General features: G+C 66.6%; 47 protein-coding genes, 1 tRNA gene and 2 pseudogenes. 26 read left to right on the top strand and 24 right to left on the bottom strand.

Going from position 1 to position 56842, the window contains the following annotated elements:
- Positions 1-99 precede the first annotated feature (99 nt).
- Positions 100-360, bottom strand: a complete 261-nt coding sequence (locus MKK70_RS09130; RefSeq protein ID WP_147729719.1) for a PepSY domain-containing protein — start codon at positions 358-360, stop codon at positions 100-102.
- Positions 361-485: 125 nt separating this feature from the next.
- On the opposite strand from MKK70_RS09130, the pseudogene MKK70_RS09125 reads away from it, so the two are divergent.
- Positions 486-1139 (top strand): annotated as a pseudogene (locus MKK70_RS09125) (magnesium chelatase domain-containing protein); the annotation flags it as partial.
- Positions 1140-1181: 42 nt separating this feature from the next.
- On the top strand, positions 1182-2927 hold the full coding sequence (locus MKK70_RS09120) for a recombinase family protein (protein ID WP_243947082.1): 1746 nt from the start codon (positions 1182-1184) through the stop codon (positions 2925-2927).
- Between the two features lie 349 nt (positions 2928-3276).
- On the opposite strand, the gene MKK70_RS30835 is transcribed toward MKK70_RS09120, so the two are convergent.
- Positions 3277-4812, bottom strand: a complete 1536-nt coding sequence (locus MKK70_RS30835) for an HNH endonuclease signature motif containing protein (RefSeq protein WP_243947080.1) — start codon at positions 4810-4812, stop codon at positions 3277-3279.
- Between the two features lie 215 nt (positions 4813-5027).
- A complete protein-coding gene (locus MKK70_RS09110; protein WP_243947078.1) occupies positions 5028-5786 on the bottom strand; it encodes a hypothetical protein in 759 nt (252 codons plus the stop codon).
- Positions 5787-5952: 166 nt separating this feature from the next.
- On the opposite strand from MKK70_RS09110, the gene MKK70_RS09105 reads away from it, so the two are divergent.
- A complete protein-coding gene (locus MKK70_RS09105) occupies positions 5953-7122 on the top strand; it encodes a hypothetical protein (protein ID WP_243947075.1) in 1170 nt (389 codons plus the stop codon).
- A gap of 64 nt (positions 7123-7186) precedes the next feature.
- Here MKK70_RS09105 and MKK70_RS09100 read toward each other — a convergent pair whose 3' ends face one another.
- The 5 genes from MKK70_RS09100 to MKK70_RS09080 all read right to left on the bottom strand — a co-directional run bounded on the left by MKK70_RS09100 (position 7187) and on the right by MKK70_RS09080 (position 12153).
- Positions 7187-8506 carry a site-specific integrase gene (locus MKK70_RS09100; protein WP_243947074.1) on the bottom strand — a complete coding sequence of 440 codons (1320 nt, stop codon included), beginning with the start codon at positions 8504-8506 and terminating at the stop codon, positions 7187-7189.
- Entirely contained in the window at positions 8506-8754 is a 249-nt protein-coding gene (locus MKK70_RS09095) for a helix-turn-helix domain-containing protein (RefSeq protein ID WP_243947072.1), read from the bottom strand. Before MKK70_RS09095 ends, MKK70_RS09100 begins: the two co-directional genes overlap by 1 nt.
- A gap of 610 nt (positions 8755-9364) precedes the next feature.
- Positions 9365-9601 carry a hypothetical protein gene (locus MKK70_RS09090; protein ID WP_243947070.1) on the bottom strand — a complete coding sequence of 79 codons (237 nt, stop codon included), beginning with the start codon at positions 9599-9601 and terminating at the stop codon, positions 9365-9367.
- The gene (locus MKK70_RS09085) at positions 9594-11666 is read right to left on the bottom strand and encodes an AAA family ATPase (protein WP_243947068.1); all 2073 of its coding nucleotides are present in this window, start codon (positions 11664-11666) and stop codon (positions 9594-9596) included. The genes MKK70_RS09090 and MKK70_RS09085 overlap by 8 nt, the downstream gene beginning before the upstream one ends.
- Before the next feature lie 139 nt (positions 11667-11805).
- Complete coding sequence (locus MKK70_RS09080) at positions 11806-12153, bottom strand: hypothetical protein (protein WP_243947066.1); 348 nt, start codon at positions 12151-12153, stop codon at positions 11806-11808.
- A 585-nt stretch (positions 12154-12738) separates the two neighbouring features.
- On the opposite strand from MKK70_RS09080, the gene MKK70_RS09075 reads away from it, so the two are divergent.
- Both MKK70_RS09075 and MKK70_RS09070 read left to right on the top strand, forming a co-directional pair.
- Entirely contained in the window at positions 12739-14118 is a 1380-nt protein-coding gene (locus tag MKK70_RS09075) for a lipase/acyltransferase domain-containing protein (RefSeq protein ID WP_243947064.1), read from the top strand.
- Positions 14115-16022: a CHAT domain-containing protein gene (locus MKK70_RS09070; protein ID WP_243947062.1), complete on the top strand. Its 1908-nt coding sequence runs from the start codon at positions 14115-14117 to the stop codon at positions 16020-16022. The genes MKK70_RS09075 and MKK70_RS09070 overlap by 4 nt, the downstream gene beginning before the upstream one ends.
- Here MKK70_RS09070 and MKK70_RS09065 read toward each other — a convergent pair.
- Together MKK70_RS09065 and MKK70_RS09060 are read right to left on the bottom strand one after the other, a co-directional pair.
- On the bottom strand, positions 16019-18556 hold the full coding sequence (locus tag MKK70_RS09065; RefSeq protein WP_243947060.1) for a S8 family peptidase: 2538 nt from the start codon (positions 18554-18556) through the stop codon (positions 16019-16021). The two genes, MKK70_RS09070 and MKK70_RS09065, sit on opposite strands and share 4 nt — an antisense overlap.
- Positions 18557-18592: 36 nt before the next feature.
- Positions 18593-19555, bottom strand: a complete 963-nt coding sequence (locus tag MKK70_RS09060) for an AAA family ATPase (protein ID WP_243947052.1) — start codon at positions 19553-19555, stop codon at positions 18593-18595.
- A 548-nt stretch (positions 19556-20103) separates the two neighbouring features.
- On the opposite strand from MKK70_RS09060, the pseudogene MKK70_RS09055 reads away from it, so the two are divergent.
- From MKK70_RS09055 to MKK70_RS09045, 3 genes and pseudogenes are all read left to right on the top strand, one after another.
- A pseudogene (locus tag MKK70_RS09055) lies at positions 20104-21009 on the top strand (YifB family Mg chelatase-like AAA ATPase); the annotation flags it as partial.
- 41 nt (positions 21010-21050) lie between these two features.
- A complete protein-coding gene (locus MKK70_RS09050; RefSeq protein WP_243947050.1) occupies positions 21051-21332 on the top strand; it encodes a ParA family protein in 282 nt (93 codons plus the stop codon).
- Between the two features lie 347 nt (positions 21333-21679).
- Positions 21680-22087 (top strand): hypothetical protein, encoded by a 408-nt coding sequence (locus MKK70_RS09045; RefSeq protein ID WP_243947048.1) that lies wholly within the window; start codon positions 21680-21682, stop codon positions 22085-22087.
- 13 nt (positions 22088-22100) lie between these two features.
- On the opposite strand, the gene MKK70_RS09040 is transcribed toward MKK70_RS09045, so the two are convergent.
- The 5 genes from MKK70_RS09040 to MKK70_RS09020 all read right to left on the bottom strand — a co-directional run bounded on the left by MKK70_RS09040 (position 22101) and on the right by MKK70_RS09020 (position 26736).
- Positions 22101-22823, bottom strand: a complete 723-nt coding sequence (locus MKK70_RS09040) for a glutathione S-transferase family protein (protein WP_243947046.1) — start codon at positions 22821-22823, stop codon at positions 22101-22103.
- Between the two features lie 24 nt (positions 22824-22847).
- On the bottom strand, positions 22848-23270 hold the full coding sequence (locus tag MKK70_RS09035; RefSeq protein ID WP_147843604.1) for a hypothetical protein: 423 nt from the start codon (positions 23268-23270) through the stop codon (positions 22848-22850).
- Positions 23271-23452: 182 nt separating this feature from the next.
- Positions 23453-23839 carry a hypothetical protein gene (locus tag MKK70_RS09030; protein WP_147727633.1) on the bottom strand — a complete coding sequence of 129 codons (387 nt, stop codon included), beginning with the start codon at positions 23837-23839 and terminating at the stop codon, positions 23453-23455.
- A 109-nt stretch (positions 23840-23948) separates the two neighbouring features.
- Complete coding sequence (locus MKK70_RS09025; RefSeq protein WP_243947044.1) at positions 23949-25820, bottom strand: methylmalonyl-CoA mutase subunit beta; 1872 nt, start codon at positions 25818-25820, stop codon at positions 23949-23951.
- Positions 25821-25932: 112 nt separating this feature from the next.
- Entirely contained in the window at positions 25933-26736 is an 804-nt protein-coding gene (locus MKK70_RS09020) for an undecaprenyl-diphosphate phosphatase (protein WP_243947114.1), read from the bottom strand.
- Here MKK70_RS09020 and MKK70_RS09015 point away from each other — a divergent pair.
- The 4 genes from MKK70_RS09015 to MKK70_RS09000 all read left to right on the top strand — a co-directional run bounded on the left by MKK70_RS09015 (position 26720) and on the right by MKK70_RS09000 (position 29714).
- The gene (locus MKK70_RS09015; RefSeq protein WP_243947124.1) at positions 26720-26920 is read left to right on the top strand and encodes a hypothetical protein; all 201 of its coding nucleotides are present in this window, start codon (positions 26720-26722) and stop codon (positions 26918-26920) included. The two genes, MKK70_RS09020 and MKK70_RS09015, sit on opposite strands and share 17 nt — an antisense overlap.
- 75 nt (positions 26921-26995) lie before the next feature.
- Entirely contained in the window at positions 26996-27688 is a 693-nt protein-coding gene (locus MKK70_RS09010; protein ID WP_147727635.1) for a glutathione S-transferase family protein, read from the top strand.
- A 29-nt stretch (positions 27689-27717) separates the two neighbouring features.
- Positions 27718-28848, top strand: coding sequence for a tRNA epoxyqueuosine(34) reductase QueG (gene queG / locus MKK70_RS09005; RefSeq protein ID WP_279603570.1), 1131 nt, complete (start codon positions 27718-27720; stop codon positions 28846-28848).
- The gene (locus MKK70_RS09000) at positions 28845-29714 is read left to right on the top strand and encodes an SDR family oxidoreductase (protein WP_147843405.1); all 870 of its coding nucleotides are present in this window, start codon (positions 28845-28847) and stop codon (positions 29712-29714) included. Before queG ends, MKK70_RS09000 begins: the two co-directional genes overlap by 4 nt.
- 16 nt (positions 29715-29730) lie before the next feature.
- Here MKK70_RS09000 and MKK70_RS08995 read toward each other — a convergent pair whose 3' ends face one another.
- The gene (locus MKK70_RS08995) at positions 29731-30798 is read right to left on the bottom strand and encodes an esterase (RefSeq protein ID WP_243947040.1); all 1068 of its coding nucleotides are present in this window, start codon (positions 30796-30798) and stop codon (positions 29731-29733) included.
- Positions 30799-30901: 103 nt separating this feature from the next.
- Positions 30902-31465 (bottom strand): DUF533 domain-containing protein, encoded by a 564-nt coding sequence (locus MKK70_RS08990; protein ID WP_243947038.1) that lies wholly within the window; start codon positions 31463-31465, stop codon positions 30902-30904.
- Positions 31466-31636: 171 nt separating this feature from the next.
- On the opposite strand from MKK70_RS08990, the gene mdcB reads away from it, so the two are divergent.
- Together mdcB and mdcH are read left to right on the top strand one after the other, a co-directional pair.
- Complete coding sequence (mdcB, locus tag MKK70_RS08985) at positions 31637-32506, top strand: triphosphoribosyl-dephospho-CoA synthase MdcB (RefSeq protein WP_243947036.1); 870 nt, start codon at positions 31637-31639, stop codon at positions 32504-32506.
- A complete protein-coding gene (gene mdcH, locus MKK70_RS08980) occupies positions 32503-33423 on the top strand; it encodes a malonate decarboxylase subunit epsilon (RefSeq protein ID WP_243947033.1) in 921 nt (306 codons plus the stop codon). The genes mdcB and mdcH overlap by 4 nt, the downstream gene beginning before the upstream one ends.
- A 126-nt stretch (positions 33424-33549) precedes the next feature.
- Here the strand turns inward: mdcH and MKK70_RS08975 are convergent, their stop codons facing one another.
- Complete coding sequence (locus MKK70_RS08975) at positions 33550-33903, bottom strand: hypothetical protein (RefSeq protein WP_147728881.1); 354 nt, start codon at positions 33901-33903, stop codon at positions 33550-33552.
- A 253-nt stretch (positions 33904-34156) separates the two neighbouring features.
- On the opposite strand from MKK70_RS08975, the gene MKK70_RS08970 reads away from it, so the two are divergent.
- A complete protein-coding gene (locus MKK70_RS08970) occupies positions 34157-35044 on the top strand; it encodes a transglutaminase-like domain-containing protein (RefSeq protein ID WP_147843400.1) in 888 nt (295 codons plus the stop codon).
- Between the two features lie 94 nt (positions 35045-35138).
- Here the strand turns inward: MKK70_RS08970 and MKK70_RS08965 are convergent, their stop codons facing one another.
- Positions 35139-36176 carry an alpha/beta hydrolase gene (locus MKK70_RS08965; RefSeq protein WP_147728879.1) on the bottom strand — a complete coding sequence of 346 codons (1038 nt, stop codon included), beginning with the start codon at positions 36174-36176 and terminating at the stop codon, positions 35139-35141.
- Between the two features lie 80 nt (positions 36177-36256).
- Between MKK70_RS08965 and MKK70_RS08960 the strand changes: the two genes are divergently transcribed.
- Genes MKK70_RS08960 through MKK70_RS08950 form a run of 3 tightly spaced genes read left to right on the top strand, consistent with a single transcriptional unit; the run spans position 36257 to position 38225 of the window.
- Complete coding sequence (locus tag MKK70_RS08960; protein ID WP_243947031.1) at positions 36257-36583, top strand: hypothetical protein; 327 nt, start codon at positions 36257-36259, stop codon at positions 36581-36583.
- Positions 36580-37569, top strand: coding sequence for a methylmalonyl Co-A mutase-associated GTPase MeaB (gene meaB / locus MKK70_RS08955; protein WP_243947029.1), 990 nt, complete (start codon positions 36580-36582; stop codon positions 37567-37569). The genes MKK70_RS08960 and meaB overlap by 4 nt, the downstream gene beginning before the upstream one ends.
- Positions 37566-38225: a peptidase C15 gene (locus MKK70_RS08950; RefSeq protein WP_243947027.1), complete on the top strand. Its 660-nt coding sequence runs from the start codon at positions 37566-37568 to the stop codon at positions 38223-38225. Before meaB ends, MKK70_RS08950 begins: the two co-directional genes overlap by 4 nt.
- A 36-nt stretch (positions 38226-38261) precedes the next feature.
- Here MKK70_RS08950 and MKK70_RS08945 read toward each other — a convergent pair whose 3' ends face one another.
- Positions 38262-39173, bottom strand: a complete 912-nt coding sequence (locus tag MKK70_RS08945) for a response regulator transcription factor (RefSeq protein WP_243947025.1) — start codon at positions 39171-39173, stop codon at positions 38262-38264.
- A complete protein-coding gene (locus tag MKK70_RS08940; RefSeq protein WP_243947023.1) occupies positions 39166-42600 on the bottom strand; it encodes an ATP-binding protein in 3435 nt (1144 codons plus the stop codon). The genes MKK70_RS08945 and MKK70_RS08940 overlap by 8 nt, the downstream gene beginning before the upstream one ends.
- A gap of 285 nt (positions 42601-42885) precedes the next feature.
- On the opposite strand from MKK70_RS08940, the gene htpG reads away from it, so the two are divergent.
- The 3 genes from htpG to MKK70_RS08925 all read left to right on the top strand — a co-directional run bounded on the left by htpG (position 42886) and on the right by MKK70_RS08925 (position 45734).
- Complete coding sequence (gene htpG, locus MKK70_RS08935; RefSeq protein WP_243947014.1) at positions 42886-44715, top strand: molecular chaperone HtpG; 1830 nt, start codon at positions 42886-42888, stop codon at positions 44713-44715.
- Between the two features lie 107 nt (positions 44716-44822).
- Positions 44823-44912, top strand: a tRNA-Ser gene (locus MKK70_RS08930).
- Positions 44913-45008: 96 nt separating this feature from the next.
- The gene (locus tag MKK70_RS08925) at positions 45009-45734 is read left to right on the top strand and encodes a DUF6538 domain-containing protein (protein WP_243947012.1); all 726 of its coding nucleotides are present in this window, start codon (positions 45009-45011) and stop codon (positions 45732-45734) included.
- Positions 45735-45846: 112 nt separating this feature from the next.
- On the opposite strand, the gene MKK70_RS08920 is transcribed toward MKK70_RS08925, so the two are convergent.
- Positions 45847-47015 (bottom strand): IS3 family transposase gene (locus tag MKK70_RS08920; protein ID WP_243947010.1). Its coding sequence is split into 2 segments (ribosomal slippage): positions 45847-46751 and positions 46751-47015, totalling 1170 coding nucleotides; the frame shifts between segments, so codons are not numbered across the junction.
- Between the two features lie 395 nt (positions 47016-47410).
- On the opposite strand from MKK70_RS08920, the gene MKK70_RS08915 reads away from it, so the two are divergent.
- The 3 genes from MKK70_RS08915 (at position 47411) to MKK70_RS08905 (ending at position 50586) form a co-directional block, all read left to right on the top strand.
- Positions 47411-48664: a flavin monoamine oxidase family protein gene (locus MKK70_RS08915; RefSeq protein ID WP_243947113.1), complete on the top strand. Its 1254-nt coding sequence runs from the start codon at positions 47411-47413 to the stop codon at positions 48662-48664.
- Between the two features lie 143 nt (positions 48665-48807).
- On the top strand, positions 48808-49713 hold the full coding sequence (locus tag MKK70_RS08910) for an SDR family oxidoreductase (protein ID WP_147858527.1): 906 nt from the start codon (positions 48808-48810) through the stop codon (positions 49711-49713).
- Between the two features lie 174 nt (positions 49714-49887).
- Positions 49888-50586 (top strand): HAD family hydrolase, encoded by a 699-nt coding sequence (locus MKK70_RS08905; protein WP_147724764.1) that lies wholly within the window; start codon positions 49888-49890, stop codon positions 50584-50586.
- Between the two features lie 720 nt (positions 50587-51306).
- Here MKK70_RS08905 and MKK70_RS08900 read toward each other — a convergent pair.
- Complete coding sequence (locus MKK70_RS08900) at positions 51307-51903, bottom strand: hypothetical protein (RefSeq protein ID WP_243947007.1); 597 nt, start codon at positions 51901-51903, stop codon at positions 51307-51309.
- 133 nt (positions 51904-52036) lie between these two features.
- Here MKK70_RS08900 and MKK70_RS08895 point away from each other — a divergent pair, with 133 nt between their 5' ends.
- On the top strand, positions 52037-52507 hold the full coding sequence (locus MKK70_RS08895; protein ID WP_243947005.1) for a (2Fe-2S)-binding protein: 471 nt from the start codon (positions 52037-52039) through the stop codon (positions 52505-52507).
- Between the two features lie 14 nt (positions 52508-52521).
- On the top strand, positions 52522-54744 hold the full coding sequence (locus MKK70_RS08890) for a xanthine dehydrogenase family protein molybdopterin-binding subunit (RefSeq protein WP_243947003.1): 2223 nt from the start codon (positions 52522-52524) through the stop codon (positions 54742-54744).
- Positions 54745-55410: 666 nt separating this feature from the next.
- Here MKK70_RS08890 and MKK70_RS08885 read toward each other — a convergent pair.
- Positions 55411-56842 (bottom strand): hybrid sensor histidine kinase/response regulator (locus MKK70_RS08885; RefSeq protein WP_243947001.1); only part of this gene is annotated, 1432 nt, incomplete at its 5' end.

Here is a 56842-nt window from a genome sequence, read left to right as displayed (position 1 = left end):
TCTCGGAGGTTTGGCTACAGGTACCAAGCGTCGGATTTCGACTCCTGGCAGGGTGGGCGCCGGTCGGCAGGGCCGCACGGCGCCCGCATCGTCCCTGAGCTACTCGGCCTTGCGCTTGACGATGGCGAGGGTCTTCGGATCGAGCTTCAGGTCGAACTGCTTGCCGGAGCCGTCGACGGCATCGTCGACCTCGATCATGCCGTCGTCCAGCTCGATCTCCTTCCACTGGGTGAAGCCTTCCTGCTTCAGCATCGCCTCGACCTTGGCCTGCTGGTCCGGCGGCAGCTTCTCGTCGGCCCGCGCCGCACCGGACAGGCCGGCGGCGAGGACGAGGGCGAGGACGGTGGAGGTCGGGCGCATGGCGGTTTCCCTTCGTGGTTGTCGACCGGCGGAGAACAGCCGCGCGAGGAGCCGGTTCCTGAGGTTGTCAGGCTCATAGGCGCCGCCTAGGCTTACTTTCCCGTAAGCCGAAGGCTCCTCACGTCATGGTCACCCGCGTCGCCACCGTCGCCTTCGAGGGCATCGAGGCGCGTGCCGTCGACGTCCAGGTGCAGATCATCCCCGGCGCGGTGAACTTCACCGTGGTCGGCCTCGCCGACAAGGCGGTGGGCGAATCGCGCGAGCGCGTGCGCGGCGCGCTGATCGCCTCGGGGCTGGCGATGCCGGCCAAGCGCATCACCGTGAACCTCGCCCCCGCGGATCTGCCCAAGGAGGGCTCGCACTACGACCTGCCGATCGCGCTGGGCGTGATGGCGGCGATCGGCGCGCTGCCGGCCGACGCGCTCGCCGGCTACTGCGTGCTGGGCGAGCTGGCGCTCGACGGCACGATCACCGCGGTCAACGGCGTGCTGCCGGCGGCGATGGCGGCGGCCGCGCGCGGGCTCGGGCTGATCTGCCCGGCCGCAACCGGGCCCGAGGCGGCCTGGGCCGGCGGCGACCTCGACGTGCTGGCGCCGCGCTCGCTCATCCAGCTCGCCAACCACTTCAAGGGCACGCAGGTGATGGCCCGGCCGGTGCCGGCGGTCGCCGCTCCCGGGGCGCCCCTGCCGGACCTCCGCGACATCAAGGGCCAGGAGGGCGCCAAGCGCGCGCTGGAGATCGCGGCCGCCGGCGGCCACAACCTCTTGAGGTTGTGGCCCATTTCATTGCCTCTTTAGAGCCTGGCCCGTAGGGTCTGGATCATGGCAGCCAAGGCTTACAGCTATATCCGGTTCTCCCGCCCCGAGCAGATGCGGGGCGACAGCCTCCGCCGGCAAACGGAGGCTGCCCAGGAATGGGCTGCGGAGAAGGGTCTCGTCATTGACGAGAGCCTCACGGACCTCGGCATCAGTGCCTATAGGGGCCTCAACCGGACGCGGGGAGCACTCGGCAAGTTTCTGAAGCTCGTCGAGGAGGGCCAGATCGCGCGGGGATCGTACCTGGTCATCGAGAGCCTTGACCGCTTCAGCCGCGAGAGCGCCCTCGACGTCCTGGAGGAGTTCAACAAGCTGCTGAAGGCGGGCATCAACGTCGTCACACTGATCGACCGGCAGGTCTATTCCAGGGAGCGGATCGAGGCCGAGCCCTTCGCCCTGTTCGGGTCGCTCATGGTCATGATGCGAGCCCACGAGGAGTCGAAGACCAAGGCCATCCGGCTCGCGAAGTCCTGGATGAAGAAGCGCGGCAACGCCTCGACTCAGGTGATCACGGCTCGGGTGCCTGGCTGGCTCCGCGTTGTCGATGAAGACGGGACGCGCAGGATCGAGTTCAAGCCCGGTCAGGGCGGGCTACCTTCGGGGCGTGACATCGTCCGTCGCATCTTTTCCGATACTCTCAGAGGCTACGGCAAGCGTCGGATTGCAACGAGGCTCAACCAGGCCATGGTTCCGACCTTCGATGGCGGGAAAGCATGGCATGCCTCCTACATCCAGAAGGTGCTGCAGAATCGGGCCGTCCTCGGCGAGATGCAATCGTATCGTCGGGACGAGCAGGGGGAACGCCATCCCGTAGGCTCACCGATCCGAGACTACTACCCGGCCGCCGTGGACGAGGGCGAGTTCATCCAGGCAAATGCCACCAAGGCAAGCCGAACTGGTGCTGCGGGAAAGCACGAGACCACGGGTGTAGCGAACCTATTCCGCGGCTTGGCCTTTTGCTCCTGCGGCGGGAAGATGAAGCGGATCAACAAGGGCGTGCCTCCGAAGGGCGCTGCCTACCTGACATGTGCCGAGGCGGGCCGTGGGGCCTGCAATAACACTCGAAACTGGCGGATCGATTGGGCCGAAAACCAGATGCTCGGATCGACCGTGAGGCTCGACCTCGACAAGGTGCTGGCCAAGGCCAACGAGGAGCCGGCAGCAAGGAGGCTGACCGTTGCCGACCTTGAGGCCAAGGTAGAGGCGCTGAACACGAACCTGGCCAACATCCGCGGCGCGGTGGAGGCCGGGGTAAGCGGGTATCTTGAGCGGGCCATCGAGATCAGCGCGGAGATCAAGGCCACCGAGACGGAGCTGAGCGAAACGAAGCGCCAAGCCGTCATGGGCGCCCACGAGCCATCAGGCGAGCGCCGGCGGGCATTGATCCAGGACCTGCGGGCCCGCCTTGCTGATGCCAGCCCCGACGAGCGTGCCGACCTCCGGACGCGATTGGCCCAGCAAATCCGGGGCACGGTCAAGAAGGTGGTGTTCGAGCCCGACCGGATCACCGCGACCTACAAGGGCTACCGCATGTTCGGGAAGGTGGCCGTGGCTGCCGAGGTCCCGGTCCTGCTGTTTTCGGATAACCCCGACGACCTGCTCGACATGGCCCAGTTGGCGCTCGAACCGGAGGTGCTGGAACGGCAGGACAGGCTGTTGGCGGAGTTCATTCGGCGGGCAAGGGTCAGGCGAGAAGCCGAGCGACAGACCCTCCCCGACGAGGAGGACGTGATCGCAGCGCCCCTGATGTGAGCCTGAATTGGGTCGAGTTCAAAGGGACCGACCGTGCAAGACCAGGGACCTGCGTACGGTTAATTTGTCGTTCGCTGGGGTCACGCGATTGCCAAGGGCTAGCAGGCCGTGATGGTTAATTTCGGTTGAATCTCCAAAGCTTGGAACCCGCGCGTTGCCGCTCAAAACCGCCGGCGAAACAACGCCAACCTTGGTTTTCCTAAACGCAAGGTCGCAGGTTCAAGTCCTGCCGAAGACGCCAGCACTTAGCGCCCGTGGGCGCCGCGCTGAAGGGATTTCCGTAGGGACCTTCTGTGCGCCTCTGCACGCTTGTATGCGCTTGCTACCGGAGAGCCAGCACGAACGAGCCTCAATCGATCTCGTTCGCTATGAAACGTGGGATTTGACCTTCTCCGCCGCAGGTCCTGCAAAACTCGCTGTCGCCGTTTCTGCACGTGGGGCATGTGACGAAGGTGTAGTCGCTCCGGTCGATCTGGTCTGCGAACCTACGATCTAAGCTGCCTTCACCACCGCAGGCACGGCACGGCCTATCGCACCATTCGCCCGACCCTTTGCAGATCGGACAGGTCTGGCTTTCATACTGACTGGTGTCGACCTCGTTTGCGAAACGGCGTTCCATTTCCCCATCGCCTTGGCATACGGGGCAATCTGCACCGAAAAATGTGCCGTCGCCCTCGCAGAGCGGACACTTGACTGATTCGAAGTCTCGAAGGTCGACCTGATCACGCTGACGTCGATCCAGCGTTCCGTTGCCGCCGCATGCCGGGCAACTCGATCCGTTTCGAACACCAGATCCATTGCAGAGTTCGCAAGAGACCTCGTCCCATTCACTGGGGTCGACCTGTTCAGCGTAGCGGCTCTCCATTTCGCCATCGCCGTTACAAGCTGGGCAATCACCTCCTCTGAAGGCCCCTTTGCCTCTGCATAGTGGGCAAGCCACATCTGTGAAGCGGTCGAGATCGAGGTTGCTGATCTGGCGGGTCGTCAGTTCGCCATCGCCACCACAAGCGGGGCAGTCTTGATGCTTGTGTTCGCCGGTGCCCTTACAAAGAGGACAGTTTTCGTAGCCAGCACGTTGGGCGAACTCTGCCTTAACCTCGCTGGCAATCTTCAGTGTAGCTTTGAAGTTCCTCGGGGCCATTGCACTGGCAGCCAAAGCCTTAAATTTTGGCTGCATTGCCTCATAGGCGGCGTAGTCAGGGTCCTCTTTAGAGCTTGGCGCCATCTTTCCAACTTGATGGATCGCCTTAGTCGCGAGACCTTCGACGGCCGCAACTTGCTCCGGCGTCTTCGCCGCGGCTAATTGCTTATTCAAGCTGTCACATGCTTTGAGCATTGTGTAGAGGCGGCCAGTAACCTGCGCCTGTAGCTGCCAGAGGCCACGACGATAATAAGTAATAGTAGACTTAAATTCTTTTACAAAACTCTTTGCCTCTTTTTCTGGTCCGTATCCACCATGGTCGAACTTGGTGTGGTGATTTGCGCAGAGCCAAATCAAATTCCCCGGATGATTATTTTTAGATCTAGCGACAGGGTCTATATGCGCAGCCTCGCACGAATTGCCATTCTTTAGGCAAATCGCACATTCTCCGCTTGCCTCCTCTTTGATTTCACGAATTATGCCTGAGGGAATTGGAGGTCTGGCGCCAGCCTTCGACGGCCAAGGCAAATTTAGCCAGTCATTAAATTCGATTAGATCGTCCTCGTTTACGAATAATCGCCCGCCATCTTTACGAACTTTCAGCTTTCGCTCAGCGCCCTGCTTTGGCGCATAGCTGGCTAACCACTTCAGCAGCCTAGGTGATAGGCCAACGAGCGCTGCGGCTTCGAATTCGTTTAGCTCGTCCTTGAGCTTGGTAGGAGCAGTTGGCTTCGGGCGTTTCACGGATCGAACCCACACGGATAAGGATCGAACACTCCAATGCCATCGGAGCACTCGCTAAGATAGGCCCTATGCCGGCATGAGGGCAGCTTCTGGCGGCTAAAGAATCGTGCGGTCGGCGACGTTCGATGAACGTTGACGAGCGTTCCATCAGCTGGGCCGATCAGCGTGCTCAGAAAATCCTACGTCCCGCGGCCGCGCAACTTGCACGATCAGTGTCAAACCCGATCCCGCCTCGCAAACTGCTGGTCCGTCCGATAGTAGGACTCGCTCTTCCGACCGTCGTCATGCACGAAGTACGCGTATACCCCGTACTCATCGGTTTTCTTAAACACGATGCCGGTCTCGATGTCAGGTGTGAGGTTAAAGGGTAGAGAGAACACCTCGACCTCGGCGTCCGCAAAGGTTTCACGCGTAGCGGCGAAGGGGTCTCCCTTGCCAGCATCGAAGCCCTGTCGGTAGGCGTAGCAAAGTTGCCACGCCTCGGCGATGCGGTTTCGGAAGTGGCGGTCCTTCAGTCGACCCATCGTGTCCAGAAGCAATTTGTGCTCCCGCTCGTCATGCAGCGGACGCCGGCGGGCGACATCGGGTTGCAGGCGGTTCCTCATGAACACCAACATGCGTGAGAGTTCGAGGTAGCGCTCGACCAGGTCGTCGTCGGTCAACGAGCGCCGACCCTCGGGGTAGGGCACGAAGTGTCGGGTCCCGATCAGGTCGAAATCCTCGAACATCGGGAGCTTGGCCACGAGCGCCGCTTCGTCGGCCCGCAGCCGATCCGGGTTCAAGGCCGTTTCTTGCTCCCAGGTCCAAGCCTTCTGGTAAGAGCGAACCATCAGTTCCGGGTCGAACTCGACGATGAGGTTGCTGATCTCGCGCCGGAGTATCTCAACGTACCTGCTCTCGGCTTCGCGCAGGTTGTTGGTTACCTCCCAAGCGGGTTTAGTCAGCTGCTGAGCTCTACGTCCGAACAATCCCACGATTCGCTCCCTTGCAACGCTGAGAGCCTAGCAGGCCGTTCGACGATTGCTCAGGGACGGACCGTTTTGAAGGCGTCAACGAAGCCCCGGATCGTGGTATGGCCTAGCTGGCTCAGCATGGTCGCAAACCGGCCGGCACCTCAACCCGAACCTCGGCGGCAGTCCCATGTTCAACTGGTTCGACGCGGCCATGGCACAACGGGTTGATGATCTCACGCTACGTCACTGCCAGCCAACCAGGGCCCTGGGCGAGCTCAAACAACTGTCCAAGCTGTTTGGCCGAGGATACCTACGCGCGCTTCACAAGGAGATGACTACAGGGCTCATAACCCAAGGCGGTCCAGCTAGGGTCCTGCAAATTAAACTGGCGTGGATCGACAAGATCCCTCTCGCAAAACCATTCAACAGGACCAAGAAAACGGAGCTCGGAGATGCCGTTTTGCTGGCCATCGAAGAGCAAAGAATTATCGGCCAGCCGGCCCCGATAGCACGAAAAGCCAGAGCCGTTTTACTTCAGGCGAAAGTCACGCAGAGGTATGGGCAGACAAAGCAGCCCACGGTGCCTATTTCACCGATGACGGGAAGTACAAAGGACGAATACGAATTACTTTTTGGATGGCCAAAATTCGATTTATATAAGACATCTGGAAATAAAAGCCCTCTTGCAAGTGCAATCGAATTGAACGCAACTAATGCAACGCCTCGACCATTTGGGTGGTATCTAGCTGCACCTCGTAGCAAACAGGTTCCTTCGAACGTCGCTACCACTTGGCCGTCTTGGTGGATGTTGGGCCCCCCGATTCTAGGCGACGGCTGCGCTGTCAGCTTCGGAGTTTTTCTAAGGTCGTTCCTGAATGGACTGCCTATCCCCACGTCAAGCGGCGTGCTGGCAGCTGGTGAGCCGTTCGGTTATCCGCCTAACCCGCCAAGCAAGGCAAGCCTCACCGGCTGGGATCGCGTTTGCGCCGAAATCATAGAAATCGTCGAAGATAAAAATATGCTCGCCCCGCAGAGCATATTTGGAGCGAATGCAAATCGCATCGTTTCTATGGACGAAATTCATCTGAGTTTTATGGCGCCGGCACCCAAGAATCGATATTATTTATCCCTGATTCAACCAGGGAACCGAGCAACCATGGAAGTTCCTGGCAATATTTTGGAGGAAATAATCTCTATTCATTTTGGGCAGTATCCCATTGTGCCGCCGGATTTAATTGTTGAATGGGACGGCTTTAAACCTGGTCGGCCCCGCTCTCCAAGGCATCAGGATAAACGTACCCCGGTTTTAATATTTCGATCTACGATCTATGAGGATGACGGCCGACGTCGGACCTAGCAGTAGACTGCTGGTCCGGAAGCTATTTTACAAGTGGAAGGCGTGATAGTCGGCTTTTCGCATCCTACCGAGCGTCGGTTGCGACGCTAGGCTGGTACGGAACAGGCGAAAAACCACCGGTCGGCATGTAGGCCGGTCTGAGCGCACCGCAGGTGCAGACGCCGGCCTGTGGGTGTGGCTCTTGTTCTGCCGAGGGCATGACCACCCCACCGTAATAGCGCTGCTCCATTGCCACCATGGCCGACCGAACGTCGTCAGTGAGAAGAAAAGCGTAGTACCGCATCGTCATGCGGATATCGGAATGCCCGAGGAAATCGCTGACGATTGCGATGTTTCCGGTGGCGCGCAGCATCCGGGTCGCCGCCGTTCTACGAAGGTCATGGATGTGCAGGTCGTCGATATTCTGACGCCAACACAGATCCTCCCAGGACGATGAGAAACCCTCAAAGGTGAGCGGATAACGCTGACCCTTGACCATCGTGCGATCCGTCCGACCGATCCGCTGGGTATGGGTGGCTTGGTAGGTGAAAACGAAGGTCTCATGTCGACCTTCCTGGGCCTTCAGCAGCGCGGCGAGGCGCGGCGTGATCGGGATCAGCTGGACTGTCGGGGTTTTGCTGTTCTTCTTCCTCTTGAGCCGCTGGACGGTGATCACGCCTTCCCGAAAATCAACTTGGTTCCAGAGGATGAGCCCTGCCTTGAGGCGTAGGCCAGTTAGCAAGAGAAAATCGATGAACTCCAAGAGGTCCTTGCGCTTGTCCCGGCGAAGAGATGCCTCTTCGTGCTCACTTAGGGTACGAACACGAGGTTCCTCACCTTCGGCGTGTTCGATCCAATCCGGTTCGTCAGGCAACGGTACCTTGTAGCGCTTGCGAGCGTGGGTGAGGACGCGCTTGACCAGATCGGTCACGCTTCGATTCACCATCGCTCCCGAAACAAAACCATGCATAGGATCGTCCCAGCGGTAATCTTCTTTTCTTTGCGAGACGATGTCGCCGAGGAGCTCATCGTCGATATCCTGCAGCTTGGTGTCAGGCCCGATCCGCATCGTCAGAAGATGAAACCGCTCCCGTGTCGCGTCGGCGCTCTTCGTGGCGTTACCCTTGTCAACCATGTACTTGGACACCCCCTGGATCCAAGTCATACGCGCTGCATCGGCCTTCACGCGGTCCTTTGGCTTGCCGGCACGAAGCTCCTCCACGAACGCCCTGGCTCCCGCGTGGGTCTTGCAGCCCGTGGTGCCCTGATAGCGCTGCTTGGCGATCTGGACATCGTAGCGAAACACACCGTCCACCGAGTCCGCGGGCAGGTAGTAGCCCTTCCCAGACTCGGCGTCGTCGCTGTCTGACTTTGTCTCGTCGGGGGCAAGTCCATAGTTGTTCATTATCGCTTGCCCTTCTTGGCGAGATATGCGGCGAAATCAGACGCGTAACCACTTGCGTCGGTCGCCCGGACTGATCGCTTAACCATCCTTCTGCTGATGAAGGATGCGACAGCCTCGTCCGTAACACGCAGTGATTGACGAACCTTTCCGCGTCCGATGTTGAAGGCCCGGATCTCACCATCGGCGATGAAGTTCTCGACCTGCTTCTCAGAGCAGGCCAGGAGCTTCGCGACCTCGTGGATCGTCATGGCCCTACCGGGCACGCTGATCGAAGTCTCGGGCTGCGGGTCCGCCGGACGCTTCCAGCCTCGCGGCTTCGGCTTGCGTCCGGCGTTTGTGGGGGCTGCATTCTGGGTCACAGGCGCCTCCTGCGAAGCGTGGGGGGCCCGTCGCGGTTGGGCGCGCCGGGAAGGAATGGGGCTGAGGGGGGCGGCCTATGGAGGCGCGTTTTATGAGTATGGTCGGCATGGGGAGGCTCACTACTGGACACGGTTGGAGACGCGCACGGGATCGCGGGCGCGGCTGATCGGGATCGATGAGGCCGGCGACCCGGATCGATCCGGGTCGCCGGCCTCTAGAGTGACGGTATGGAGTTCGTGGTCATGAAAGCCTCCCGATCCCGGCTGGCGCCGGTTCTTGGCCGATGAACGGCGGTCTTGTCGGGGGCTTCAGGTCGGCCGGTACTCCCGGCCGAAGGTCCGCAACGACCTCAGGCTATGGAGCCGGACTGACGATAGGCCCGCGCAGAGGCGGCCATGAGATGCGGAACCTTGGACATGTCACCTCTGTACGCCGTGGAGGGTTCTGTGGCCAGGACGCGGCGTTCGCTCTGACGGCCCTATCGACTCCCGTTTGGATTCACGGTTCACCGTTCCTTTCCGGAATAGCGACCGGAAACTGGATGACGTTACCCCCGACGGGCCGGCGGTAGACCCTCTCCAGGGCCTGCTCCTCGGCGATGTCCAGCCCAACCTGGATCTCGGCCAGCACCGCACCGACGAGGCAATCGAAGGTGTTCGGATCGACGGTCCTTCTGGCGCGGATCAGACCGATCATGACCTGAGCCACCTGCTCGTCGAGATCGGCTTCATTCATGGGGCTCTCCTACCGTCACGACCTCGCCCTCGGAGGTGCTGGAGGCAGGGGTGCCGATGATGCGTCGGACCTCGTCGCCGCTCATGACGCGATGCTCGACCAGCCGATGCGCGATCCGGTCAACCAGATCGGCATTCCTGCCGATCAGGTCCCGACTGATCTCGAAAAGTCGGGACAGGTCGTCGTCGCAAGTTCGTCGAAAAACTGGGTCGACCCTGAGGAGTGCAACCGCGTCCGCCTGGTCGCCCCTGTACAGGAGCGACGTCCCAAGACCCCAACTCGCGTGCTTCCCGGCGACGAGAGCGGTGGCATGCGCTAGATCGGAGCGAGAACCACCTGCCGAGCCCGAGGTAACGGTGCCGAAGAGGTGATCAGCGGCACGACCTGCTAGGATGCACACGATCAGAGCATCGAGCTCGGATGTCGACATCTTGGACATGTCGTTCAGGCGGCTTGAGGTGCGCCCTGCGAAGGAACCCTGGGCCACGATGGACACCATCGAGACTTCCGCGGCGCCTTGTAGTTCAAGAGCGACCGCGTGGCCGACCTCATGCCTTGCGACCGCGAGTTGATCCGCCGGGGAGCGGGTTTCGGGCGGTACGATCCGACCGATGAGGTCTGCGAGTGTCATTGGGCGCTTGGCGGCCATGGCGACCATGCGGGCGCTGGAAGCCCATCCGGCGATGTCGGCACCCGTGGCGCCCACGCCGAGGGCCGCAAGCGGCGCCAAGTCCTCGCCTGCAAGATCGCCGGCCAGGTGCTGGCGAAGGATGCCTTCGATGGCATCCCCGTCCGGCAAGTCGATGTGCACGATGCGGTCGAGGCGCCCGGGCCTCGTCAGGGCCGGATCGAGCCGTTCCGGGTGGTTGGTCGCGCCGACGATGATCAACTGCGAGGCAGGGCTGGATACCGCGCCGTCGAGGGTCGTGAGCACGTGATTCACGACCGTGACCCAGTATTCTCGATGACGGCTGTCGCAGGTCTCCCTGTTCGGTAGGCTGTCCAGTTCATCGATCAGGAGGATGCCGCCGGATTGGGCCGCCTCCAGGAAAACCTCATCCACCTTTCGGCAGATGTCGTTGAGGTACCCGTTGGTCTGGGCGAACCAGGCCGAGACGCTCGTTGCCACCAGTCCGACGCCGAGACTCTTGGCAATCGATCGGGCGAACGTCGTCTTGCCGGTGCCCGGGGGGCCGGCCAACACGATGTTCCTGCCCTCGATGGATGCCCAGGATCGCTCGCCACGCCGATGTGCCTCCACGGCGTCGATCAGGGCTAGGCCGTACTCCTTCGCCACGCCGTAGCCGACCGTGTCCTCAAGGAGGGGGACGTCGCTGAGATCGGATGCGGTTGTCCGCTTCGAGGCGGCTGCCGCCTTGAGTCGTCGGATGCAGTCGCGTGGCGTGCTGCCCTTGCGGAGGCAGGCCGAAATCTCATCGAAGCCCAGACCATGGACGATGTCGTTGCGGATGCGGCCGGCGCGGCTGCCGGTGACCAGGCGGATCGTGGCGCGGATGGCGCGCGCGCTCGGGGCGCCGATATCGACGCGCAGGTCGGCCGCCGTGATCAAGGCGGCGGGGAGGTAGCGGTCAGGGGCTGTCGAAACCCCGAGTACGGACCGGCCGGCGCCAAGGGCGCCCGCGACTGCGTCGTTACCGAAGCTTGGCTTATCGGACTTGTTCGCGCCGCTGCGCTTCGTAATTTCGGTCCACGCCCGGAACGAAGTCAGCGCTTGGGCGATGGGGCCGACCCAATCGGCCCCGGGGACGCCGACAACGAGCGCAAGGCTCGGTGGTGCCTGGATGCGAGCGATGACCTTGGGGAGCAGCGTCGCGTGCAGTGTGCTGATCGCGAGGATGTTAGCGACGCTTGCCGAGGCCAGGACTTGATCGGCCGTCGCCGGCTCGGCCTCCTCGCCGTACTCGGGGTAGCCGTCGAGATCGTCCCTCTCGGCGTCGATGACCTGGCGAGCAGCCTTGCGCGGGAGGTTCTTGAGGATGCTGGCGGGTGTCTTCGACTTCTTCGTCATGGCGGCCTCCATCGCGAGGCCGCCGCTCGCGATCATGCGCGTCGGTCAGGCCCCGGGGGGTGTCTCGGATCGGGTGGAGGGGGTGCCGGCCGCGGATTTGCGACGACCGTGCTGGAGGCGCGCTATGCGTTTCGGGCGACTGGGGAAGGGCATGGCCTGCTCCAAGGATTCTGGTTCAGCGTGAGTCGGAGTCGCCGGGGTCCCAGCCGTCGAAGTCGACCCGGCGGGCGGACGCGGATACCTTGATGCCTGGGTGGGCCGGAGCGGTACGCGTCCTCAGCCCGGCGGCCTGGTGCTCGGCCTCTTCTAGGACGGCCTTGCCCAGCGCAACGAGGACGGTTCCCACGATCCGGGAGAACGCTTGGCTCGGGAAGGTTTCCGCCGCGAGGGAGAGCCTCCTGAAGATTTCCCCGACCTGGCGGGAGAAGTCCTCGGTCTCGGGAGGCGGCGCCACCAAGCTGGATGGGATCGGGGGATGGGATGTCGAGGGGGCGTCGACGTGATCGGGAATGGTGTCGGTCATGGCGGCCTCTTGGGGCCGCCGGACGCATCGGCGTCGGTCAGGCCCCTGGGGTGGTCCGGGAAACAGGCACGGTCCTGCCAGTGGGTAGGCAGCGGCGTTTCGCTATGGGGTTGAGGGGTGGCACGGCTGATCGGGTCCTGGGCATCGATGCCCGTGAACGGATGGCGAACAGATGCAGCTGGATCTCCGGCCAGTCAACAGGCCTCGGCCTCGTCGCTTAACCTTACTTGCGTAGGCGGTGGATCGCTGTGGAAGATAGCTATCGATTCTGAGGATCCGTGCGCGCGGCGTCACTCGTCCGCTGGCTTTCGCGTGGCCCTATGGAGAAAATTGCACGACAGAAGGTTGGTGCCATTCGCCTCGGGAGTCCATGATTTAACCGTAGCGGGGGGCTGCTTAGCGATGCCACGACCTATTCCAAAACGACGGCGTTCCACGTATGTTCTAAATTCGAATGTGGGCGACTCAACCAGCTACTCACGTCGAGCTTCGTGACATTTATGCAACAAAGGTAGCTCCGTGCGATCATATGATCGCTACGTCGGCAGCTACCGTGGCATTGCTAGATTTCGTTGGGAGACGCACGTGGCCGCCGGTTTCAGCGATGTCGTGGTGGTACTGCCTGGCTTGATCGGGTCGGTCCTCGAAAAGGACGGTAAGCAACTCTGGGGCGTATCCCCCGGCGGGCTCTGGGGTATCGTAGCCGGCAACAACCTTGATCAACTCAAGCTGGCTTCACCGGACAACGGAGACGATGATCTCGGCGATGGCATCGTAGCCACCCGCCTCGTCCCTAATGTCGAGCTGATACCCGGACTCTGGAAGCAGGGCGGGTACGGTCGGATGGGGACCGGTCTCATCGACCGGTTGGGCCTCATCCCCGGGGAAAACTATTTTGAGTTCCCCTATGATTGGCGCCGTGACAATCGCGTTGCGGCGAGAAAACTCGCGGAAAAGGCACCGGGTCGTCTCGCATCCTGGCGCGAAAAAACTGGCAATCCTGACGCCAAGATCGTGCTCGTAGCCCATTCCATGGGAGGCTTGGTCGGTCGGTACTTTGTCGAGTGTCTTGAGGGCTGGAAGATCGTTCGGTCGATCATCAGCTTCGGCGCTCCCTTTAGAGGCTCGGGAAATGCCCTGGGTTATCTTTGCAACGGCTTCACGTGGGACGTGGGTGGCGTGCCGCTGTTTAACGGGACCGACGCGCTGAGGTCGTTCGAATCCGTCCACCAGTTGCTGCCGGTGTATCCATTCGTTGATGTTGACGGCACGAAGTTGGAACGCGTTGCCGACGTGACGCTCCCAAACCTCGACCGCAATCGCGCGATTGCTGCGGCAGCGTTTCATCGCGAAATCGCCGACGCACATACGGCCAACGCCAATGACCCCGACTATCGTGCCCACGGTACCAAGGTCTGGCCCATCATCGGTTTCGGGCAACCGACCTGGCAATCGGCGACCCTTAGGACCGGCCTGCTCATGCCTTCGTATCGTATGCCAGGTGAAAACCTGACGGGAGACGGCACGGTCTCGACGGTCTCTGCCATACCGCGCGACGATGACGCCTTGGGCGCCATGTATCTTCCGACGACCCATTCGGCCCTGCAGAGCAGGGCGGCGGGGCTTGACCATTTTCATGGAATTATGACGCAGGCGGACGTCAACCAGGAGAAGTTCCGGTCGGCAGGTGGGCACATCGGATTGTCCGTCCGTGACGCCTATCCGTCGACGGACCCCGTCCATGTGGTGGCGGTCCCATCCGATTATAGGCAGACGCTGGGCGGCAGGATCGAGAGAATGGATGTCCCGGAGGCCGTCAAGGAGATCACGCTCTATCCGAAAGGCGATGAGTTTATCGTCGATGTCGTCCTCACGCCGGGATTATACCGTGTAACGGTGGAAGGCGATGATCTTCCAGCGGTTGAGGATGTCTTCCTTGTAGTCGATCCAAGCGAAATATCATGACGAGCTTCGGGGGGAATGAAAGCAACTGGATCTGGACCTGGCGGAAGGATGGTGTCCACGTCGGAGACGCATGGATACAGTTGGGCCTTAAGGATACTGGTGGACCCCCTGCCGAGGCGGAGGGCTGGGCCCCTATCCGTTCACAAATCCATACTCTGGCCCGTGAGATCTACTGGCTCGACGTGGTTCATTTAGGGCCTGTCATCGCGCTCGCCGGAAGCGTTGCAAGCGAGCGGGCCAAGGCAGTCCTGAACGCCACTTTCGCCCGCATGACGTCAACACTTCGTAACAACCTTGAGGTGGCCGCGGCCTTTGAGAGCGCCTCCGACGACGATGACGAACCTTCGGCATCCGAGCCGGAGGGGGAGAACCACGTTAGTTCGATCACACGATTTCCGTCGATCACACCCCGCTCCGAGGCCAGGGCAGGGCAAGCATTTCGATTTGATGTGGACCTAGGCGAGTCGCCCGATCCAAGTACAAATGCCAAGCCTGTCCAGATCATTGGATTACCCGAAGGTTGGTCAAGCGTTCAGATTGGCGTCGAAATCTACTGTAGCGAGATCGTGTTCGACGACACGGATGGAGAAGTTGGGGTTATCGTTGTCTCAAAGAATGGCTCCGCCACCACTGCGAGCTTCAACGGGCGCATCAAGGACGATGTGCTCCCGGACAAGCCGTTCAGATTGAAGGTCACCTTCGACCAGGACGGGCGTCCTGCAGGGTGGGCCGTGCGCTACGTAAGCGTCGAACCCTTGCAGGTGGGCGGTGCTCGTCCAGGCCCAACTTCCCCTGCAGTAGTCGCCTCTGGCACCGTCGAGCTTAAGGCGGAAGTATCTGCAGCGACGCTTAGGATCAGCATCTACGCCGATTCGGAGGCTGGCTCGTACCTCTGGCGCGTTAGCACTCCCAGGGGAATTCGATGTGACGCCCCTGGGGGGAGTCACAAGATCGTTTTAGGTGCAGATGTACGCGGGTATGCCCGAAAAATCCTTCGCCAATGTCCGAGTCTGAAGGCGGGTGAACGTCTCAAAAGCTCCCTACGGGGTATTGGCGAGGAAATATGGCTGAAGACCCCCTCGGCTTTCAAGGACTTTTACGCCGAGATGCGGGCTCGATACGGCTCCGGCTTCCCGATTCAGATTATCACCGAGGAACATTACGTTCCTTGGGAGTTGATGCATCCCACGCAGAGCGTGGCGATTCCAGATCCGCACCATCTCTGTATCACTCACCCAATCGCTAGATGGTTCGGCGAGGAGGAGACGCGCTTAAACTCCGAGTTCGCGAGAGGCGGTATCGCGAGCTTCGTCCCCAAATACCCAAGTGGCAAAACTAGCCTTCCCGCAGCACTGGAAGAAGGTCGACGGCTCGTGGAGGAATTCGGCGCCGTGGCCCATGAGGCGACCTACGCAGGTTTTACGGGGTTCTGGAGCGAACCTCTTCCTGACGAGAAGATCGCTGTATTGCACTTCGCCGGCCATGCGGCTTCTCCGCTCGACAATCGCGAGGGCAACCACGAGGGGCTTCGAATGGTCGACGACTGGGTATCAGCGACCGAGGTCCACAGTGGCGTCAGACTTGGGAACCGAGATGGGACCCTCGTCATCCTGAATGCATGTTGCGCTGGAACGGCGGATGAGATGCTCGGCGCCGTGAGTGGGTGGCCGGCACGCCTCGCAGAGCGGAGTTTCGGTGGCGTACTGGCACCGATCTGGGCAGTGCAGGATGAACATGCCTCAAACTTGGTCATCGACTACTTGGAAGGCATGTTGAAGGGGAAAACGCTTGGCGTCGCGATGAGAGATGCCCGTGCGTTCCATAGCAATGCGTCCGGAACCCCTTATGCCTACCAATGCCATGGGGACGTCATGGCCCGAATGGATCGCGGTTCTGCGTCTTAGGTCCGGACGACGGCCACGGGGGTTTCAACCCAATTAGCAGGGTTCACAGCGGCGGCGGCCTCAACGACCAAGTCGATGCCATCGGTCTCCGGGGTCCGTATGGTGACGACCAGGGTGAAATGAACGGGGTGCTCGTAGCGTTTGAAGCTAGCGCTATCCCCCCACCACCCCTTGACGGGTAATATTGAGATCCCTCCGCGGTCTAAAAGTTCGAAGGCGGGACCTTTCCAAATATCATGGTGCAAAGTGCCCTTGTGGCGGTATCTCGGTCCCAGTAACCATCCATCATCAACTGAACCCTCATCCGCGTCGCTCACGGTCGAGAGGGCATTGAAACGCGCCTTAGACTGTTCGTGGTTCTCTCCGTAACGCTTGACCTCGAACTTAAGACGATGCGAAGCGTAGCGATCCATTCTGTCCCTCGCTGGGGCATGTGCGTCAGGCTCAATAAAGTATGAGAGCGTGCAGTACATCTCAACTTGCTTGCCTCCTAGGGCACGAAGTGCCTCTTTCGGCCATGGTAGCTCAAAATATTTCATCTCTTTCAAGTTGAGCGTGCTATTTTTCTTAGATCGACAGTAGGGAACTATTGTGTCTTCGACCATTAAAGTAAGAGCGTTACCAGCGCTTTGGAAGAGCCTTTTCTCGTTCGGTATCCCCCAGCCGAAGCGTGCGATTAGCTTCGGCGCATCTCTGTTTGATGGGTGGAGGGCAAGCATTTCTGGTGTCCACTCAGCGGCGTTCACCATCAGGGCGCGGACGGTCTCCATGCGGAGCTTTGGATACTGAGCAAGGAGACGGCTAGCCAAACCAGCGCATGCAGCTGTCGCAGCGCTAGTTTCTCCAACCGGCTCAAACGCGGTTGATGGCATTCCGGCCGAGGTGGTCAACACCATGTGAGCTGTCGAAGGTGCGCAATAAAATCCATCATCCTCAAGGACGAAATTCCCGCCTTCCATGACAATATCAGGCTTATGAGCGTACAACTTGGCCCAAGATTGAGCGGTCCTTGAGGTCGGCGAAAGATCGCCGGCAGGTGCGACAGCCTTTAAGTTTTTGGATTTGATATCTTTGAGACTTACAGCACCTACCGTAATGGTATTCACAGCCTGAGCTGGTGATTGAATGCCAAAATCAGCATTGCGGTTTGCATAGTAGCTGAGCTGATATGGTCTTTTCTTGGAATGGGGGACGTTTCCAGCAGCAGCAAAAAATAAACGTGTTTTAATCCCGTCGTTAAAGATAGTTTGGTCCAAGGCACCTGACGTTGCTGTCGGAAGTCCGTCGTGTGCTTCCTCAGCAGCAGTTTGAGCCAAGCAATAGACGCGAACAGCTTTTACCGTCTCAACCGCCTCCACGGCGCGCGGGATGGCATCCTTTGCTGGAAATTTGGGAAGGCCCTTGGGGGGATTTACCACAACGGATTCGAGTCGGCTGACGACGTCAATCGGGCTTTCATCCTTGGGTAGGTCGGCGATGTCACCATAAAGGACAACACCTGCCATTTTGGTCCCGTGCCCACTGTGGTCCTTGGTATCCCAGTAAGTCTCCACCGCGAACATACGAGGCGTGGGTAGTGCTCCGCCGAGAAGTGGATGGCTGCGACGGACGCCCGTATCCAGCAGGGTTACCACTGGGGCATTTGCCTTTGGCCAGCGGACGCGGCTGACTAACCTACTGACCTGAGACGAAGCGCTTGCAGTTTGGATTTCCAAGTCATCGACAGCGAAGGAAGATGCACTTCGTAGGCCAACTACGGCGGCACTGGCCTGTACAATCTTGAAGATCTGATCTGGCCTCGCTTTGATACCGCGAACTACCGTATCAACAAAAACTGTCGGCTCCCCAATCGTCTGCAGTTCGAACCTTTTAATGGCACGGTCAAATGAATTCTGGAACCCAGAACGAGTCCAAACTTCCCACTCAAAATCTTCTCGGAGAGTTGGGCAGCTTACCTGGCGATCTGTCCACAGATCCTGCAGTGTCGTTGGGCGGATCTGTCCTGCGCTTTCAAACAACTTTAAATGCAGGGGGCGAGAAGTGTCTTCATCGTCCTCGAAGACATTGCTCAGAATGTCTTCGTCAGAAAACTCATTTTCGCCTTTCCAATTTTTATAATCATCAAGTTCGCTCCTAAGCCGCTCGACTGTCTTAGGGACGGCATAGTAGATTGCCTGATCAATACTGCCGCCTTCTTCCCCTTCGTCAGGCCATCGCCGTTTAACGTTTAGGAGTGCGAAGCCGCGGCCAGAGCGAGCAGTCCCGACGCTCAGCGGTACCTCTGGCCTGCTCTCAATCGTAATTGGCATTCCGCGTTTGCTGGAGGGCACGCCCGCTGCTCTTTGGGCCTCCATGAAGTCATCGATATCCGCAACGGCCTGTTCGAGGCCGCCTACCAGGGCTGCCGCATGAGCCTTGCGATCTTTGACAGGGAGGACATCCTTTTCCGAGCCCATCCCTATGGCCCGGAACTCTTTTGAGGCTACCCCAATGCCTTGGATATGGAGATGACGATGGGTTTTGGGGGCTGCCATGTCATCCCGGTGTGATGAGGGGGGAGGCTCAAGCCCCTATCGACCAGGGGCCATATCGACATGAATCGTAGTGCGGTCCGCTAGAGCTTGACATAGGAATTGAGTTGTCAAAACGGAAGAGTTGTCGAGAACCGCGTCTCTGGCCGCATCTGCGGCGGCTGCGGCCAAATCGGCTTGGCTCAGGCCCATGGTGCGTTCGTCGATCAGCCCCCAATCCAAGGCATCGAGCTCGAACCCTGGCAGGTGGTTGGCTAGCACTTGCCGCGCCTCCGACGATGAGGGTTTCTCGTAGACGAACGCCGTATCGAACCTGCGGAAGATGGCGGGGTCTAGGAGCGACCTAAGGTTGGTCGCAGCCACGACGATGCTGCCCGAAGTGTCGTCCTCTAGAAACTGTAGGAAAGAATTTAGCATCCGACGCGCCTCGCCGATGTCGTTATCGGAACCGCGTCGGGAGGCCAGCGCATCAACCTCGTCGAACAGGTAGACACCCCTGGTCGCGCTCATGGCGTCGAAAACGAGCCTCAGCTTGGCTGCGGTCTCACCCATGAACTTGGTAATTACGCCATCCAGCAGGACGGTTAGGAGCGGCAATCCGAGCTCGCCGGCAATCGCAGCGGCCGTCATGCTCTTGCCGGTCCCCGGGGGGCCCGAGAATAGGAACTTGCGGCGTGGCTGCAGATCCTTCGCCTTCAGCGCCTCAGCCTCGTCATGCTCTCGCACGAGGCGTCGGAGGCGACGTTGAAGGTCGGGGCCAACGACAAGGTCGGATAAGCGCACGTCCGGATAGGTAACCCGCATCAGGCCGGCCAACTCACCACGCGCTGCTGTGATGGGGGTCGGGCGGTTCACCTGACTCGACTTGAGCTTGGCGCGTCGCACCGCCGCCGAAATATCCTCTGCGACCTTGGTCTTGCCTGATCGGGCGGCCTCGTCGGCGATGTGTTCAGCGATGGATAGAAACTGCCCGCTGTCACCATCAGCGTGGCTGCGGATCATCGCGAGTACATTTCGTGAGCTGGTCATCGCGCGCCCTCAGCATCGCCGACCCGAACAGCGCGAAACAGCGCCTTTTCGAGTTCAGGAGCCATTCTACCCAATTCCTGCAATATTTGCAACGCGCGTCGTAACGCAGCCGCGTCTTGCGGCGAGGCCGCCTGCCGCGTGTCTGGCATGCTACCCGCCACTTCCTCAAGGAATTGATTGACGCGCGTAGCTGCGTCCTTTGAGAGCGCCCCCTGAGAGAGACTGCGCGATAATGTAGATGGGTTCATCCTCAGCCTAGCGGCTAGCGAGGAACGGCTGATGCCTAGGTCGCGACGTGCCCTTTCGAGCTGGTCGCAAACATCGCTTGCATTCTGGCGGGGCGGACGACCTCTCATGTTGCTTAAATTGCATAAAAAGCTATAAAGTCAAGGTACGCGCTGTCACCGTCCGAATGAGCCCTCCTACCCACGAGCGTTTTCTCAGGTCGTCGAACTAGCGTGACGGCTGACCCAAACCGCATCGCTAAGAAGCCTAAGACGCCTGACCGTTTGGGCCTAATGGGGCACAACCTGTTGTTCAACGGGCCGCCCGGCGCGGGCAAGTCGATGCTCGCCGCGCGCCTGCCCTCGATCCTGCCGCCGCTGACGCCGCGCGAGCTGCTCGCGGTCTCGATGATCCAGTCGGTGGCCGGGGAGCTGAAGGAGGGGCGGCTGTCGGACCGGCGCCCGTTCCGGCAGCCGCACCATTCGGCCTCGATGGCGGCGCTCGTCGGCGGCGGGATCAACGCGCGGCCGGGCGAGGCCTCCCTGGCCCATGGCGGCGTGCTGTTCCTCGACGAGCTTCCCGAGTTCACGCCGCAGGTCCTCGATTCGCTGCGCCAGCCGATGGAGACCGGCGAGATCATGATCGCGCGCGCCAACCACCGCATCACCTACCCGGCCCGCTTCCAGCTGGTCGCCGCGATGAACCCGTGCCGGTGCGGGCAGGCGCTTGAGCCGGGCTATGCCTGCCGACGTGGCCCGAACGAACGTTGCATGGCGCAGTACGGCGCCCGCATCTCCGGGCCGTTGCTCGACCGGATCGACCTGCGCATCGAGGTCGCGGCGGTGACCGCCGCCGACCTGATCCTGCCGCCGCCGGCCGAGGGCTCGCGCGAGGCCGCCTCGCGGGTCGCGGCAGCGCGCGACCGCCAGACCGCGCGCTACGACGCCGCGGGCTTGGCCGCGGGCACCACCAATGCGACCTGCCCGGCCAGCCTGATCGAGCGGGTTGCCGCCCCGGATGCCGACGGCGCCGCGCTGATCCGCACCGCCGCCGAGAGCATGCGGCTGACCGCCCGCGGCTTCCACCGGACGCTGCGCGTCGCCCGCACGCTCGCCGACCTCGACGGCGAGCCGACGGTTCGCCGCCTCCACCTCGCCGAAGCGCTGTCGTATCGCGGGCGGGGGGAGAAACCTCTAGTATGACACTCTAGGTGTGATAACATGCAACTTAGAGGAGATTTTCAATGGCAAAATTTATTAGCGTTTTCAATAACAAAGGTGGTGTCGGAAAGACAACTCTAACTTGGAATATTGCTGACTCTCTTGCAGAGCAAGGCAAGAATGTACTCCTTATTGATTTTGATCCGCAATGCAATCTCTCGATCGCTATGCTTGGAAGTGCGGGATTCAAGGAGTTAGTATCCGCGAATAAGTCACCAAAAACAATCAGGGGATTCTTACAAGGGTATTTACAAAACACCGGACCCGGAGAGATACAATCTTATACTGGAGATCACACAAATTAAAAACTAAAAATCATAGCGGGAGATTCTTGGCTTAATGTCTATTCAGACTCTTTGAGTGTCGGCAATGATTTATTGACCGGAAACGGAATCGCAAAATTTGTTGCATTGAGGACATTGGAAGCAAAACTTCGTGAGAAGGGCGAGGTATACGACTATATAATGATCGACCTGCCCCCCTCTTTTGGCGGCCTAGTTCGATCCGCTCTTTATTAATCTGATCATCTCATTATTCCATGCACCTCTGATATTTTCAGTGAGTACTGCATTGGATTGATTGCGCAAATGTTGCCACAGTTTATATCGGACTGGAATACAGGTATTGCCGTTTCAAGCAGAATAATTACGGATTGAAAGATTATGATGGCTACGGTCGTCCGGTCTTCAGCGGTTGGATTTTCAACGGATTCGATACTAGAGATAAGAAAATGCTTAGGGCCGATAAGGCTCATTACGAAAATATAAATGAAGCTATAGAAAGTTTATCCGAAAGCCTGCAAAAGACCATAAAAGACTATAATCCTGTGATGGAATACACTGACGATGATTTTAATATTGGCCAAGTAGAAGATATGAACGTACTAATACAGAACATTATTTGGCAAAGTGTGCCTGCATCGAAACTTGCTGCACATAAACAAGTGAAAGATCTTACTGGCGATAGGGCCGCTTGGAGTGCATCGCAAATCGAATTGATCGGAAAGGTTGAAAATCAAATCAACGATATTGCTCAAAACATAATAAATAATTTTGAGTGAGAATGGGATCACATCATCCGTCGAGCGCGGCGTAGCGGCGGAAGATGCCCTGCTCGTTGAACGGGATCCGGCGCGGGCTCGCGAGGTAGGCCGCGATCCGCGGGCGCACCGCGACCGTCGCGTGCAGCGCGGCCACGCGCGGATGGTCGGGGAGCCGCGCCGCCATCGCCTTCGGGAAGGCGTAGCGCAGCCCGTCGATCAGCTGGAACAGCGACAGGTCGGCGTAGCTCAGGCGATCGCCGACGAGGTGGGTGCCGTCGTTGCGGGTGAGCACGTGCTCGAACCACGCCAAGAACTCGGGGATGCGGTCGGCGCGGAAATGCGCGGCGCGGCGCGCGGCTTCGGTCGTCTGGGCCTCGTAGGCGAGGCCGGCCGCGATCGGGTGGTGGGTGTCGTGCGCCTCGGCCACCATGTCGGCGATGGTGAGCTGGATCTGGTGCGTCCAGATCCGCTCGCCCTCGGCCGCTCCGGCCAACCCGAGCCGCGGGCCGAGATAGAGCAGGATCGCCGCCGTCTGCCCGACGACCACGTCGCCGTCGCGCAGGAAGGGCGGTGCGAAGGCCGGGCGCGGCTCGTCGAGATCCTCCAGGATCCGCGTCAGCGCCGGCAGGCCGAGACCGTCGGTCTCCGCCTCGCGGGCGACGTCGACGTAGGCCGCGCCGGCCTCTTCCAGGGCGAGGCGCACGAACTCGCCGCGGCCCTGCAGCATCGGCCAGTAATAGAGCTCGTAGGGCATCGCCGCGCCGTCACGCGCGCGGCGTCACTCGCCCGGGGCCTCGTCGGCGGCGGCCTTGTCGGCCGGCGGCTCGGCGCTGGCGACGGTCTTGCGCTCCAGCATCGGCTGGAGGCGGAGCGCGAGCTGCTGGTCGAGATGGCGGGCGTAGGCGCCCTTGAAGAACTTGGCGCCGGTGCCGCCGCCGTAGAGGCGATCATGCGCCGCGATCATCGCGTCGACCTCGGGACGGCAGAGAAAGCCGATCACGCCGGCGGCCTGGAACCAGCGACCGGCGCGGGCGTGGTTCATCGCGCCCGGGTTGGCCATCACCGTCTCGGCGAAGCAATCGGTCGCGGCCTGCTGCAGCGGCGCCAGCACCTTGTCCGCCTCGGGCTTCGAACGCTCGCGCGCCGTGGCCGGCGCGAGGGCGAGGAGGAATGCGAGCGCACCGAGCAGCGGGGTCTTCATGGCGCGGGAAGCCTCGAACGAGTGATCGATCGAGGCGAGTATTCCCCAGGGATTTTGTCGGGAACAGGGCCGTCCGCGCCGCAGCGCACGCGCCGGGCGCGATCCTGCGCCATCGTCGCTTCCGCGTCACAGCGGCGCCCCCGCCACCGCCGCTTCGACCGCCGGTTTCGCCTGGGAGCGTCCTAGCCGCGGCGCTCGGCGTTCCAGCGACCGCTGCATTCGGGGCCGCCCTGGGTCGACCAGGTGCCGGTGCCGGTCCCTTGGCGGCCGAGGCGCCCGACGACGTTGGCGGTCGCCGCCCCGTTTGAGATCGTCGCGCGCACCGACCCGTTGGTCGCGACCCGGCCGCTGATCGCGAAATCGCCGCCGGGATAGCTGGCCTCGCCGCGCTGGATCCGCACGCCGTAGCGATAGGCCCGGTCGCAGATGCCGGATTCGGTGATGACCTCGATGCTCCAGTTGCCGTCGTAGCGGTCGGGGATCTGGACCTTCTTCCGGGCCGCGTCGGCGGGGCTGAGGCCGGCGGCTGCGAGGATGAGGAAGGCGGAGGCCAGCGTCAGTGCTTTCATCGGATCCCGATCGGGCGAGCGTGTCGAGTGCCCGGCACGCACCGCGCGGGCGTGCAGGCATGTCCGCTTCGAAACACGCGACGGCCGGATCGGTTGCCGATTTCCCCGCTCAGGCGCGGGCGGCCCGTCTCAGGGCGTCGTTCAGCAGCGCCAGGAGGTCGCCGCCGGCATGGAGGAAGCCGTGGACGCCCGCCGCCGCGAGCGGTTCGGCGAGATCCGCCCCCGGCTTGCCCGCGAGGTAGATCGTCCCGGCGCCGGCCGCCGCCAGGGCCTTCGCCGCGGAGACGGCGCGGGCTTCGTAGACGGCGTCGGAGGAGCACAGGCAGGCGAGCGCCGCACCCGAGGCCTTGAACGCCTCGGCGAGGCTCGCATCGTCGGGGAACCCGTCGGTGCTCAGCGCCTCGATGCCGCCGGCGGCGAAGGCGTTGGCGGCGAAGGTCGAGCGGGCGTTGAACACCGCGACCGGGCCGAGATTGGCCAAAAACACCTGCGGGCGCTTCCCGGTCTTGTCGAGGAAGCCGTCGGAGGCGTCGCGCAGGGCCTCGTAGGGCTCGGCGAGCCGCTGCGACGGCAGGGCGTCGCAGGCGACCGCCGTTCCGCTGCCGAAGCTCGCCGCCGGGGGGGCGGCGACGGGCGCCACGTCGAGCACCGCGACCGACTTCTCGGCAAGGTAGGGGAATTCGGTGGCGCCGGTCAGCGCCTCGCGCCGCGTCGCGACGTTCTTCGCCCGCGTCTCCCGGGTGATCTCGATCCGGCGCTGGAGCTTGCCGACGCTGAGCGAGGCGACGATGCCGCCCTCGCGCTCGATCGCCCGGAACGCCTCCCAGCCGGCCTCGGCCAGCTGCGCCGTCAGGCTCTCGAAGCCGCCGGCGCCGGCGGCCGGATCGGCGACGCGGGCGAGGTTCGATTCCTCGATCAGCACGATCTGGCTGTTGCGCGCCACCCGCCGGGCGAAGGCGTCGGGGAGACCCAGCGCCTGGGTGTAGGGCAGGGCGGTGACGGCGTCGGCGCCGCCGAGCCCGGCCCCGGTCGCCGCCATCGCGGTCCGCAGGATGTTCACGAAGGGGTCGCGCCGGGTCATCATTCGCCACGCGGTCTCGGCCTGGAGCCGCAGCGGCTTCGGAGCGAGCCCGCAGGCCTGCTCGATGCGGGCCCAGAGCCGGCGCATCGCCCGAAACTTCGCGATGGTGAGGAACTCGTCCGCGTCGGTCACGAGCAGGATCCCGACCGCGTCGCGGGCCCGTTCCAGCGACACCCCTTCCGCCTCCAGCGCCCGGAGATAGGTCACGGCCGTGGCGAGCACCGCGCCCAGCTCGGCCGCCTCGCCGGCGCCGGCCTCGTGATAGGGCCGCCCGTCGGCCAGGAGCGCGCGCCCGGTGAAGCCGCCGGCGTCGAAGTCCTTCACCGCCTGCCCGAGCTTCGGCGCGATCTCGGACCACACCGCCCCGAGGCTGCCCGAGGCGGCAAGCGTGCCCACCGGATCGATGCCGAGGTCGAGGTCGCAGGCCGACAGGTCCTCGCCGCGCGCCTTCGCCAGCTCGACCACGAGGCGGGCCGCCTCCAGCCCGAGCGGGCCGGCGTCGACGCGCAATCCGATCAGCGGCAGCATCACGCCGGCAAGCGCGGCTTCCAGCTCTTCGACCGTGCGTGCGGTCAGGCCGTAGCCGTGGGCCGCCGGCGCGCCGGAGAACACCAGGGTCAGCGCATCGGCGCCGCCTTCGAGGTCGGCCAGCGCCTGCCGGTTCGCCTGCTCGATCTCGGGATGGTCGACCCGCTGGGCGATGCGCCACGGGCCGGCCGCGCGGACCGGCTGCGGCACGGGCTCGGCCGCCTCGTAGAGCGGCTCGATGCGCAGGCCGTCCGCCGTCTTGGAGACGAGGCGCTTCTCGTAGTCGGCGCCCTTCAGAACGCCCTCGACGAGGCCGAGCCAGCGCGCGCGGGTCGCGGGCTCGAAGAGGTCGGCAAGCGGTCTGTCTTCCATCGCGGAGGGCCTTCAAACGGTGCCGGGACGCGGGTCTTTCGCCCGCTCTCCCCATCCGTCTGCCCTCGCACGGCCCCGCTGGCGAGGCAATCGACGGCGGCGACCGTATTTTTTATCCAAAGATGATCAGGCCGGCGAAGCCCGCCGAGCCGACGATGATGCGCCACCACGCGAACAGCCAGAAGCCGTGGCGGGAGACGTAGTCGAGCACCGTCCGCACCACGACGAGGGCCGAGACGAAGGCCACCACGAAGCCGATGACGATCAGCCCGACGTCGTCGCCGTTGAGGTTCTTGTAGTTGTCGAGCAGGTCCTTGGCGAAGGCGCCGGCCATGGTCGGCATCGCGAGGTAGAACGAGAACTCGGTGGCGGAGCGCTTGTCGGCGCCCATCAGCATCGCGCCGACGATGGTGGCCCCGGAGCGCGACACGCCCGGGATCATCGCCAGGCACTGGAAGATGCCGATCTTCAGGTCCATCGGCAGGGTGAAGTCGTAGACGTCGGTCTTCTTCACCTCGAGATCGGTGTCGTCCAGGACGAGCAGCACGAGCCCGCCCGCGACCAGGGTCGCGCAGACGATCCACGGGTTGAACAGGTAGGCCTTGATCACCTTCGAGAACAGGCCGCCGATGATCGCCGCCGGCAGGAAGGCGAGGAGGATGCCGAGCACGAACCGGCGCGCCTGCGGGTCGTTCGGCAGGGCGAACGCGATGCCGAGCAGCCGGCGGAAATACACCGCCAGGATCGCCAGGATCGCGCCGAGCTGGATCAGCACCTCGAAGGTGTTGTTGGGCGAGTGGAACCCGATGAAGTGCCCGACCAGGAGCTGGTGCCCGGTGGAGGAGACCGGGATGAACTCGGTCGCGCCCTCGACGACCGCGAGCACGACCGCCTTCGCGATGCTCAACGCATCCATCATCGCAGATCTCGCATCATCGCTGGTCTCGACCGTTCGCGCCGCGCCGGCCGGCGACCGGCCTGAGGGAGTGGAATCGCCGCCCGCGGCGGGACGCCCGCAGGCTTCGCCGACGATGGTGAACGAGCGGTTACCGCGTTCCGTGCGGCGTGTTAATGAGGCGGCAACGATCGAGCAATCATGATCATCCCACGCTCGGTCCCGCGGGTGTCCCGTGCGGCGCGTCCCGCCGGCCCTTTTCAGTCCGACAACGGCCTCGATGGCGACGCTCTATCACTTTCCCTTCTGCGCCAACTCGCGCTTCATCCGCCTCGTCCTGGCCGAGATGGGCCTGGAGCCGAGCCTCGTCGAGGAGCGGCCCTGGGACAGGCGCGACGAGTTCCTGCTAATCAACCCGGCCGGCACCACGCCGGTGCTGATGGAGCAGGGCGGCCTGGTCGTGCCCGGCGGCGGCATCATCGCGGAATACCTCGACGAGACCCGCGGCCTCGGCCTCACCGGGCGCCGGCTGATGCCGGACCATCCGGCCGAGCGGGTCGAGGTGCGCCGGCTGATGGACTGGTTCCTGGTCAAGTTCGAGGCGGAGGTGACCGGCTACCTCGTGACCGAGAAGATCGCCAAGCGCTTCATGACCAGCGCCACCGGCGGCGGCCCGCCGGACATGAACGCGATCCGCGCCGCCCGCACCAACGTCCGCTACCACCTGAAGTACATCGGCTACCTGATGGCGCGGCGCCGCTGGATCGCCGGCGACCACCTGACCTATGCCGACCTCGCCGCCGCGGCGCACCTGAGCTGCGTCGACTACCTCGGCGACGTGCCGTGGGACGAGGACGAGACCGCGCGCGACTGGTACGCCCGGGTGAAATCGCGGCCCTCCTTCCGCGCGCTGCTCGCCGACCGGGTCGCGGGCATGCCGCCGGCCGGGCATTACGCGGACCTGGATTTCTGACCGACCGCCGCATCTTCGCAGGCCGGGACCTGCGCCGCCTCGTCGAGGCCCGCGCCCGCCACCTGGGCTTCTGCGACCTGCAGGTCACCCGCCCGGAGGCGGTGCCGGAATTGCCCGGACGCCTCGCCGCGTGGCTGGGCGAGGGCGCGCACGGCACGATGGGCTGGATGGAAGACCGCGCCGACCAGCGTGCATCGCCCAAAACCCTGTGGCCGGGGGTGCGCAGCATCATCATGCTCGCCACGAACTACGGACCCGAAACCGACCCGCTCGATCTGCTCGCGAAGAAGGATCGCGGCGTGATCGCGGCCTACGCCCAGCGCCGCGACTATCACGAGGTGGTGAAGGGCCGGCTGAAGGAGCTCGGCGGCTACCTCTCGGCCAAGGGCGACGTGCGGGTGAAGGTGTTCTGCGACACCGCCCCGGTGATGGAGAAGCCCCTGGCCGCGGCGGCCGGCCTCGGCTGGCAGGGCAAGCACACGGTGCTGCTGTCGCGCGATCACGGCAACTGGCTGCTGCTCGGCGCGATCTACACCTCGGCCGACTTGGAGCCGGACGCGCCCGAGCGCGACCATTGCGGCTCGTGCCGCGCCTGCCTCGACATCTGCCCGACCAACGCCTTCCCGGGCCCCTACCGGCTCGATGCGCGCCGCTGCATCTCCTACCTGACGATCGAGCATGCCGGCCCGATCGCCGCGGAGTTCCGCACCGCCATCGGCAACCGGGTGTTCGGCTGCGACGACTGCCTCGCCGTTTGCCCCTGGAACAAGTTCGCCCGCGTCGCGCAGGACGCGCGCATGGCCGCTGATCCCGGCCTCGACGCGCCGCCGCTGGCCGAGCTCGCCGCCCTCGACGACGCCGCCTTCCGCAGGCGCTTCGCCGGGACGCCGGTGAAGCGCACCGGCCGCGACCGCTTCCTGCGCAACGTCCTCATCGCCGTCGGCAACTCGGGAGACCCGGCGCTGGCGTCCTCCGCCGTGCGGAACCTCGCGGACCCGGCCGCGATCGTGCGGGGCATGGCGGTCTGGGCCTGCGGCAGGCTTCTCGGCGCCGCGGCCTGCCGTCCCCTTTACGAACGCCACGGGCTCGGCGAGACCGATCCGGACGTTCGGGCCGAGTGGCGTGCCGCGCTCGACCCGCCCGCGGAGATGCCATCATGACCCTGTTCGTCTTCGGCCTCGGCTTCTCGGCCCGGCGTTTCTCGGAATGCGCGCGCGGCCGGTTTCCCCAGATCGTCGCGACGGTGACCGAGCCGGACAAGGCCCGCGCGATCGAAGCGGAGACCGGACTGTCGATGAGGGCCTTCGGCCCCGAGGCCGACGACCCGCGCATCCCCGCCGACCTCGCGGCGGCCGACGCGCTGCTCGTCTCGGTCCCGCCCGACCGCGACGGCGACCCGGTGCTGCGGCGGTTCCGCGACGACATCGCCCGGAGCCGGATCGGCTGGATCGGCTACCTCTCGACGATCGGCGTCTACGGCGACCAGGGCGGCGCCTGGATCGACGAGACCGCGCCGGCGACGCCGAAGAGCGCGCGCTCGCAAGGGCGGCTGGCCGTCGAGAACGCGTGGCGGGCGCTCGGCGCCGAGACCGGCAAGGCGGTGCAGGTGTTCCGGCTGTCGGGCATCTACGGCCCGGGCCGCAACCCGATCGTGAAGCTGCGCGACGGCCGATCCCAGCGCATCGTCAAGGCGGGGCAGGTCTTCAACCGCATCCACATCGACGACATCGCCGCGACGCTGCTCGCCTCGCTCGACCGGCCGCGCAACGGCGCGGTCTACAATGTCACCGACGACGAGCCGGCGCCACCCCAGACCGTCACGGAATACGCCGCGGCGCTCACCGGCCTGCCCCTCCCGCCGGAGGTCGACTTCGAGACCGCCGACCTCTCGCCGATGGCACGCAGCTTCTACGGCGAGAACAAGCGCGTGCGGAACCGCCTGATCCGCGCGGAACTCGGCGTCGACCTCGCCTTCCCGACCTATCGCGAGGGGCTGCAGGCCTTGAAGGACGAGGCGGCCGGCTGACGGAGCCGGCCCACCGTCACGGGCGCGGCGGCACGTGCGCGTCGAGCCAGGCGGCCAGCCATGCGGCCACGTCGAGGCTGTTCCTGTCCTGCATCAGCATGTGCGAGTTGCCCGCCATGCCGACGTCGGGCAGCAGGACCAGCTCCGCCTTGCCGCCGGCCTTGTTGGCGGCCTCGACGAAGGTGCGGCAGAGCTTCAGCCGCGGGGCCCAGCGCGGCACGCGCTCGACGTAGTCGCCCCATAGCACGAGGATCGGCAGGTCCCTGTAGGGTGCCAGGTCGTCCTTGGCCGGATCGGGGCAGGCGGCCGGCTCGATCGCCACGAGGCCGCGGATGCCGGCGCGATCGAGCGCGGCGGTCTGGAACGGGTAGATGCCCGATTGCGAGTGGCTGATCAGGATCGCGCCGTCGAGCCCGGTTTTCTCGATCGTCTTGGCCAGCTCGGACAGGGCCGGCACGGTCGGGTTCGGGGTCGGCAGGGTCGCGGCCCAGTCGGCGACCATCTGCTTCCAGAACTCGGCCTGCGCCTCCAGCGGGAACTGCATCCCGGGAAACACCTCCGGATATTTCGGGCCGAAGCGGAAGATCGCCCAGGCCGGCTCCTGGCCGGCCGACACCACCGGCGGCAGCGTCTCGGGCGCCGCTTGGCCGGTCTTCACCGCGTTGATCCTGGACGGGTCCACCGCCGAGCGGCCGCGACCGGCCTGGTCGATCACGTAGGTCGGGAACCCGGCGCGGACGAAGAACTCGTCCCAGCCCATGCGCCCGTCCGGCGTCGTCTCCCAGGTCTTGCCCGTGAGGCAGCAGCCGTGGATCAGGACGATCGCCGGGCGCTTGGCCGCCACCGGGATCTGGTAGCGCACGTAGACCTGGTCGACGCTGATCGTGCCCGAGGGCGCGTAGGCCGGCAGCGTCGAGAGGGTGTCGGAGGCGACGCTGCGGCCGCCGACGAAGAAGCTGCCCTGCCGGGCGATCGTCAGCGGCCCTGCGGGCTCGGCCGCCGCTGCGGGCGGGGCGAGCAGGCTCCCGATCAGGGCGATGGCGGCGAGACGCCGCCGCGGCGGCGTCGTGTTGTCCTCGGACATGCGGTTCCCGGTTCCCCGCGGCGCCGTCTTCCGTGGCGCCGCAGCCGGAACCTAGCACCGCCGCGCCCGCCGGCATCAACCGGAAGGTGCGGCGGCGCGACGATCAGGCCGAGAGTTCACGCTCGACGCGGGCCGCGGCCTCGGCCGGCACGTCGAGCGCCTCGGCCAGCATCTTGAGGAACTGGCGCTCCTGCATCGTGTCGAGGTCGATCGCCAGGGCCGCGGCGGCGTAGATCCGGGCGGCGGCGTCGGAATCGTCGACCGCGTCGGCGATCTCGTCGATCTCGGCCGGGTTGGCGAGCTCGCGCTCGAGCCAGGCGCGCCCGTCGCGATCGATGCCGGCCGCCGCGACGGCCTCGTCGAGCCGGCGCCGCTCGGCCGCGTCGACCAAGCCGTCGGCCACGGTCGCCGCCACCATCGCGCGCAGCATCAGGCGCGCCTCGTCTTCCGGCACGTCCTGGGACGCCGTCGTCTGCGCCTCGTCCGGCTTGCCGCCGCGCAGCGCCCGGAAGGCGAGGCCGCCGATCAGCGCGAGGCCGCCCAGGGCCGCGCCGGCCAGGGCTCCGCCGCGCGCCTTGACGAGGGCGTCGACGATCGACTTCGCGTCGACGGACTTCTTGGGATCGACGGGCAATTTGGTGTCGGCGGTTTTGTTCAGATCGGGCATCGCGGGCTACTCCGAACGCGGGCGGGGATCGGACCGGCAACGACCGGACGGGGCCAAGGTTCATCGGCATCTTCCGTCGCGCCGGTGGCGGTTGCCGGATTCGGGCGAGGCGGCGATAGAGGGCGGCACCAGCCGATGGCGCTCCTTCCCCGTCCCCTAAGCCGAGAGGCCATGACGACAGCCGCACGATCCAAGAGCCCGAGCCTGCCTCTGCGGGACGCCGAGCGCGCCAGGCGCCTCGCGGCCGTGGCCGCAACCGCGTTGCGGCTCGAGCTCAACACCTACCCCAAGCCCGGCCTCGTCAGCCGCGTCGACAGCGGCAGCCATGCCGACATGGACGCCGCCACCTTCGCGGCGAGCGCGGCGGCGATCGAGCCCTACCTCGCCGACCTCGCGGCCGCCGGCGCCCAGGAGGCGACAATGCCGGCGCTGCGCCGCATCGGCATCGCGGCCGAGGCGGCGATGCGCGCGGCGACCGGGGGCGTGAACACCCATCGCGGCGCGATCTTCGGCCTCGGGCTGCTCTGCGCGGCCGCCGGGTCGTTCACCGGCGAGACGATCCCCGCCGGAGGGCTCGGCGTCCGGATCCGCCAACGCTACGGCGACGCCATCCTCGACGGCCCGGTCCTGCTGCGCGCCCCCGGAGCCGAGGCCCGGCGCCGCCACGGGGTCGGCGGCGCGCCGCACGAGGCGGCCTCCGGCTTCCCCCACCTCTACGGGGTCGGCCTACCGGCCCTCGACCGCGGCCGGTGCCTGCGGCCGGACGATCCGGAGGCGGCGCGTGTCGAGGCTTGCCTCGCGCTCATCGCCACTTTGGAGGACACGAACCTGCTGCATCGCGGCGGCGAGGCCGGCTACGCCTTCGCCCGCGACGCCGCCGCCGGCTTCATCACGGCCGGCGGCGTCGGCCGGTCGGATTGGCGCGCCGCGGCGGAGGACCTCCACCGCGCCTTCGTCGCGCGCAACCTCAGCCCCGGCGGCGCGGCCGACCTGCTGGCGATGACCCTGTTCGTGGACGCGATCGAGGCGCCGCGCCCATGACGCTGGCGATCCTCTGCTCGGGGCAGGGCGCCCAGCATCCCGGAATGTTCGATCTCACCGCCGACCTGCCGGCGGCGCAGGCCGTGTTCACCGCGGCGCGGCCGCTGCTCGAGGCCGACCCGCGCGACCTCGCACGCGCCGGCGGCGACGCCCTGAACGAGAACCGCACCGGGCAGATCCTGTGCTGCGTCGCGGCGCTCGCCGCCTGGACCCTCCTCTCGGAGGCGACGCCCGGCCGCCGGATCGTCGCCGGCTACAGCATCGGCGACTTGGCCGCCTGGGGCTGCGCCGGACGCTTCTCGGCCGAGACCGTGCTGGCGCTCGCCGCGGCCCGAGCCGAGGCGATGGATGCGGCCTCCGGCTCGGGGTACGGCCTCGCCGGCATCCGCGGCCTGCCGCAGGCGCGGGTCGCGGCGATGGCGACCGCGCAGGGCTGCCACCTCGCGATCCGGAACGCGCCCGACAGCGTCGTGATCGGCGGAGCGGTCGGCGGATTGGAGGCCGTCCGCCGCGACGCCCTCGCGGCCGGCGCGCAGCGCGCGGTGCTGCTTCCGGTGCGGACGCCGTCGCACACCCCGCTCCTCGCGGACGCCGCCGCCCGCTTCCGCAAAACCCTGCGCGAGGCTCTTCCTGACAAGCCGGCGCGCACGGCGCCCCGTCTGGTCAGCGGGCTCGACGGCAGCACCGTGTTCGATGCCGCGGCCGGGCTCGACAAGCTCGCGCGCCAGATCGCCACCACGATCGATTGGGCGGCCTGCCTCGACGCCTGCCGGGAATACGGCGCCACCACCGTGCTCGAGCTCGGCCCCGGCCACGCGCTCGCGACGATGGCCGCCGCGGCGCTCCCCGACGCGCGGGTGCGGGCGCTGGAGGATTTCCGTTCCGCGGCGGGCGTGACGGAGTGGCTCTCGGCCTAGGGAACGCTGCGCCCGAAGCGCTCTCCCTCCCCCCGCGGAGGGGGGAGGGGGGACGTGAAGCTGGGCGCCGGAGCGTTCAGTGGGCCCGGCAGCCCGGTGCCCGGCGGGCCAGCGCGCCCGAACCCGTCACGAATCGAGGGCGTCGGCCTCGTCGATGTCGAGGAGGAAGACGATGTCGGCTTCGTCCTCGTCGTCCTCGCCCTCTTCGGTGGTGGCGTCGTTGGCGGCGGCGTGGCGCGGATCGTCCTCGAAGTCGCCCTCGCCGTCGTCCTCCGCCAGCGCGTCCTCGAAGATCTCGATCTCGTCCTCGCTGGCGGCGCGGATCTTGAGCTCCGAGGTGCCGTTCCAGAGCGGCGCGCCGTCGCTCGTCATCTTCTGGATGTCTTCCTTGAAGCCGTCGCAGGTGAAGAGGTCGCGCGCGGTCTCCTCGTCGCCGTTGATGACCGCCACGGCTTTGCCCTCGATCTCGAGCGTGAACATCGCTGACTTCCCTCTGGTTACCGTGGTTGCGGAAGGCCCCGCATCCGGGCCGTTCGCGCCTGCGCCGCAAGAAAGCTCTGGAACTTCCGCGCACCGCTCTCAATCCGGTCGCGGGGATGCTGTAGGGGGGAACGGTACACCCGCCAACCCCGAATTATCGCGCCGTCCGAGCCCTCCGCGGTCCGCCTCCTGCTTGGACCCGGCGACGGCATGGCGTGGCCGGCGCCGGCCCAGGAAAGAAGGATCATCCCGGATGCGGATCAGGCTCGGCTGCGAGATGCGCTACGCCTTCCCCTATCCCGTGCCGATGGTGGTGATGCTCAACCTGCATCCCTCCTGCGCCGACGCCCTCGAGGCCCCCGATGCGATCGTCACCCATCCCGAGGTGCCGGTCGAGACGTACCGGGACAGCTTCGGCAACCTGTGCGGCCGCCTGATCGCGCCGGCCGGCGCGTTCACCATCGGCACCGACGGGGTCGTCGCCGACGACGGGTTGCCCGATCCCGCCGAGCGGGACGCCGAGCAGCACCGCGTCGAGGACCTGCCGGCCGAGACCCTGCTGTTCCTGCTGCCGAGCCGCTACTGCGAATCCGATCTGCTCGCCGAGGAGGCCTGGCGGCTGTTCGGCGACGTGCCGCCCGGCTGGGCCCGGGTGCAGGCGGTGTGCGACTTCGTCCACGCCCACCTCGCCTTCGGCTACGAGTTCGCCCACCGCGACCGCACCGCGCTCGACGCCTACCAGGGCGGGCGCGGGGTCTGCCGCGACTTCACCCATCTCGCGGTGGCGTTCTGCCGGGCGCTGAACCTGCCGACCCGTTACTGCACCGGCTACATCAGCTTCATCGGCGAGCCCGAGCCGCACCCGGCCGGCGATTTCTGCGCCTGGATGGAGGTCTATCTCGGCGGGCGCTGGCACGTGTTCGACCCGCGCAACAATGCGCCGCGCATCGGCCGGGTGATGGTCGCCTACGGGCGCGACGCCGCCGACGTGCCGCTGACCCACACCTTCGGCCCGAACCCGCTGGTCGGCTTCCGGGTCTGGGCCGACGCCGTCGCGGTGATCGACCACCTCGACGCGGAGGCCGCCGAGGAGCCGGAGGAGCCGCTGCCGCCGCAGACCATGACGACCCGGATGGGGTGAGGAGCGTTCATTCTTGGTCGTATGGGTCGGGACCCATGAGGCCCGGCGGACGCCCGCCGCCCCGCGGTCGCGGGGGCCGGATCACGATCCGGGCTCAGGCCCCGCTGCCGCCGCGCGAGATCGCGCGCTTGACCACGCCCTGCACCTCGGGGTTCGAGAGGAACAGGTCGTGGTTGATCAGGCCGCCGCCGTAATCCGAGGCGTCGGCGACGCGCACGCCCAGCGCCTCCAGGCGGTCGCGGTCGGCGGCGCCGGCGCGCACGACGCCGCCGGCGATGGCGCCGGAGAGCTCGAGCGCGCGGTCGTTGGTCGACGAGATCACCGTGATCTTGTGCACGTCCGCGCCGAGCTTGGCGACGCTGCCCGTGAACAGGTCGATGTCGATGTCGGGGGCGGCGAGCACCACGGCACCGATCCGATTCATCGCCGCGTCGCCGGCCTCGGCGCGCAGCATCCGCAGGGTCTCCAGCGTCAGCAGCGTGCCCATCGAGTGGGCGACGATGTTGATCCTGCCCGCGCTCTGGGTCGCCGCGAGGGCCTTCAGCAGGTCCTCGAACGCGTCGCGCGACCACAGCGCGCTCTCGCGGTCGTAGCCGTAATCGAAGGTCGCGGCGGCCGACGGCCAGGTGAACAGGCCGGAGACGCCGCGGAAGCGGATGCCGTCCGAGAGCCGGGCCGCGCTGACGGCGGCCGACTCGAACGATTCGCGGTAGCCGTGGACGTAGATCAGCACGTCGCGGCCGAGGGCGGCCTCCGCGAAGGCGTTGGCCGCGCCGGGGCCGGTCTCGACCTTCGGCACCGCGCCGATGGTCCAGTCGCCGGAGATCACCGACGAGACCTTGCCGAGCAGCGACCGGTCGGGCGGGGACAGCCGCACCTCGGCGAAGCTCAGGCCGCGTCCGCGCTCGGCGTTGAAGTAGGGGGGCTTGGGCGGGCTGCCGACGGGCTTGCGCGTGGTGGCGACGAGCAGGACCGGCATCACGTCGAGGGCCGACTGCCTCTCGGGCAGCGCGACCGTCCCGGTCGAGAGGCTGTCCGTGACGCAGCCCCCGAGGGACGGCGCCAGCACGGCGGCCCCCCCGAGGGCACCGAGGCGGACGAAGGCGCGGCGGGTCGGAGGCTGGCGCAGCATGATCTCGGGTCTGTCCGGCACGAGGGGAGACGGCGATGTGTCCGGCTCCGAGACCTAGCCTGTGCCGCAGGATCATGACCATGGCAGGGCGTAAGCGTGACCGTTCGTCCGGTGGATTGCGGGCATCCGGCGCGGCGGCCGGGAGCCTCCTCCTGAACGGCGGCGGCATACGGCGGTCGGAAGGGCAGGGGGATGCCTCACGATCGGAAAAGGACCCGCCGTGTTCACAGCGCGAAACCCTTTCGATCGCCAGATCGTCACCGGCGCGTCGCGCGATCGGCCTGGCCACCGCCGCCTCCGTCCTGTCCGGCACCGGCGGCGCTGATGCCGGGATCGCGATCGGCGCGGGCCGACCCGGTCCGTGCCCCTCGACGAACGCCGCCCGCCCCGGCATGAAGGGCGGATGACGCCTCCTTCCCTCGACATCGATGCGCTCCGCACGCGGCTGCTCGCCGGCGACCGGGCCGCGCTCGCCCGCGCCATCACCCTTGCCGAGTCGAAGCGGGCCGATCACCGGGCGCTGGCGCGGGACCTGATCGACGCGGTTCTGCCGCAGACCGGGCAGGCGATCCGCGTCGGCATCACCGGGGTGCCCGGGGTCGGCAAGTCGACGACGATCGACGCGCTCGGCGCCAACCTGACGGCCGCCGGCCACAAGGTGGCGGTGCTGGCGGTCGACCCGTCCTCGACGCGCACCGGGGGCTCGATCCTCGGCGACAAGACCCGGATGGCCCGCCTCGCCCTCGATGCCAACGCCTTCATCCGTCCGTCGCCCTCGTCGGGTACGCTCGGCGGCGTCGCGGCCAAGACCCGCGAGACCATGCTGCTGTGCGAGGCGGCCGGGTTCGACGTGATCCTGGTCGAGACGGTGGGCGTCGGCCAGTCCGAGACGGCTGTGGCGGACCTGACCGACTTCTTCCTGGTGCTGATGCTGCCGGGTGCCGGCGACGAGCTGCAGGGCATCAAGAAGGGCATCCTCGAGCTCGCCGACATGATCGCGGTCAACAAGGCCGACGACGGCGAGGCGGAGCGGCGCGCCAACGCCGCGGCCGGCGAGTACCGCGCGGCGCTCCACATCCTGACGCCGGCCTCCGCCACCTGGACGCCGCCGGTGGTCACCATCTCGGGCTTCCACAACCTGCGCCTCGACGCGATGTGGGACCGCGTCGTCGACCACCGCCAGAAGCTCACCGCCACCGGCGAGATCGCGAGGAAGCGCCGCGAGCAGGACGTGAAGTGGATGTGGGCGCTCGTCCACGAGCGCCTGCACCAGCGCCTCGTCGGCACGCCGGAGGTGCGCAAGCAGACGGCGGAGGCGGAAGGCCGCGTCGCGCAGGGCGAAGCCTCGCCGGCCGCGGGCGCGGCCGCCATCGCCGAGCTGATCGGGCTTTGAGCCTGGCGGCTTCCAGCGGATCGCCGGTTCTTCTGATCACCGGGTTCGGCCCGTTTCCCGGCATGCCGCGCAACCCGAGCGCGGCGCTGGCGCGCCGCCTCGAAAGGTCGAGCCGCCTCAGGTCGGCCCTCGGTCGCGCCCTGCGGGTGCGGGTGCTGGACACCACCTACGACGCGATCGGCACGCAGCTCGTGCCGACGCTGGCGCAGGCGCCCGCGGCGGTGCTGATGCTCGGCGTCGCCTCCCGGGCCAAGCGCATCCGCGTGGAGGCGCGGGCCTGCAACCGGGCGAGCCGGTTCTACCCCGATGCGTCGGGGCGCCCGTCCGCCCACCTCACCCTCGATCCGGACGGACCGCCGGCCCGCCGTGCCTTCGTCGCGCCCCAGGCCCTGGCGATCCTGCGCCGGCACGGGCTGGCGGCGGGGCGCTCGCGCGATGCCGGGCGCTACCTCTGCAACGCCAGCTACTTCCGCGCCCTGGCCGAGCCCTGCCCGGTGCTGTTCGTCCACATCCCGCCGGCGGCAGCGGTGAGGCGGCCCCGCGACGCGGCGCGCCCGCGGCACGGCCGACCCGATCCCGCGGCGCAGGCGCGGGCGCTCACGCAGGTGGCCTTGTTCCTTTGCGTTCGGGGACGGGCGGCCGCCTCGAAGCGGTGATGCTGCGTCGAATGTCTCACGTCGCCGCCGCGTCGCTCACCCCAGATCCTGCAGGTGCCGCGCCGCGATCACCGAGGCGGCGGTGCGGTTCTCGACGCCGAGCTTGGCGTAGATGCCCTCCAGGTGCTTCGTCACCGTGCGCGGGCTCAGCCCCAGGATCTCGCCGATGTCGCGGCTCGACTTGCCGCGCGAGAGCCAGAGCAGCACCTCCGCCTCGCGGCCGGTGACGCGAAGCCGATCGCGCAGGCGGTCCAGGCCCGCGGCGGTGTCGTCCCGCGAGAGGCGCAGCAGGATCTCGTCGCCGGTCCGGCCGATGAAGCTGAGGACGTGGGCGCGGCCCTCGCGGTCGCGCAGGCTCAAGGGCGCCGCCGCGCCGCCGACCAGGGCGTCGCGCAGCCAGGCGCGGCTCGTCGCCGGCAGGGCGAGCGACGCGCCGGGATCGGCCGCGAGGTCGGCGAGCAGGCGCGCGGCCTGCGGCGTGCACCAGGCCACCGCGCCGGCCGCGTCCACGGCGAACAGCGTGCGGCCCGCGGTGTCGAGGGCCGCACGCGCGCTCTGGGCGGCGCGGGCGCTCGCCAGGTGGACGCGGATGCGGGCGAGGATCTCGTCCGGCGCGATCGGCTTGGTCACGTAGTCGACGCCGCCGGCGCCCAGCCCCTTCACGATGTGCTCGGTCTCGGTGAGCCCGGTCATGAAGATCACCGGCACGTGCGCGACCTGCGGCTTCGCCTTGAGGCGGCGGCAGGTCTCGAACCCGTCCATGCCCGGCATCATCGCGTCGAGCAGGATCACGTCGGGGGTGATCTCGTCGACCAGCGCCAGGGCGAGGTCGCCCGCCACCGCCACGAGCACGGTGGCCCCGGAGCGCTCGATCGCCTCGGTGAGGAAGCTGAGGGTGTCGGGAGAATCGTCGACGACGAGGACGATGTCGCGCTGCGGCTCAGGCATCCGAGGCGAGGCCTTCCCGATCCACCGTCCGCTCCACGGCCTGCTCGGACATCTCCTGGAGGATGCGCAGGTAGCGCCGCATGTCGAAATCCGCCACGAGGCCGCGCATCTCCGCCACGAAGGCGCCCGGCACGCGCGCATCCTGCGCCATCTCGGCGAGCTTGGCCTCGATGCCGCGGATGTGGCCGATCCGGCCGAGGCGCAGCAGGTCGCCGACCTGCTCCGGCGACGGCCCGGCGGGCGCCTCCGGCGGCGGCGTGCCCGGGGCCGGCGGCGGCTCGGGCTCGGGTTCCTGCGTGCCCGACCATTCCAGGCCGAGCAGCTGCGTGATCCGCTCGAGGAAGTCGCGCAGGTCGAAGGGCTTCGCGATGATCGCGTCGTGCGGGGCGTCGTCGCCGCGGATCGGGCTGATCTCGTGGACGTTGGCCGACATCATCGCGATCCGCCCGGAAAACCCGGTCTCGCGCAGCCGCTTGGCGACCGCCCAGCCCGAGAGCCCCGGCATCGCGATGTCGAGGAGCAGCAGGTCGGGCCGATCCGCCTGCGCCGCGGCGAGGCATGCCGCCCCGTCGGCGGCCTCGATCACGACGAGGCCCTCCGGCTCGAGGATCTCGCGCATCAGCGCGCGGTGGCCGGCATCGTCGTCGGCGACCAGCACCGTCCGCCGGGCGCCGCCGTAGGCCCGGGCCGGGACGGCCAGCGGAAGCGGCGTCGGCGCGGGGCGCGAGACCGAGGCCAGCATCAGGCGGAAGCGGAAGGCGGTGCCGCGGCCGAGCTCGCTCGTCACCGAGATCTCGCCGCCCATCACCTGCGCCAGCAGGTTGGCGATGGTGAGCCCGAGCCCGGTCCCCGGCGTGCCGGCGGCGGCCGGCGTCGCGCCGCGCTCGAACGGCTCGAAGATCCGCTCGAGGTCGGCCTCGGGGATGCCGGGCCCGGTGTCGCGGATCGTGAACACCGCCACCTGGCTGCGGTAGCTGAGGTCGAGCGCGACGTGGCCGCTCTGCGTGAACTTGATCGCGTTCGAGAGCAGGTTGAGCAGCACCTGCCGCAGGCGCTTCTCGTCGGTGGCGACCACCGCGGGCAGGATCTCGGGCCGGGTGAAGCGGAAGTCGAGGCCCGCGGCCTGCGCCTGCAGCCGCACCATGTCGACGATCTGGTCGAGCACGTCGGCGATGCGGATCTCGTCGCGGTGGATCTGCAGGCGGCCCGCCTCCATCCGCGAGATGTCGAGGAGGCCGTCGATCAGGCCCGAAAGGTGCTGCGCGCTGCGCCGGATCACCCGGATGCCGTTCTGGCGCGCGGGCGGGATCGCGACGTCGCCTTCGAGCAGCTGCGCGTAGCCGAGCACCGCGCTGAGCGGCGTGCGCAGCTCGTGGCTGATGCCGACGACGTAGCGGCTCTTGGCGAGGTTGGCGGCTTCCGCCGTCTCCTTGGCCGCCTGGAGCTTGGCGTCGGTGACCTTGTGCGCCTCGATCTCGGCCTCGAGCAGCGCGGTCTGGCGCCGGGTCTCGGCCTGCGCGACGCGGCGGCTCTCGTGGGCCAGCACGAACAGCCAGGCGACGACGCCGAGGATGACGATCAGGATGAAGAACACGCTGGTCAGCGCCGCCCGCAACGCCGCGCGGTGCTCGGGATGCTCCAGCGTCGCCCCGGCATGGACGATGCCGAGGATCAGGCCGACCACGGCGACCAGCGTCAGCATCAGGGCGAGGTAGCGCCCGAGCGGCGCGCCGATCCAGGCCGCGGTGCGTGCCGGCACGATCCGGCCGAGCGCGCCTTGCGCCTGCGCCTCCAGCTTGCCGTGCGGCTTGCACAGGTCTCCGCAGCGGGCGTCGAGCGAGCAGCACAGCGAGCAGATCGGCCCGTCATAGGCCGGGCAATGGGCCATGTCCTCGCCCTCGAACGGCAGCTCGCAGACCCGGCAGACGATCTCGGAGTCACCCCAGTCGGCCTTCGGCGTCCGGGCGAGGTAGTAGCGCCCGCCCGTCCCCCAGGCGATCAGCGGCGCCGCCGCGAACGCGACGCCGAGCGCCAGCAGCGGCGCGAACGGTTGCAGGGCGTGCCCGAGCAGGCCGGCATGGGCGAGGTAGCCGGCGAGCAGCGCCAGCGTCATCGCCCCGGTGCCCACCGGGTTGACGGCGTAGAGGTGCGCGCGCTTGAACTCGATGCCGGGCGGCGACAGGCCGAGCGGCTTGTTGACCGCGAGATCCGACGCCAGCGCCCCGACCCAGGCCGAGACCACGACCGCGTAGAGCGGCAGCGTGCTGGCGATGGTCTTGTCGATGCCGAGCTCCATCAAGAGCAGCGCGATGGCGACGTTGAACACCAGCCACACGACGCGGCCGGGATGGCTGTGGGTGAGCCGCGAGAAGAAGTTCGACCACGCGATCGAGCCGGCATAGGCGTTGGTCAGGTTGATCTTGAGCTGCGAGACCACGACGAAGCCGGTCATCAGGAGCAGCGCGGCCTCCCGCGAGGGCGTGACGTAGCCGAAGGCGACCGCGTACATCCGCGTGGGCTCGGCGGCGTTCTCCGGCGCGACGCCGTGCGCCATCGCCAGCACCGCGAGGAAGGCGCCGAGCAGGATCTTGAGCATCCCCGGCACGATCCAGCCGGCGCCGGCCGCCAGCACCGCCGCCCACCAGCGCCGGTCGATCCGCCCCGCCTGCCGCCCCTTCGCCTCCGGCACGAAGCGCAGGAAGTCGACCTGCTCGCCGACCTGCGCCAGCAGCGCCAGCAGCACGCCGACGGCGAGGCCGAAGCGGGCCGCGTCGAGTCCGGTGCCCGCGCCCGGGGCGAGGCCGGGGAAGGCGAGCATCGCCGCGAGCGGCGCGTCGCCCTTCCAGGCGATGCAGGCCAGCGGCAGCAGGTTGAGGCCGATCCACAAGGGTTGGGTCCCGATCTGGAACCGGCTGATCAGGCGGATGCCGTAGACGACGAGCGGGATCACGATCGCGGCGCAGGCGAGATAGCCGATCCACAGCGGCAGGCCGAAGCAGAGCTGCAGCGCCAAGGCCATGATCGCGGCTTCGATGGCGAAGAACAGGAACGTGAAGCTCGCATAGATCAGCGAGGTCACGGTCGAGCCGAGATAGCCGAAGCCGGCCCCGCGGGTGAGCAGGTCCATGTCGACGCCGTAGCGGGCGGCGTAGATCGTGATCGGCGCGGCGGTGGCGAAGATCAGCACGCCGACGACGAGGACGGCGGCCAGCGTGTTGGGGAAGCCGGTGGCCAGGACCAGCGTGCCGCCGATCGCCTCCAGCGCCAGGAACGAGAGCGAGCCGAGCGCCGTCTGCGCCACCTGGAACGCGGACCAGCGCCGCGCCTTCTTGGCGGTGAAGCGCAGCGCGTAATCCTCCAGCGTCTCGTCGGCGACGAGGCGGTTGTAGTCCCGGCGGATCGGGATGATGTGCTGGCGCCCGCTCATGGCGTGGTGGTCGGTCCCGAATCGTCCCCGGACGGCGTGGCCCGCGGACCGTGCGGCATCGATAGGCCGGATCGGCGCAGGATACGCAAAAATCGTGCGCCGCCCGCGCGGCTCGCGGGGGGCCGACAGCATTGAATTCGCGGGGCCGCGACGGCATATCGCCACCGCATCCGCGCCCCGGGTCCTGCGGGATAGGGCGCCGCGCGGACCTGTCCTGATGCGCTGCCCGACGACGAACCGACGTCCACTTCGTCCGGCGGCGCCTTGTGAAGTGGAGCGACGAACGTGAGCGAGACGGTGGAGCGGCACGAATTCGGTGCCGAAGTCGGGCGGCTGCTGGATCTCGTGGTCCACGCCCTCTATTCCGACCGCGAGATCTTCCTGCGGGAGCTGGTGGCCAACGCCGCCGACGCGATGGATCGCCGCCGGTTCGAGGCGCTGACCTCGGCGGCGAGCGCGCTGCCCGCCGACGCGAAGGTGCGGATCACCCCCGACAAGCCGGCGCGCACGCTGACGGTCTCGGATGCCGGCATTGGCATGAGCAAGGAGGACCTCGCCTCCAACCTCGGCACCATCGCACGCTCGGGCACGCGGGCCTTCTCGCAGACGCTGGCGGAGGCCAAGCCCGACGAGAAGCCGAGCCTGATCGGCCAGTTCGGCGTCGGCTTCTACTCGGCCTTCATGGTCGCCGACCGGGTCACCGTCACCTCGCGCCGCGCGGGCACCGACGAGGCCTGGACCTGGGCCTCGGAGGGCCAGGGCAGCTACACGCTCGAGCCGGCGACCCGCGAGGAACCCGGCACCACGATCGTGATGCACCTGAAGGAGGACGCCGACGAGTACCTGGAGAGCTACCGGCTCGACCATCTCGTGCGCAAATGGGCCGACTTCATCACCGTGCCGATCGCCATCGTCGAGGACGGCAAGGAGGAATCGGCCAACCAGGGCACCGCGCTCTGGCGCAAGCCGAAATCCGAGATCACGCCGGAGCAGTACGAGGAGTTCTACCGCTCGGTCGGGATGAACTTCGACAAGCCGTGGGCGACGCTGCACTGGCGCGCCGAGGGCGCGCTCGAGTTCTCGGCGCTGCTGTTCGTGCCCGGGATGAAGCCGTTCCAGGCGGTCGAGGGCGAGCGCGAGAGCAAGGTTCGCCTGCATGTCCGGCGCATGTTCATCACCGACGACGCCAAGCTGCTGCCGTCCTGGCTGCGCTTCGTGCAGGGCGTGGTCGACACCGAGGACCTGCCGCTCAACGTCTCGCGCGAGATGCTGCAGACCACGCCGGCGCTGGCCAAGATCCGCCGCGCCGTCACCGGCCGGGTGCTCTCCGAGCTGACGAGCCGGGCCAAGGACGCCGAGGGCTACCAGGCCTTTTGGGAGAATTTCGGTCCGGTGGTGAAGGAGGGCATCTACGAGGACCACGAGCGCCGGGCCGAGATCGCGCCGCTGCTGCGCTTCAAGTCCTCCGCGGTCGAGGGCTGGACCGGGCTCGCCGACTACGTCGCGCGGATGAAGGATGGCCAGGAGGCGATCTACTACCTCGTCGCCGACGACGCCGACGCCCTCGCGCGCTCGCCCCAGCTCGAAGGCTTCCGCGCCCGCGGGCTCGAGGTGCTGCTGCTTTCCGACCACGTCGACGCGTTCTGGCCCGAGCAGCTCGCGCGCTTCGAGGAGAAGCCGCTGCGCTCGGTGACGCAGGGCGCCCTCGACCTCTCGAAGTTCGCCGGCGACGGCGACGCGGGCGAGCCCCCGGCCGGGATCGAGGGCCTCGTCGCGAAGATCAAGGCGGCCTTGTCCGAGGACGTTTCGGACGTGCGCGCCACCGACCGCCTCGTCGACAGCGCCGTGGTGCTGGCCGCCGGCGGCAGCGGCCCCGACCTCCAGATGCAGCGCCTGCTGCGCCGGGCGGGCCGCGCCGCCGGCGGCGGCAAGCCGATCCTGGAGATCAACCCGCGCCACCCGCTGATCCGCGCGCTGGCCGAAGGCCCGGAGGACGCCGTCGCCCCGGCCGCCGGCACCCTCCTCGACCTCGCCCGCATCCAGGACGGCGACACCCCGCGCGACCCGGTCGCCTTCGCCCAGGTCGTCGCGGCGGCGCTTGCCGCGAAAGCCTGAGGCGCACGGCGACCTTCGCCGACGACGACGATCGAAAGATCGCATTCCGGCTTGTGATCCGGCGGTGCTTCATGCTAGGCACCGCCGGTCTCGACGAGGCACCTCGCGGAGAGGTGGCAGAGCGGTTGATTGTACCGCACTCGAAATGCGGCATGGGTGCAAGCCCATCGGGGGTTCGAATCCCCCCCTCTCCGCCAAATCAGCCTTAAGCCATTGTGATAGCGGTATCTTCCTGATGCCGTGGGCTTTCAGCGCGCTCCTGCTACGAGGGCGTGCGACGAAGCCAGAGGCAGATGGTGGGTCTCGTCCAGCGTCGGGGCATCTTCTATGTCCGTCGCACCATCCCGGATGCGCTGCGCGCCGACATGCCGGCCGTGCTCGGAACGGCGGGGCCTGGCATCTTCGACGAAAGCGCGCCCGTCTCGCTGAAGGGAAGGCGGGCCGGCCGGGAGTTCTGGGTCAGCCTCGGCACCCGCGACGCGGACGTGGCACGCGATCGGGCCCGCCGGCTGGATGGCGAGGCGGACACACTCGTCCGCTTGGCGAAGCGCCGTTTGGCTCTCAGCGCTCAGCCGAAACTCTCGGACCTCGACGACACGGTTCTTCAGGGTCTGGTCGCGACGTTCCGCCATCGCAAGCTCGCCTCGGAGGAAGCGCGGCGGCGGGGCGCCGACCCCCTCAGTCGCGAAGGGTTCGACGCACTCGGGCGGGAGATCGCGTTGCGGGAGGCCGAGTTGCGCGATGCCAACGCGCGCGGCGACTGCACCGCCACGCACTTCGATTTCGATGCGATGATGACCGTGCTCGATGCCGGACTGAACATCGCGTTCGGATCGCCAGGGGATCGTCGTCTCCATCTGGCGTTCGTCGAAGCCGAACTCGAGGTGATGACCATCATCAAGGACCGGCACTCCGGGAATACCCGACCCACACCCTCGCCCCCGCCGAAGGGAGACCTTCGAACGGAGGCCGTGTCTCGGCCGAAGCAGGAGAGGATCGAGGCACCGAGCCCGGAGTAAATTCTGAGGCTGGAAGACGGATCAGGCGCCGACCGAGAAAACCTTCTATACGTTCTCCAGCAAGGTGCGCCGGTGGACTGGCCTGCCCCTATCCTGTGGCCCAGGTTCGAAGTTAGTGCATCGTCGGTCGCGTGACGATGGCGGGTTGTGCGAGCGGCGCTGAGCTGCTCGGTTCGGTTGGCCAGATGACGACCTCCGGCGCGGGCGGCTGATAGCCGAGCGACGAGTGCGGTCGGAGGGTGTTGCCGTGCCTCCGCCATTGCTCGATCACGATGCAGGCCTCCTTGAGGGTGTAGAACACCTCGCCGTCGAGAAGTATATCGCGCAGCTTCGCATTGAAGCTCTCGCAATACCCGTTCTCCCACGGACTGCCTGGCTCGATGTAGGCCGTTGCTGATCCGACCGCTGCGATCCAGTCTCGGACAGATCGAGCGATGAACTCAGGTCCATTGTCCGAGCGGACATGACCCGGCACACCGCGCAGGCTGAACAGATCCGAGAGCACGTCGATCACTCCGAGGGCCTTCAGCTTGCGGGATACGCGGATGGTGAGGCACTCGCGCGTGAACTCCTCGATCACGTTCAGCATCCGGTACTTGCGCCCGTTGTGCGTGCGGTGCTCGACGAAGTTATACGACCAGACGTGGTCAGGTCGCTCCGGCCGCAGTCGCAGGCACGAGCCGTCGTTGAGCCAGAGCCGCGACCGCTTCGGCTGGCGAGCGGGAACCTTGAGGCCCTCGCGGCGCCAGATCCGTTCGACCCGCTTCACGTTCACCGTCCAGCCGTCACGCCGGAGCAAGGCCGTAACCCGACGATAGCCGTAGCATCCATGCTGCAGCGCCAGGGCGACGATCGCAGCCGTCAGAACAGCTTCGTCCTCGACCACCACGGCGGCCTTGCGTTGGGTCGAACGATGCTGGCCCAGGACACGGCAAGCGAAGCGTTCCGATACGCCATGCTCGGCAACGACGTAGTCGACACACGCCCGGCGGCGAGCCGGGCTCAGAAGTTTCCCGAGGCTGCCTCCTTCAGGATCAGCTTCTCCAAGGTCAGATCGGAGATCGCCCGACGAAGCCGCTGATTCTCCGTCTCCAAAGATTTTAGCCGCTTGAGCTGATCACCCTTCAAGCCACCGTACTCAAAACGCCAGCGGTAGTACGTGACCTCCGTCACCTCGATCGACCGGATTGCTTCGGCGACCTTACGGCCTTGCGAGACCAAGACATCAACCTGGCGCAGCTTGGCGACGGTCTCTTCAGCCGTATGATTTTTCCGTCCCATGACAACATCCTCCACATGGCTCGAAGCCATACCTCAGGGAGGACCACTTTTCAGGGGGCAGGCCATTTCTGTCGTCGGGTCATCCGGGAGATCCTGCCGGAGCGCAAGGCGATCCACGTGAGCGACATCACCCTGCGGATCGGCGCGGACCTGGTTCACGAGGCCGGCGAGCACGTGCAGGCCTGGCGCCCGAGACGGTCAGGGGAGGCGCCATCGACGAGCGAATGTACCGCAACGGTTGATCCGTGAGCGAGGGCGCCGGAGGCGGACGCCCAGCCCGGAGGACGGCGGGGTCGCCGTCTGAAGTTCAATGAGCCGCGGGTGTGCAGACGACGTTGAGTGCAACCGGCGCAGCTATCTTGGAAGTCGTGTCGGCAGACCTCACCTTGCCCCCAATGGGCAGCGCGTTCGACGTCATCATCGTAGGGGGAGGCGCCGCCGGCATCGGTGCCGCCCGGCGGCTCGCGGCACAAGGCTCATCGGCCTTGCTGCTTGAGGCATCTGCGCGCCTTGGAGGCCGCGCGTGGACGCAGGACATCGGAGGGTACCCGCTCGACCTCGGTTGCGAATGGCTCCACTCCGGCGAACGAAATGCATGGGTCGGCATCGCCGAGGCATCGGGCTTCCCGGTCGACCGAGGCGAACCGCCATGGGCGAAGGCCCACCCGGGCATCGAGCATGATGAGCACGCACAAGAGGCGGCGCAAAGGGCGTACGGCGACTGGGAAGACCGGCTCCGCATCGTCGCGGCGGGCAGCGACCGGGCCAGCGACGCCCTTCAGCCGGGCGGCCCCTGGAACGCCTACGCGCGGGCCATCGCCGGCTTCATGAGCGGCATGGCGCCCGAGCAGATCTCCGCGACCGATTACCTCGCCTACGACGATGCCTCGACGGGCCGGAACTGGCATCTGCCGTCCGGCTACGGCACGTTGGTCGCTGCCAGCCTGCCGTCCACGACGACGCTGCGGCTCGCCACCCCCGCCGACCGGATCGACCTGACGACGGACGGCGTCGCCGTGACCACCCGCGCCGGCACCATCCGCGCCGGGGCCGCCATCCTCACGATCTCGACCGCGGTCCTGGCCGGCGACGCGATCCGCCTTCCCGCCGGGACCGAACCCTGGCGCGAGGCGGCCGCCGCCCTGCCGCTGGGCCGCAACGAAAAGATCTTCCTGGAGATCAGGCATAACGCAGCGTTCGAGCCGGACTCGCATGCCTACGGCAACCTGCACGACCCAAGGTCGGCTGCCTACTCGATCCGACCGAACGGATGGCCGGTGATCGAGGCGTTCCTCGGGGGCGACGGCGCCCGTATCGTGGCGGAGGGGGGCCCGGCCGCCGGCTTCGCCCACGTGTCGGCCGAACTGGGCGCCCTGTTCGGCAGTGACGTGGCGTCGGCCATCCGCCCCCTCGCGGCGACGTCCTGGAGCCGGATGGCGTCCATCGGTGGGGCGTATAGTTGCGCCCTGCCGGGACGATCCGATGCGCGGGCGCGGCTGGCCCGGCCATTCGAGGACCGCCTGTTCTTCGCCGGCGAGGCGACGCATCCTTTCGACTTCACCACTGCACACGGAGCCCACGACAGCGGGATACGGGCCGCCGACGAGGCCTTGGCGGCGCTCGGGGACAGGCGGGGCGAAGCGGCCTAGGCGAGGTCCCGGAGGCGTCCGCATGGCCGCAGGGGCCGGAACATCCGGGGGCGGGGCCGATTTCCGAAGTTCCCGGACAGCATCACCCGACACGCGCGCCGCACGGGCTGTCCCGTACGAAACCGGCGCGCCAGGACAACCTCATGACCGACGCCTCCGACCACCGCCTCAAGATGCAGGACCCGCGCACCCAATACCCGCAGCCGCCGTTCAAGCGGCAACCGCAGGAGGCGCCCGGCCTCGCCGGCGCGATGGACCCGAAGCCGGACCACGGCGAGACCAGCTACCGGGGCCACGGCCGCCTCGCCGGACGCAAGGCCCTGGTGACCGGCGCCGATTCGGGCATCGGGCGCGCGGCCGCCATCGCCTTCGCCCGCGAGGGCGCGGACGTGGCGCTCAGCTTCGTCGAGGCCGAGATGCCGGACGCCCGGGCGGTGGCGAAGCTTATCGAGGCGGAGGGCCGCAAGGCGGTGCTGCTGCCCGGCGACATCACCGACAAGGCGTTCTGCGACACCCTGGTGCACAAGGCCGTGGTCGAGCTCGGCGGTCTCGACATCCTCGTCAACAACGCCGGCAAGCAGACCAACCAGACGGACATCGGCGACATCACGGACGAGCAGTTCGACCGGACGCTGAAGACCAACCTCTACGCGATGTTCTGGATCACCAAGGCGGCGATGCCCCTGTTGCCGGCCGGCGCGTCCATCATCAACACGGCCTCGGTCGTGGCCTACAACCCACCCAAGATCCTGGTCGACTACGCCACCACCAAGGCCGGCATCATCGCGTTCACGAAGGCGCTGGCCAAGCAGTCCATCGAAAAAGGCATCCGCGTGAACGCGGTGGCGCCCGGCCCGTTCTGGACCGCGCTGCAGCCCTCGGGCGGGCAGCCGCAGGAGGCGGTCGAGAAGTTCGGATCTGAGGTGCCGCTCGGCCGCCCCGGCCAGCCGGTGGAACTCGCGCCGGTCTACGTCTTCCTGGCCAGCCAGGAGGCGAGCTACGTCACCGGCGAGGTCTACGGCGCGACGGGTGGCAACGGCACCGCGTGAATTCGCCGAACCGGCGGGAAAACCGCTTCCCGCCGGCTGTCATGCTTGGCACTGCCTGTTCGAGACAAACGTGGCATTCGCCCGAGCCGTACGCGCGCTACAGATCTTCGAGGGGGTGGACGCCAGGCGTTGCAGGCGGGGATACTCTACTTGGCTCGCCCGGTGGGACCGATCATGCTGCAGCTTCAACCGATGCCGAAGGTCATCACCTTCGATTGCTACGGCACCTTGGTCCGGTGGCATGACGCCGTCCGGTCGGCGGCCCACGCGATCCTTGCCCGTCGCCTCCCGGAAGCCGATGCGCAGGAGCAAGCGGCCATCCTGGCCGATCGATTGCGAGAGGCTGCGGTAGAGCGGCAGAAGCGTCCGCAATTCCGCGACTACAAGTCGATCCTGCGATCCGCCCTAGCCGAGGCCCTCGCCGATGCCGGCCATACGGCCAAGCCCGAGGACGGCGACACGTTGCTGAGGGTCCTGGGACGTATCGAGCCGCACCCCGAGGTTGCCGCGGCGCTCGACCGTCTCCGCGCACGCTACCGGCTGGCGGTCATCAGCAACACGGACGACGACCTGATCGCAGGCACCGTCGCGGCCATCGGAGTGCCGCTCGACTTCGTCGTCACGGCCGAGCAGGCCCATGCCTATAAGCCCGATCACGGGCTCTTCCTACACGCCTACAAGACCATGGGCGTGCGGAAAGAGGAAACCATCCATGTCGGCATGGGGCAGTTCACCGACCTCAAGGTCTGCCACGAGCTCGGAATCCGCTCCGTGTGGATCGACCGGGTGGGCGAACCGCCGAACCTTGCATGGCCACCGCATGCGTCGCTCAAGGATCTCTCGCGCCTGCCGGACCTGCTCTCGCCGGAGTGAGCGAACGCCGCGAGGAACCTGATGCCTAAAGATGATGCTCAGCCAGTTCGGCACGGCGATCCGAAGCGGACGTTCCGCATCCCACCCGTCTGAAACGCTCAGGCAGGCGGTCTGCGGCGGCCGATGCTGGCCGAAAGCCGCTGGTCCGCTCCAAAGTAGGTTCGCCGCAAACGTCGACGTTCTCTGCAGCGAACCTCGACAACAACGCTCATGCAGGGCGAGGCTGCATCGCCCCCCGCTGCCAACCACAGTAGGCTCTGCTCGCAGGGCTTGATGAAGCGCACCGTGCGCGTCCGAACCGACCTGTGGCCGGCGATGGTAGCCGGAAGTTTCCATCAGTCATTCAACAGCCGCTACGCGCTAGCCGAGGCGCCGATCATGCTCGCCCGCATGAGGAAAAACGAGCCTCTCGGAAAGATCGTTCTAAGCGTCTGACGCACAGTCCCGAGCGTCGGCCTCAAACGAGCCGGTCCAGCGCGCGGCGGCCACTTCACGACTGGATCGCGCCGTTTCGCCGGGAGATCGCGGATGCCCCGATGCCCGGCCGGCAGGATGCGGCGGCCGACGTGCGCGGATTAGAACAGGGCGCTCCAGCCTTCACCACCGTATTCAACGCATGGGGTAGAGTGTCGAGAACTGCGCGGCATGAGAATCTGAGATCGAGGCAGCGGGCGCCCATGGATCAACGCGTTGCCAGAGCAGAGGGCCGCGTACTCCGGACTATGGCTTTTGGCTGGGCGGCAGGATCATCGCGGTGTCTGGGTCGGAGGCGTCGCCCTCCTGTTGCTGATCGAGCGAGAGCTTGGCCGCGAGGTCCGGCTCCTGTCCGTTCGCCAACTCCTGCGCAGCCGCAACTTCCTTATCACGTGCCTGCTCCGCCGTGAGCTCGCCGCGCACCACCGCCCGGGCCAGGTTCAGGCTCAGGACGTTCTCGGCCTCGCTAGCGCCGTAGGCGGTGAGCGTGCCTCGCGTCCGGTCCGGAATGACGCTGCCGTTGAAGGTGGCGACCGCGCTGAAGAAATTGAGCGGGACTTTGTAGGGCAAGCTCTGCTCTAACACGTCGTTGTGCTTGGCCGGGAAATCGTGCTCGGCTCCCATCTTGTGCACCACCGTCCGGATCCAAGGCCCGTTGCGGTGCCAGATCAGCAGTGTCGCCGTCTGCTCCTGGGGTGCGCCGTACTTGTCAGCAACGGCTTCAGCGGCCTTGCGGGACGGCTCGGGCCAATCCTGAGCGAGGCGCTCGGCGGCCCCTGCGGGGCCCGCGGACAGCGCGAGGACGAGAGCGAGGATGCATCGGCTGCGGTTCTGCGAGGGCATGCGCTTCCCTGACGGCGCCGGGGGCAGCACGGCTTCCTGCAGCGAATGGGAATCGCTGTCACGCCGCCGCGTTGCTCCGGGTCTACGCCGGGTATAGGCCGAGCACCCGAGAATGGTTCCAGGGAGATGCCCGATGGTGCAGCTGATGTCGCTGGACGTGAATGGGCGCGCGGCGCCCGTGAGCGTGGACGACCCCGATACGCCGCTCCTCTACGTGCTACGCGATGATCTCGGCCTGCACGGGCCGCGCTTCGGCTGCGGGCTGGGCCAGTGCGGCGCCTGCACGGTGCATGTCGATGGGCAGGCGGTGCGCTCCTGCATCACCCCGGTCTCGAGCCTAAGGGCGGGGGCCAAGATCGTGACGCTCGAAGGGCTCGGCAGCCTGGACAAGCCGCACCCGGTGCAGGCGGCCTTCATCGTCGAGCAGGCGGCGCAATGCGGCTACTGCATCAACGGCATGATCATGCAGTCGGCCGCCCTGCTCAACGAGACGCCGAAGCCCAACGAGACCGCCATCCGGCAGGCGCTCGCCCAGAATCTCTGCCGGTGCGGCACCCATCAGCGGATCGTGCGCGCCGTCCAGCGCGCGGCCGGCACACTCTGACAGAGGTTGTTGTCATGACCGCACCCGCCCTCTCCCGCCGCAGCCTGCTCCTCCAGGGCGGCGCCCTCGTGGTCGGCTTCTCGCTGTCCGGCCGCGGCGCCAGCGCCCAGAGCTTCGCGCCGGTCGCCACCAACGGCTTCGCGAAGCCCGTCGCCCCGGACCGCGTCGACAGCTTCCTGGCGCTCGGCGCCGACGGTCACGCCACGATCTTCTCCGGCAAGGTGGATCTCGGCACCGGGGTCGAGACCGCCCTGACGCAGATCGCGGCTGAGGAACTCGACCTGCCGCTCGACCGCGTGACCGTCGTCCAGGGCGATACGGCGCTGACGCCGGATCAGGGACCGACCTACGGGAGCCTCTCGATCCAGAAGGGCGGCGTCGAAATCCGGCAGGCGGCGGCGACGGCCCGCGCACGCCTCGTGCAGATGGCCAGCGAGCGCCTCGGCGTACCGGCCGACGAGCTGGTGAGCGAGAACGGCACCGTCCGGCCGAAAGCTGGCGGCCGGGGCCTCTCCTACGCCGATCTCGTGAAGGATGGGCGCCTCGACCTCAAGGTCGATCCGGCGGTCAAGACGAAGGATCCGGCTCAGTTCGCCCTCGTCGGCAAGCCGGTGGCGCGGGTCGACATACCCGAGAAGATGACCGGCCGCTTCACCTACATGCAGGATTATCGCGTGCCCGGCATGGTGCATGCGCGGGTGGTCCGTCCCCCGACCATCGGGGCGGATCTGCAGGGCGTGGATGAGGCCTCGGTCGCGGACATCCCAGGACTGATCAAGGTCGTGCGCCAGGGTAACTTCCTGGCCATCGTCACCGAGAAGGAGTGGGCGGCCGTGAAGGCCGCAAAGCAGCTGAAGGCGACGTGGTCGGAATGGGAAGGCCTGCCCGAGCAGGGCAAGCTCTGGCAGCACGTGCGCGCCACGAAGGTCACCAAGGACGACGTCACGAGCAGCACGGGCGATGCCGAGGCGGCGCTCGGACAGGCGGCCCGGAAGCTCGAAGCGACGTACGACTTCGCCATCCATACCCACGGCTCGATCGGGCCGTCCTGCGCCATCGCAGAGCTGAAGGACGGGTTCCTGACCTGCTGGACGGCCTCGCAGATGACGCACGCCCTGCGCAAGCAGCTCGCGGCGATGACCGGCCTCGCGCCGGAGGCGGTGCGCTGCATCTACGTCGAGGGCTCGGGCTGCTACGGCCGCAACGGCCACGAGGACGCGGCGGGCGACGCCGCCCTTCTCGCCCGCGCGGTCGGCCGCCCCGTGAGGGTCCAGTGGTCGCGCGCCGACGAGCACGGCTGGGATCCGAAAGGACCGCCGACCCTGATCGACCTGAAGGCCGGGCTCGACCCGCAGGGCAACGTCACCGCCTGGTCCTCCCAGTTCCACATCCCGGAGGGGGCGGCCGGTAACGTGCCGCTGGTGGCGGCCTCGCTGGCCGATCTGCCGCACGAGACTACGATGGCGCCGGGCAACATCATCGGCAACTCGGCGCTGCCCTACGCCTTTCCGAACGTGCGCACGGTCTGCCACCGGCTGGCCTCGACGCCGTTCCGGCCCTCCTGGATCCGCACCCCCGGGCGGATGCAGAACACCTACGCCAACGAGGCCTTCCTCGACGAGTGCGCGGCGGCAGCCGGCGCCGACCCGCTGGAGTACCGCCTGCGGGCGCTGAAGGATCCGCGCGGCATTGAGGTGCTGAAGCGGGTTGCCGAACTCGCCATGTGGCGGGCGCGCCCCTCGCCGGTGAAAGACGCCGCGGGCGACGTGCTGCGCGGCCGCGGGATCTCCTACGTGAAGTACGAACTCAATCGCACCTACGTAGCGGGCGTGGCCGAGGTCGAAGTGAATCGCAGCACCGGGCAGGTGCGCGTGCCGCGCTTCTTCGTGGTCCAGGATTGCGGGCAGATCATCAACCCCGACGGCGTGCGCAACCAGCTCGACGGCAATGTCATCCAGACCGTCAGCCGGGTGCTGCTGGAGGAGGTCACCTTCGATCGCGGCGCCGTGACGAGCCTCGACTGGTCGAGCTACCCGATCCTGACCTTCCCGGACGTGCCCGAGGTCGTGATCGACCTGATCGACCGGCCAACCGAGAAGCCGTGGGGCGCCGGCGAGCCGTCCGCCGCCATCGTGCCGGCGGCGGTCTCGAATGCAGTCTTCGACGCGACCGGCGTACGCGTGCGGTCCGTGCCGTTCACCCCGGCCAAGGTGAAGGCGGCTCTGCAGGGGGCCTGAAACGCGAGCAGGCAGGATCGTCGGGGCGTGGCGCCGGTCCCGCGGCGCGGGCCCGGATCGCGATCCGCCGGCCGCGCCGCGGACGCCGGGTGGTGCCTCGGCCGCCGGGATCGACGCAGCTTGATCGAGGCGGCTGGCATGGGCCGGCCCGTGCCGGGGTCCGGTCCGGCACCCTTTGACCGCACCGTGGCGGCGCTCGAACATCTGCTGCTTTACGTTCGTCCCGTACGCTGGCTCCTCGACGGCGGCCGGACAAGGATGGAGCCGTTGGGGGCCTACCCTAACATCGCGAGCGGACCGCCTGCCTATGCCGACGAGGCGAGAAGACACTCCCACCGACCCTGCCGAAGGCGCTTCACGCTGCCCTCCGACATTAAAGTGCTTAGATATTGCTAGGCTGTGAGACGTGGTATCGGATCCGCAAAGCCCCACAGGCGCTCGTTGCAGGTTTACCCGGAAGCGGACGTTCCGCATCCAACTCCACACGGATGCAACAAGGGATGTAGGAGGCACCCGACAGTGGATATTCTCTGCGCCATTTCAGTGATCTGGGTCAGTTAATCTTGCTCACTGGCAGGCGGTTCGTAGGATGCAGGATTGTTGCGGCGATCCAAGACCTCATGGTTTAACTGAAAAACTCTAGGGACGGCAGATCGATCGGATATTCTAGGCCGACTTGCTGGTCTGACGGTTGTCGAGCTTGCGCAATTCGGTGGCGATGTCCTGGAGACTGGAATCTCCCTTTCGCAAAACGCGATCGGCTTCTGATAACCGGTCCCGCTCCTCGGCCGTGACGTCCCGGGCGCTGAGGACCACTACCGGCACATCGGCGCAACCCGGCAATCTTCGCAAGCGGTCAAGGAACGAGAACCCGTCCATCACCGGCATGGTGAGATCGAGAAGGACGAGGCGCGGCACGCCAAGCCCGACCTGCTTGAGCGCCTCGCGGCCGTCGCCGGCCTCGCGGACGCTCCAGCCGTTGCGTTCGAGGGCCGTCCGTAGGCGGTGCCGCATGTCCGCGTCGTCATCGACCACGAGGACGTCGCCGTCCGCTGCCCGGAACTGATCCAGGATCGTCCGGAGGCGCGCCCAGTCCACCGGCTTCGGCACCGCCTCGATGGCACCGAGCGAGGCGCTGAGCGTCGCGTCGGCAACGAAGCTCACCATCACCACCGGGATGCCGGCAGTCTCGGGATCCGACTTGAGAGCGGCGAGCACCGACCAGCCGTCCATCTCGGGCATCATGACGTCGAGGAGGATGGCGCGGGGCTTGAGCGACTGGGCGAGGTTGAGGCCGGTGCGCCCGTCCGCCGCCGTGCGCACGGAAAAGCGCTGGCGTTCGAGGAACCGGGTCATGAGCTCGCGCTGGGATGCCTCGTCGTCGATCACCAGCACCAAGTCATCCATGCGTTCGCCGTTCTCCGGTACGGCATCCGGCGCGACATCGACCGTCCGGTCCGGTGCCACCGCCGGCACGCGCAGGGTGAAGCTCGTTCCCTCGCCCTCGACGCTCGTCACGGAGATGTCGCCGCCGAGCAACTGGGCGAAGGCGCGGCTTAGAGCCAATCCAAGACCGGTGCCGCCATAGTTGCGTGTGGTGCTCTCGTCGGCCTGCGTGAAGCGCTCGAACAGGCGCCCGACCTGCTCCGGGTTCATGCCGATGCCCGTATCCCGCACCGTGAACTGGAGCCAGCCGCCGCGGATACCCGCCTCGCGCCCGGCTTCCAGCGTGATGGTGCCGCCCTCGGTGAACTTGGCGGCGTTCGAGAGCAGGTTGAACAGGCACTGGCGCAGCTTCACCGCGTCCGTTCGGGCTCGGCCGACGCCATCGGCCACGTCGAGCACGAGGACGTTTCCCTTCTTCCCGACGAGCGCCTCGACGGTGGCGGCCGCGTCCATGACGAAGGCGGCGACGTCGATGTCCTCGGGGTAGAGCTCCATCTTCTCCGCCTCGACCTTCGACAGGTCGAGCACGTCGTTGATCAGGCCGAGGAGGTGCTGGGCGTTCGATTTGATTTTTCCGAGATCCTTGAGGAGGCTCTCCTGACCGAGCTCCTCCGCCTCTTCCTCGAGCATCTCGGAGTAGCCGATTACGGCC

This window comes from Methylobacterium sp. E-041, assembly GCF_022829665.1.
Taxonomy (GTDB): Bacteria; Pseudomonadota; Alphaproteobacteria; order Rhizobiales; family Beijerinckiaceae; genus Methylobacterium.
Note: the sequence above shows the minus strand (reverse complement) of the source record. Positions and strands in the feature narration are given on the sequence as shown.

Excerpts from the sequence above, each read along its gene's own strand:
- MKK70_RS08910 (WP_147858527.1), top strand. The coding sequence starts at position 48,808 with ATGACCGACGCCTCCGACCACCGCCTCAAGATGCAGGACCCGCGCACC.
- MKK70_RS08925 (WP_243947012.1), top strand. The coding sequence starts at position 45,009 with ATGGTGGGTCTCGTCCAGCGTCGGGGCATCTTCTATGTCCGTCGCACC.
- MKK70_RS08960 (WP_243947031.1), top strand. The coding sequence starts at position 36,257 with ATGGCAGGGCGTAAGCGTGACCGTTCGTCCGGTGGATTGCGGGCATCC.
- MKK70_RS09095 (WP_243947072.1), bottom strand. The coding sequence starts at position 8,754 with ATGACGATCCACGAGGTCGCGAAGCTCCTGGCCTGCTCTGAGAAGCAG.
- MKK70_RS09065 (WP_243947060.1), bottom strand. The coding sequence starts at position 18,556 with ATGGCAGCCCCCAAAACCCATCGTCATCTCCATATCCAAGGCATTGGG.
- MKK70_RS09025 (WP_243947044.1), bottom strand. The coding sequence starts at position 25,820 with ATGGAAGACAGACCGCTTGCCGACCTCTTCGAGCCCGCGACCCGCGCG.
- MKK70_RS09050 (WP_243947050.1), top strand. The coding sequence starts at position 21,051 with ATGGCAAAATTTATTAGCGTTTTCAATAACAAAGGTGGTGTCGGAAAG.
- MKK70_RS08965 (WP_147728879.1), bottom strand. The coding sequence starts at position 36,176 with ATGCTGCGCCAGCCTCCGACCCGCCGCGCCTTCGTCCGCCTCGGTGCC.
- MKK70_RS09100 (WP_243947074.1), bottom strand. The coding sequence starts at position 8,506 with ATGAACAACTATGGACTTGCCCCCGACGAGACAAAGTCAGACAGCGAC.
- MKK70_RS09015 (WP_243947124.1), top strand. The coding sequence starts at position 26,720 with ATGCTCAACGCATCCATCATCGCAGATCTCGCATCATCGCTGGTCTCG.
- MKK70_RS08900 (WP_243947007.1), bottom strand. The coding sequence starts at position 51,903 with ATGCCCTCGCAGAACCGCAGCCGATGCATCCTCGCTCTCGTCCTCGCG.
- MKK70_RS09090 (WP_243947070.1), bottom strand. The coding sequence starts at position 9,601 with ATGAATGAAGCCGATCTCGACGAGCAGGTGGCTCAGGTCATGATCGGT.
- mdcH (WP_243947033.1), top strand. The coding sequence starts at position 32,503 with ATGACGCTGGCGATCCTCTGCTCGGGGCAGGGCGCCCAGCATCCCGGA.
- MKK70_RS08990 (WP_243947038.1), bottom strand. The coding sequence starts at position 31,465 with ATGCCCGATCTGAACAAAACCGCCGACACCAAATTGCCCGTCGATCCC.
- MKK70_RS09020 (WP_243947114.1), bottom strand. The coding sequence starts at position 26,736 with ATGGATGCGTTGAGCATCGCGAAGGCGGTCGTGCTCGCGGTCGTCGAG.
- MKK70_RS08945 (WP_243947025.1), bottom strand. The coding sequence starts at position 39,173 with ATGCCTGAGCCGCAGCGCGACATCGTCCTCGTCGTCGACGATTCTCCC.
- MKK70_RS09060 (WP_243947052.1), bottom strand. The coding sequence starts at position 19,555 with ATGATCCGCAGCCACGCTGATGGTGACAGCGGGCAGTTTCTATCCATC.
- MKK70_RS09030 (WP_147727633.1), bottom strand. The coding sequence starts at position 23,839 with ATGAAAGCACTGACGCTGGCCTCCGCCTTCCTCATCCTCGCAGCCGCC.
- MKK70_RS09040 (WP_243947046.1), bottom strand. The coding sequence starts at position 22,823 with ATGCCCTACGAGCTCTATTACTGGCCGATGCTGCAGGGCCGCGGCGAG.
- MKK70_RS08995 (WP_243947040.1), bottom strand. The coding sequence starts at position 30,798 with ATGTCCGAGGACAACACGACGCCGCCGCGGCGGCGTCTCGCCGCCATC.
- MKK70_RS08975 (WP_147728881.1), bottom strand. The coding sequence starts at position 33,903 with ATGTTCACGCTCGAGATCGAGGGCAAAGCCGTGGCGGTCATCAACGGC.
- meaB (WP_243947029.1), top strand. The coding sequence starts at position 36,580 with ATGACGCCTCCTTCCCTCGACATCGATGCGCTCCGCACGCGGCTGCTC.
- MKK70_RS08890 (WP_243947003.1), top strand. The coding sequence starts at position 52,522 with ATGACCGCACCCGCCCTCTCCCGCCGCAGCCTGCTCCTCCAGGGCGGC.
- MKK70_RS09085 (WP_243947068.1), bottom strand. The coding sequence starts at position 11,666 with ATGATCGCGAGCGGCGGCCTCGCGATGGAGGCCGCCATGACGAAGAAG.
- mdcB (WP_243947036.1), top strand. The coding sequence starts at position 31,637 with ATGACGACAGCCGCACGATCCAAGAGCCCGAGCCTGCCTCTGCGGGAC.
- MKK70_RS09105 (WP_243947075.1), top strand. The coding sequence starts at position 5,953 with ATGTTCAACTGGTTCGACGCGGCCATGGCACAACGGGTTGATGATCTC.
- MKK70_RS08970 (WP_147843400.1), top strand. The coding sequence starts at position 34,157 with ATGCGGATCAGGCTCGGCTGCGAGATGCGCTACGCCTTCCCCTATCCC.
- MKK70_RS09080 (WP_243947066.1), bottom strand. The coding sequence starts at position 12,153 with ATGACCGACACCATTCCCGATCACGTCGACGCCCCCTCGACATCCCAT.
- MKK70_RS08915 (WP_243947113.1), top strand. The coding sequence starts at position 47,411 with ATGGGCAGCGCGTTCGACGTCATCATCGTAGGGGGAGGCGCCGCCGGC.
- MKK70_RS09010 (WP_147727635.1), top strand. The coding sequence starts at position 26,996 with ATGGCGACGCTCTATCACTTTCCCTTCTGCGCCAACTCGCGCTTCATC.
- MKK70_RS09035 (WP_147843604.1), bottom strand. The coding sequence starts at position 23,270 with ATGAAGACCCCGCTGCTCGGTGCGCTCGCATTCCTCCTCGCCCTCGCG.
- MKK70_RS08940 (WP_243947023.1), bottom strand. The coding sequence starts at position 42,600 with ATGAGCGGGCGCCAGCACATCATCCCGATCCGCCGGGACTACAACCGC.
- MKK70_RS09120 (WP_243947082.1), top strand. The coding sequence starts at position 1,182 with ATGGCAGCCAAGGCTTACAGCTATATCCGGTTCTCCCGCCCCGAGCAG.
- MKK70_RS09070 (WP_243947062.1), top strand. The coding sequence starts at position 14,115 with ATGACGAGCTTCGGGGGGAATGAAAGCAACTGGATCTGGACCTGGCGG.
- MKK70_RS09000 (WP_147843405.1), top strand. The coding sequence starts at position 28,845 with ATGACCCTGTTCGTCTTCGGCCTCGGCTTCTCGGCCCGGCGTTTCTCG.
- MKK70_RS08905 (WP_147724764.1), top strand. The coding sequence starts at position 49,888 with ATGCTGCAGCTTCAACCGATGCCGAAGGTCATCACCTTCGATTGCTAC.
- MKK70_RS09130 (WP_147729719.1), bottom strand. The coding sequence starts at position 360 with ATGCGCCCGACCTCCACCGTCCTCGCCCTCGTCCTCGCCGCCGGCCTG.
- MKK70_RS08895 (WP_243947005.1), top strand. The coding sequence starts at position 52,037 with ATGGTGCAGCTGATGTCGCTGGACGTGAATGGGCGCGCGGCGCCCGTG.